This window comes from Deinococcus aquatilis DSM 23025, from assembly GCF_000378445.1.
GTDB classification, from domain to species: domain Bacteria; phylum Deinococcota; class Deinococci; order Deinococcales; family Deinococcaceae; genus Deinococcus; species Deinococcus aquatilis.
The window spans coordinates 57672-115342 of the sequence record NZ_KB899705.1; the positions used below are offsets into that span (position 1 = coordinate 57672).

Consider the following 57671-nt stretch of genomic DNA (forward strand, 5'->3'; position numbering starts at 1 on the left):
CGCAGGGCGTCAGGCGGGTTGGCGGAGAAAGTGCCCGCCAACCGGGGGATGAGAAGCCCGGCAAACCCTGCCGGGGATGGAACGAGTCTATCACATTATGCTATCAGCGTAATGGCAGATGCTCCCTCAACTGCCCCTATTGTACCGCACGGGGGCGGGAAAAACAGGGTATCGGCAGCCCTCAGTTCCCGATCTTCACCTTGAAGCTGATGGTGGCCGTTCCGCCTGCCTTCACGTCCACGCGCCGCTCTATGTTGTTCTGACGGTTGGCGGGCAACACCTGTCCATCTACGACCATGAATCGGCCATACAGTGCCTCGCGCAGTTGCACCCGCGTGGCGAGGATTTTGGTGCTGGTCAGGGTGTAGGTGACCTGGGACGTGGTAGACAGAATCCGGCCATCAGGCGCTTTTTCCAGGCCCAGTTGTTTTACATTTCGGGCGAACCGGAGTTCGGGATCAGCGCCGAGGTCTGTATCTACGGGTTTGCCGCCCTGCGTGGCTGCCAGTTGCACTGTGCCCACCAGCGCCCCGCCATCGCACACCGAGAGCGTGCCAGCGGGCAAACCCGAACCATTCGGCGTCCATTTGTAGTGCCGACTGGTCTGCCCCGAACTGTTCTGCGGGCTGAAATAGGTGCTGATGCTGTTGTAACGCGTAAAGGCCGTGATCTTGGGTTGCAGAAACGGTAGGGTCAGGGTTTCGCCGCGCCCCAAGGTCACGCTGCCCGCCAGTGCATAGCGTTGCAGCCCCCGCAATTCGCCAAGGCTGGAAATGGGAGAGGCATTACCTGCGGTATCTGAGCTGGGGATGGTGGGAAGGGACAAGGCTCCCAGCCCACTGACCACAGTCATGGCGGGCTGCCCAACTTCCGCCACCGTCTGGACTGTTCCTGCAAACAGGTCCACTCGCTCGCCCCTGAAGGGTTGGTCGCTGATGTTGCGGAGTTCGGCCAGTGCTGCCAAGTTTGCCTGTGCGCCGCTGGCGGTCAGTTCGTAGCGCGGTTCCCAGGACAGGGCGGCGGTGCGGTAGCTGATCTCTGCCGTTTGGGTTCCGGTGGCTGCCGACTCAAAGCGGGCCGCAACGCCGCCGCCCATCCAGCCGCGTGGAGGCAGGCCAGCAAAGCCCAGTTCGTTGGCCTGCACGTTCAGGTAAGCCCCGGATTCCAGCTGCACCAGCAGGTCTTCGGCCCGGATCAGGGTGCCCGCCAGCGGCGCTTGGCCCGCCCGCAAGACGGTCACAGGTTGGCCTTCCTGCGTGGTCAGCCAGTCTCGGTCTGTGGGCCGGGTTTGCAGGCGCAGCAGCGGTGTTCCTGTAAGCGTCAGGCTGTCCGGTTGCACCAAATTCCAGGCGGCGCGGCCAAAAGCCAGCTCAACGGCGGGCGGCGTGCCCTGTGGCCCGGTCAACACGGCGGATTGGCGCACCTCGCCAAAGCTGGGGTAGATGCGGAGGTCGGCGGCGGAGGCGCTGCACAAGAGCAGGGCGGCCAGCAGAAGAGGGCGGTGGAAGGGCACGGCACTATAGTTGCACAGCCTGTACAGTTATTGATTCTTGTGGAGATGGGCAACACCTTGAAAGCTGGGCCAGACAACCCCCCCATTGCTGACGCAACGCCCCCCTTAAAGGGGAGGACAAGGGCTTTTGGTGCTCCCCTTTAAGGGGGGCTGGCGGCGAAGCCGACTGGGGGGTTGGGCGTGGCTCAGTCACACAGGGATCAATAACTGACTGACTGAGCAGGACCGACTTACCCCTCCTGCCCCGCTGCCCCCACTCCCTGCCCGCCGCCCGACAACCGCACGCGCAGCAGCAAGCTCAGGATCAGGCCCAGCACCACCAGGCCCAGTGCCAGTTCATAGGCGCGGCGCAACCCCTCGGCCAGTTCAAAGCCGCCCGCTGCGATGGCCGCTGGTCCGATCAGGAGGGCCATGACCGCCACGCCCAGCGCCCCGCCCATCTGACGGGCAAACAGCACGCCGCTGGTCACTGCGCCCAGTTCTCCCTTCTGTGCGTCCTCCTGCGCGGCCAGCAGCAGGCTCAGCATGGCAAAACCCATGCCCATGCCCACCGCGAATCCCAGCGCCGACGTGACCCACAGCGGCGCGTGAACAGCAAAGATCAGGGCGGCAAACATGGCGACCAGCACGGCAAATCCGGTCTGGGTCAGGCGGGCCAGCGGAATGCGGTGCAGCAGGCGGGCCGCCAGAATAGAGGTCAGGGTCCAGCCCACCAGCATGGGCGTGAGGATGGCCCCGGCAGCGGTGGCCCCGCCCCCCGTGACCCCCTGCGCGTACAGCGGCAGATAGGCGATGACGCCGAAGTAAGCTGCCCCGCCCAGAAAATTGCCCGCAAACGCGATACGCGGCAGCCTTTCTTGCAGCGCCCGCATCGGCAGCAGCGGGGCGGGGTGGCGGCGTTCCAGCCACACGGCGGCCAGCAGGGTCAGCAGGCCTGCGCCCACCATGATCCACAACCGACTTTCCAGCCCCCACACGGTCAGGCCGCTGCCCAATGTAAAGAGTACGGCCCCCAGCCAGTCCAGTTGCGCGGGGCGGGGCGTACCCGTTTCCTTGAGGTGCCGCCACGCGATGTACAGGGCCAGCATTCCGAAGGGCAGGCTGACAAAGAATGTCCAGCGCCAGGAGAGGGTATCGGTGAGCCAGCCGCCCAGCAGCGGCCCTGCCAGTCCCGAGACGCCCCACACGCCGCTGATGAAGGCCTGCACGCGCCCGCGTTCGGCCAGCGCGTAGGTTTCGCCGATAATCGTGAGTGTGAGGGGCAACACCGCGCCCGCGCCGAGGCCCTGTAAGGCCCGCGCCGCGATCAGCCAGCCCATGCTGTTGGCGAGGCCACACAGGGCGCTGCCCACCAGAAACACGATCACGCCCGCCAGATACAGCCGCCGCCGCCCCAGCACATCCGAGGCGCGGCCCCACAGCGGGCTGGACACGGTACTGGTCAGCAAAAATACGGCAAAAGGCAGGGCGTACCAACGTTCGCCGCCCAGATCGGCAATGACACTGGGCATGGCCGAGGCCACCACGCTGGCTTCGAGGGCTGCCAGAAACACGCCCAGAATCAGGCCCGTGGTGGCAAGTCGGCGGGCATCGAATCCCGGCGGTGAGGTGGGGGAGGGGGGAACCGTCATGGGGGCCAGCCTACGCCCGCTGCAAGGAGCCAAAGGGTGGGGAAGCCTTCAGAGGTCGGTCATCAATGGGTGTAGACAACACCGTCTCCCAGGTTTTTGTCAGTTCTCCTGCTTAGGCGCTGGATGAACCCCGCCTATACTCCTGCTTATTCGTGTAAGGCAGCACAGGCGCACAGATGTAGGGCGGAGGCAATGTGACACAGCACAACCGAACAACGGGCACGCAATCTCAGCCGGGGCCGCTGCGCGTGGCAGGCGGGGCAGCAGTTCCTCTACAAACAGTCAGTGTCCAGATCGATGGCGTGGCTTTTGAGGGCCGGGTCGGGGAACCCCTGATCGATGTGATCAACCGCGCCCAGATCGAGCTGGCGCAGGTCTGCTATCACCCACAGTTGGGGCCGATTCAGACCTGCGACACCTGCGCGGTAGAAGTTAACGGCGTGGTGGGCCGCGCCTGCGGAACCCCGGTCACAGCGGGCCTGACAGTACGCACCCAGACGCAGGCCGCCCGCCTCGCCCAGCGCGACGCCTATGACCGGATCGTGTCCAACCACGACCTGTACTGTACCGTCTGCGACAACAGCAACGGCAATTGCACGGTTCACAACACGCTGGGGCTGCTGAGCATCGACCATCCCACGCGGCCTTTTCAGCCCAAGGGCTTGCCGCAGGATCATTCCAACGCCTTTTACCGCTACGACCCCGACCAGTGCATCCTGTGTGGCCGCTGCGTGGAAGCCTGCCAGAACGTGCAGGTCAATGAAACCCTGAGTATCAACTGGGAAGCCGAGCAACCCCGCGTGCAGTGGGACGGCGGCAAGCCGATTGGCGATTCCAGTTGCGTGAGCTGTGGGCACTGCGTGACCGTTTGCCCCTGCAACGCGCTGATGGAAAAGTCCATGCTGGGCGAGGCGGGCCTGCTGACGGCGCTGCCCAAGCCCGTCTTCGAGTCGGCCATCGATCTGGTCAAGGGCGTGGAGCATTCCAGCGGCCTGCAACTGATCATGAACGTGTCGGATGTGGAGGCGCAGGCTCGGGCGGCGTCCATCCAGAAGACCAAAACCGTGTGTACTTATTGCGGCGTGGGCTGCTCATTCGAGGTCTGGACGAAAGATCGCCACATCCTGAAAGTGGAGCCGGGGCCGGGGCCAGCCAACGGGATTTCCACGTGTGTGAAGGGCAAATTTGGCTGGGAATACGTGAACAGCGAAGACCGCCTGACCACGCCCCTGATCCGCGAAAACGGACGATTCCGCGAGGCGACGTGGAACGAAGCCCTCGACCTGATCGCCCGCCGCCTGACCGAGATTAAGGGGCAGCACGGGCCGGATGCGCTGGCGTTTATCGCGTCCAGCAAGGCCACCAACGAGGAAGCTTATTTGGTGCAGAAGTTTGCGCGGCAGGTGATCGGCACCAACAACGTAGACAATTGCTCGCGCTACTGCCAGTCTCCGGCCACGCAGGGGCTGGCCCGGACGGTGGGCTACGGCGGTGACAGCGGCACCATCCACGACATAGAAAACGCCAAGCTGGTGATCACGGTGGGCAGCAACACCGCTGAAAGTCATCCGGTGCTGGCAACCCGTGTGAAGCGGGCGCACAAGCTGGGGCGCACGGAACTGGTGGTTGTGGACATCCGTGAACACGAACTGGCCCGCCGCGCCGACAGGTTCCTGCGCCCGCGCCCCGGCACCGATTTCGTGTGGCTGTGCGCTGTTTCGCGCCTGATTCTGGAACGAGGCTGGGCCGACGACGCTTTCTTGCAGGCCCGCGTGAACGGTCTGGAAGAATTCCGCGCCAGTGTGGACGCTTTTACGCTGGCCTACGCCGAGGCGGAAACTGGAATTCCGGCGGCAGATCTGGAAGCTCTGGCGCGGCAAATCGTGGCGGCCAGCCGGGATAAATCCGGGGGCGGCGTGTGCATTCTGTGGGCGATGGGCGTGACCCAGCAGTGCGGCGGCAGCGAGACGAGTACCGCCATCAGCAACCTGCTGCTGATCACGGGCAATTACGGACGCACAGGCACAGGCGCGTATCCCCTGCGCGGCCATAACAACGTGCAGGGCGCATCCGACATGGGGGCCATGCCCGATCAGGTCAGCGGCTACCAGAAAGTGGGCGACCCCCTGACCGTGCAGCGCCATCAGCGCGAATGGGGCGTACAACTGCGGCCCGAGCGTGGGCTGGACAACACCCAGATGATCGACGCGGCCATAGACGGCAAGCTCCGGGCACTCTGGCTCACGGGCGAAGAAATGAGCCTCACCGACGCCAACGCCAACCATCTGGAAAAGGGGTACGAGGCGCTGGAATTTATGGTCGTGCAGGACCTCTACTTTACGAATACCGCCCGTTACGCCGATGTGGTGCTGCCCGCTGCCTCCGCGCTGGAAAAAGAAGGCACCTTTACGAGTACCGAACGCCGGGTGCAGCGTCTCTATGAAGCCATGCCGCCGCTGCGGGGCACGCGCCCCGACTGGCAGATTTACACGGCAGTTGCAGAGCGCATGGGCTGGCGCTGGGGCTACACGCATCCCTCCGAGATCATGGCCGAAATTGCCCGCGTCACACCCATCATGGCAGGGGTCAGTTATGAGCGCTTGCAGGGCTTCGATTCTCTGTGCTGGCCTGTGGCCGAAGACGGCACCGACACGCCGCTGCTGTATATAGACCGCTTCCATTTCCCCGATGGCAAGGCCCGCCTCTACCCAGCCGAGTACCAGCCGCGCCAGCACACCCCGGGCGCTGAATTCGACCTGCACCTGAATTCGGGGCGCATGCTGGAGCATTTTCACGAGGGCAACATGACCTTCCGGGTGCCCGGACTGGCCGCGAGTGTGCCCGATACCTTCGTGGAAATCAGCCCCGAATTGGCCGCCGAACGCCAGATCACCAACGGACAATGGGTGCGCCTGATCAGCCCCAACGGCGCGGTGAAATTGCAGGCCCACATCACCGGGCGGGTGAGCGGTCATGAGGTGTATGTGCCCATGAACGCCCGCCATGCCGAAGACGCCGTGAACCGACTGACCGGCAACAACCGCGACACCGTGACCAACACGCCTGCTTACAAAGACACCTCCGTGAGAATGGAAGTGCTGAGCGAGGGCGGCCCGAACCCGCTGCCGAAGGGCAATTCCCGCTACGGCCACCCCACGCCGCAAACCGGGGTAGAGGTGGAGCGCAAGTGGGCGCGGCCTGACTATGTATTTCCGGGTGGACTCCTCCCCATGCTCGGAGACAGCCTGAATGCGAGGTCTGACCGTCTGGGCGGGGATGATTAGGGGAAGGGCAATCGCTGCGCTCACTCACCCCCGCCCCAGCCCTCCCCCCTCAAGGGAGAGGGAGTGAAAGCCCGTCATCCTCCCCTTTAAGGGGGGCGTTGCAGAGCAACGGGGGGGTTTACACACCAACGCTTCCTACTCCCCACCCCCCACCCCCCACATCCCGGAGTTCCCCAATGGCAAAAGCAATCGAATTTACCCCCCAGCCCCCCAGCCTCCAACAGAAGCTTGACGCCTCGGTGGGAGATTCTGCCGAAGCCTTGGCCGAAAGCCTGCGCCTGCTGCGCGAGCTGCACGAACACGGCGTTTTAGAGGTCTTGGTGCGGCTGGTACGCGGTGGCGAGGGCCTCAGCGCTTCCGCCCTGCACCTGTTGGCGGGTGAGAGCAGCACCACCCTGATCAAAAACGTGGTGGAACTGGGCAAAACTGCCTCGGCCCTGAACCCCGATGAGGTGCGCGTGCTGGGGCAGGCCGTCAGCGCGGGCGTCACCGAGGGGGCCAAGTACGTGGCTGAATTCTCCTCCCGCAACCGGGGCATCGGCCTGCCTGAACTATTGAGTATGCTGCGTGACCGCGATGTTCAACTGGCGCTGGGTGCAGTGTTCGGCGTGCTGAAGGGCGCGGGCCGTGCCTTGCGGGAAGCCGGAGAGGACTAGGGCAGATGTCCGGCCCCACCCTGTCCAGCGCTGCCCTGACGCAGTGGCCCGCAGAGGTCTATTCCGGCAGCGGAATGGGGGAGAGGCCAGAGGTGCTGGCTGTAGAAGAGCCGCTGGAGGTGCGCCTGCACACGCCATCCGGCCCGGTCACGCTGGGCGTCCTGATGAGAACGCCCGGAGCCGACGCCGAACTGGTGCTCGGCTGGCTGCTGGCAGAAGGGCTGTTGCCGGAAGGATGGTTATTGGGAAATCTGCGGCTGGAACCTGACCCGGAGAATCCGAATGTGGTGCATCTGCACACGCCCGAGCATGAGCGGTTGGCGGCGGGGGCGCGAATGGGGGTGTCGTCCAGTGCGTGCGGCGTGTGTGGCACGGGCAGCATCGAGCGCTTGGCGGTGCGGGCGGCCCTGCCGGGTTGGACGGGTGGCCCCCTCAGCGCCGCGTTTCTGGCCGGGTTGCCGGGGCGGTTGCAGGCGCATCAGCCGGGGTTTACGGCGTCGGGTGGGCTGCACGCGGCGGGCCTGTTTGGGCCGGATGGAACCTGTCTGTGCGCCTACGAGGATGTGGGCCGCCACAACGCCACCGATAAAGTGCTGGGCTGGGCGCTGGAATGCGGATTATTGCCGCTTTCAAATGCGGTGTTGGTGGTCAGCAGCCGCGCCGGATTTGAGATCGTGCAGAAGGCGGTGATGGGAGGCGTGGCGGTGGTGGTCACGGTGGGCGCGGCTACCAGCCTTGCCGCCGAGACTGCCGCCACCTTCGGCGTCACTCTGTGCGGCTGGGCGCGGGCAGATCGCCTCACGGTGTATTCGGGAGCAGAGCGGGTGGGGCCATGAAACGGGCAGATCTGGCCGACGCCTTTGAGTGGGACGGCTCGCTCCTCAACCTCTGGAGTTTCGGTACCGACGCCCCCGCGTGGCTCCGCGCCATGCACGCGCTCGACCGGGCCTTTCCCTGCGCTTTCCTGATTGGCGGCGAACCCGCCCCACTGCCCGATCTATCAGAGATAAAAACTTTGGCAGAAGGCGAGGAACAGATTGCCGAGTTTCACGTGGATACAGCCTGTCCGGGCGGGGCGGGGCTGAACAGGGCCGGGGCGCTGCAAGTCGTGTTCTTTTTAAACTTTGGCCCTGAGCTGATGCAAGCCACCCTGCACCCGCTGGATGTGCCCGACGAGGCTGCTTTTGTCCCCCTGACACACCTGGTCGGCGTGCTGGCAGAGGCCACAGGTCAGCATGTGTTCCTGTGCGCCGAAAGTGGTTCGTTTGAACCGCATCTGGTGTATGCGGTGTACCGCCTCGCCTCTGGCTGGTCACCGAGCTGACCTTGAGCCAGCCTTCACGCTACACTTGACCCTGATGCCTGCCCATGCCGACGCCCCGCCCCTTGCCCTGATTGGTGTGCCTGCCGGAGCCGCCCGCGCCTTTCGTGAACTGGGAATCGTGGCGGTCAGCGTGCCCGATACCGACCTGAAAGCTGTGCTGGATGCCTGCCATACCCTCAGATTCTGTGGGGCGCTTGTCGGTTCCTCTCATGAAGATGCGGTGCTGGGTGCTGTAACCCCCGATGCCGATGCCCGGCGGGTAGGGCGCGTGGACGCGGTGTCGTTTACGGGCGGCTTCGGCACAGGCGGCAGCCACGGCACCTATGCCATGACGGGAGCGTTGATGGACGCTCTGGAGGCCACCGGATACGCGGCACGCGGCGCAAGCGCCGTATTGCTGGGCAACAACGCCGACGATCTGGCCCGCGCCCTGCCTCTCTCACGCCTGGGCTTTACCGATGTGGGCGTGGTGGCTGACAGTGCCCCAGACGCCGAACGCGCCGCCCGCGACCTGCCCGCCGGGGTGCGGAATTTTGCCCTAAGCCGCCGTGACCCCTCTCTGAGTGCTCTGGCCGAACGCGCTGACCTGATCGTGCTGACGGGGGGCGGCCTGCCCGCTGGACTGGTGCAGCCGTACCACACCGTCATCGACCTGACCGGACGCGCCCAGATCACCTCGACCGGGGCCAACAGTCTGGACCTGTCGTCGTTGCCTGCCCGCCGTCTGGTGCGGCAACTGGCCCACGCCACAGGCCAGCGCTTTCATCTGGAAGAGCTGGGAGCGCTGGTTCGGGTACTGGGGTAGTTCCGGTACTGGGGAGTTGCCCACCCAACCCCACCTTTCTGCCTGCCCCGCCCTGTTACGCTGGTTTCATGACGGCAGTTGAGGCGGCAGGCAACATCACAACGACATCGGTGTACGAGATGGGCGTGCGGGCGCGGGCGGCAGGACGGGTTCTGCGCTCTCTGCCCACCGCGCAGAAAGTGGCTGTACTGCACGCCATCGCCGCCGAATTGCGGGCGCGGCAGGCTGGCATTCTGGCCGCCAACGCGCAGGACATCGCCGCTGCACAGGCCGCCGAATTGCCCGCGCACATGGTAGACCGCCTCAGGCTGTCGGCATCCTCGCTGGAAGGCATCGCTGCCGACGTGGAAGCGGTGGCCGCCCTGCCCGACCCGGTGGGTGAAACCACGCCCGAAGAAGTGCAGCCCAGCGGCATCCGCGTCTCTCGGCGGCGCGTGCCCCTCGGTGTTCTGGGTGTGATCTACGAGAGCCGCCCCAACGTGACCGTCGATGTGGCCGCCCTCGCCCTGATGAGCGGCAACGCCGTGATTCTGCGCGGTGGCAAGGAAACCGTATCCAGCAATGCGGCGCTTGAAGAGGCCATCCGCGCTGCTCTGCACGCCCAGCACCTTCCCGCCGATGCCGTGCAGGTCATCCATGACCCCGCCCGCGAGCGGATGCGCGAACTCTTGCGGCTCGATACCCTCGTCGACGCCATTATTCCGCGTGGTGGCGCGGGCCTGCACCGCTACTGCGTCGAGAATGCCACCGTGCCCGTGATCGTGGGCGGCATCGGCGTGGTGCATGTGTATCTGGACGCCTCCTTTACGGCAGACCCGGCAGATGTGGAACAGGCTGTGCAGATCATCCGCAATGCCAAGGTGCAAAAGCCCAGCGCCTGCAACGCCCTCGATACCCTGTTGGTGGCCCGCGCCGCCCTGCCCGCCCTGCCCGCCATCGCCCAGGACCTCGTGTCGCACGGCGTGGACCTGCGGGCCGATGCCGAGGCGTGGGCCGTGCTCAGCGGTGCGGGCGTGCAGACCCAGCCCGCCACCGACGCCGACTACGGCACCGAATTTCTGGCCCTGACCGCCAGTATCCGGGTCGTGGACGGCCTGGAAGAAGCGCTGGATTTTATCGCCCAGCACGGCAACCATACCGACGTGATCCTCACCCACGACCCAGCGCAGGCCGAACGCTTTGTACAGGACGTAGACAGCGCCGCCGTGATCGTGAACGCCAGCCCCCGCTTCAATGATGGCGGGCAACTGGGCTTGGGCGCAGAAGTGGCGATCAGCACGCAAAAACTGCATGCGCGTGGGCCGATGGGCCTGCGCGAACTGACCACCACCAAATGGGTCGTGCGCGGCGAGGGCCAGAGCCGCACCTAAGCAGGCCGAAGTTCATCTTCGAATGAAATGAGTCAGGCGACTCGCAGACTGCAAGGCAGAGGTCTGAGAAGTACGTCCTGGCTCCAAAACTCAGAGTTTCTAAACTTCTGGCAAACACTCTGAGTGTCGCTGAATACTTTCTGCACCCCGGATACCCTTCAACGTTGAAAGGTAATTGCATTTCTCTCTGGATGACGCGTCGCTCACCCTGCCGTCTATCCGGCTTCGACCCATGTCCCGTTGTTCTCTTTGGCCCCTGCGCCGGAGGTTTTTTCATGTCTGACAACCAATTTGACCTGCCCACCGCTCCGCTTGATCGCCGCCGCGCCCTGCAACTTCTGGGCCTGACTGGGGCCGTGGCTGCCGCCTCACCGCTGGCGCTGGCCCAGACGACGCCCGCTGCTGCGCCTGCCGCCCCCACTGCGCCCCAGAACGGCAACGGCTTTTACCGCCAGAAAATCGGGGGAATGACCGTGACTGTCCTCAGCGACGGCACGGCTCCGCTGGCCGCACTGCTGCCCACCTGGGGCGCGAATCCTGACCGTCAGGCCGAGTTTGCCGCGACGCTGGCCGAGTACCATGTCGCCGCCACCAATACGGTTAACCACTTCAACCCCACGATTATCGAAACGGGCAGCAACCGCATCCTGATCGATACCGGGCGCGGCGGCACGGCGGGTCAGATGCTCGCCAACATTCGGCGGGCAGGCATCGACCCCGCCACCATCGACACGGTGTTCATCACGCACGGCCACGGCGACCATATCGGCGGTCTGACCACGGCGGGGCAGCCCACCTTTCCGCAGGCGCGGCACGTGATGGGCGCGGCAGAATTCCAGTTCTGGACGACTCAGGCCAACCCCAACGCAGCGGTGCAGGCCAACCTGATCGGCCTGCGTGACCGCTTTACCCTGATCCAGCCGGGAGCCGAAATCGTGCCCGGTCTGACGGCCATCCTGACCCCCGGCCACACCCTCAACCACCTCAGCGTGCGTGCCCAGAGCGGCGATGCAGGACTGATGGTCTTCGGAGACGCTGCCGGACATTTCCTGCTGAGCCTGAAACACCGGGGCGCTTACGTGGGCTTCGATACCGACGGCGCACTGGCGGCCCGCACGCGCCAACGCCTGTTCGATCAGGTCACCACCGAGGGACTGTGGGTCACGGGCTATCACTTCCCGTTTCACGCGCTGGGCCACATTCGCCGCATGATCGGCGGGGCCTACGAGTACGAACCGACGGTCTGGAACTGGAGCTGAGGCTCTGGGGACGGGCTGTGGGAAGCAGGAAAAACCCGCACCGCTCGGCTCCACCCTGAATTTCTTCCCTTCAGAGGCTCTGGCAATTGCTGCTGGAGCCTCTTTGCTTTTACCCCTGTTCAGATGTACCTTCAGGTATGTCCTTCCCACCCTGGTGATCTGGGCCTCTGGGCTGCCCGAATAAGGCCGCCTGTACCGGACTTTCCCCGCCGCAACGGGGCGCAACCGCTTTTTCTGCGTGTTCGCCTCTTGCCCAAAAGGAACAGTCCCATGAATTTACGTACCCTTAAAAGCCGTCGTGCTCGTCTGCGCCGTTTACCGACGCCCGCCCTGTTTTTACTGGCTGCCCTGGCGGCTGAACTGGTCGATGAACTGGTGGACGGCACAACAGGCGCGGCGTGGCCTTCTCTTCGCTCCGATCTGTCTCTGAATTACGTACAGGTGGGTTTGCTGCTCGGCATTCCGGCTGTATTCGCCAATCTCTTGGAGCCTGCGCTGGGCTTCCTGGCCGATGCGGGCCGCAGGCGCTGGCTGATCGTGGGGGGCGGCCTGTGCTTTGCGGCGGCACTGCTGTTGGTTGCCGCAGCCACCGGGTTCTGGCCGCTGCTCTTGGCGCTGCTGCTGTTCTATCCGGCCTCGGGCGCGTTCGTGAGCCTGACCCAGGCCGCCCTGATGGACGCCGACCCTGCCCGACACGAACAGAATATGGCCCGCTGGGCACTGGCCGGATCGGTGGGCAACCTCGGCGGCCCGCTGCTGGTGAGTTTGGCGGCGGCGCTGGGTGGAGGCTGGCGTCCGGTATTCGTCGGGTTGGCAGGGCTGGCGCTGGTGGCCCTGGCGCTGCTGTGGTCTGTGCGGGCGCAGCTCGATCCATCGGTGCAGTCCTCTCCAGATTCCTCGGTGTCAGGCCCATTCTCAAATCCACTGCCGGACACCTTCTGGGCAGGCTGGCAGGGCCTACGCGCCGCCCTGAGCCGGAGCCAGATTCGCCGTTCCCTGCTGCTGCTCGAATGTGCCGACCTCATGCTGGACATATTCCGGGGCTTTGTGGCCCTGTATTTCGTAGACGCGGTGGGGGCCAGTGCAGCCCAGGCGGGCCTGGCGGTTATCGTCCTGACCGGCGTGGGCCTGATCGGAGACGTGCTGATCGTGCCTGTGCTGGAGCGGGTGTCGGGTGTGGCCTACGTGCGCCTGAGTGCGGCGGGGGTGGCGGTGACGTTCGCCGCCTTTCTGATGGTGCCGCAAATGGGCGTCAAGCTGGCCCTTCTGGGTGTGCTGGGGCTGCTGACCTCCGGCTGGTACGCGGTGTTGCAGGCCCGCCTGTATACCCTGCTGCCCGCCCAGAGTGGCACGGTGATGGCCTTGGGGTCCATATCGGCGGTGCTGGCGGGTCTGGTACCCATTGCGCTGGGCGGGCTGGCACAGCAGTTTGGCGTGCAGGTGGCGCTCTGGGCGCTCCTGTTGGGGCCGCTGGCGCTGTTGCTGGGCCTGCCGCGTGCGTCACTTAAACGCGAGTAATGGTGATGCTGGTTCACCGCTTACCCACCTCTTCCGCGCTAGCCTGCCCGCATGAGCGTCATTCCTCCCAGTTTGCAACTCACGGCGGGCGGCACGCTGTATGACCGGATCGGGCCAGCAGCATTGGCCGACCTCGTGACCCGTTTTTATGGTCTGGTGGCCGAAAATCCTGATCTGGCTCCCATTTTTCCCGCTGACCTGACCGAAACCGCCGAAAAACAACTGGCCTTCCTGACCGGGTTTCTGGGTGGCCCGCCGCTCTATCACGAACGCTACGGTCATCCACGGTTGCGGGCGCGGCATCTGCCACACGCCATTACCCCTACACGGGGGGGGGCGTGGCTGGCGTGTATGCAGGCTGCTTTGCAGGCGACTCCCAGTATCTCGCAGGCCGACGCGCAGGAGTTATACGCCGCACTTGCACGGGTGGCGGCTCATATGGTCAATACTCCAGAACCCGGCCAGATTGAACCCACAGCGTGAGAAACCCCTCTTTGGCGTGCCTGTTTTGGACAACTCTTTTCAATTGACTAGCAAGGCCCACGCCCTAGCAGGCGAGAGTTTCCTACACTGACGCAATGACACAACCGCACCGCAGTATTGACGACCTCCGCGCCGAGGTGGATCAGATCAACCGGGACCTTCTGGTCTTGCTTTCCAGGCGCGGCGAAGTGGTGGCCCAGATCGGCCACGCCAAGACGCAAGAAGGCCGCCCGCACCACTACGATCCCGCCCGCGAAGACAAGCAGCTCAAGGAAATGGAGTCTCTGAACCCCGGCCCCTTTACGGGCGCTGCCGTAAAGGCCATTTTCAAGGAAATCTTCAAGGCCAGCCTTGATCTCGAAGAAAGCAACGACAAAAAGCAGTTGCTCGTATCGCGCAAGGTCAAGCGTGACGACACCGTGCTGGACATCGACGGCGTGCAGATCGGCGGAAATGCCGCCCCCACCATCATCGCTGGCCCCTGCTCCATCGAATCCGAGGAGCAGATGGACCAGACTGCCGCTTTCCTAGCAGGCAAAGGCGTGAAGATCCTGCGCGGCGGCGCGTACAAGCCCCGCACCAGTCCCTACGGATTCCAGGGCATGGGCGTGGACGGCCTGATCATCGGGGGCCGCGCCGCCCGCGACAACGGCATGCTGTTTATTACCGAGGTCATGGATACCCGCGACGTGGAAGTCGTGGCCGAACACGCCGATATCTTGCAGGTAGGCGCACGCAACATGCATAACTTTGCCCTGCTGCGCGAGGTGGGCCGTTCTCGCCGCCCCGTGCTGCTCAAGCGCGGCCTGAGCGCCACCATCGAAGAGTGGCTCTACGCCGCCGAGTACATCCTGTCGGAAGGCAACAACGAAGTCATTCTGTGCGAGCGCGGCATCCGTACCTTTGAGAAGTGGACCCGCAACACCCTCGATCTGTCGGCAGTGGCCCTTGCCAAGCAGGAAACCCACCTCCCCGTGATCGTGGACGTGACCCACGCTGCGGGCCGCCGCGACCTGCTGATTCCGCTGGCTAAAGCAGCCCTGGCTGTCGGCGCAGACGGCATCCACATCGAAGTCCACCCCAGCCCCGCTACCGCGCTCAGCGACAACGAGCAGCAGCTCGATTTCGCCGGATTCGATGGATTTATGGACGCTTTGGCCGGAATGCTGAAGCTGCCTGTGGGTGTCTGAGGTTGTAGGACGCGGGTTGTAGGGTGGAGGAAAAGACCAGAGCAGGACTCTAGAACGTGGATCGGAGAACGTGGTTTGGGTAGTTGCCACGATCTCCGATCCATATTTTTTGTTGTCTACTTCTGGTGCCGAGTCACGCCCCGCCCCCGGCCTGTTCTTCTTTGCCCACTGCCCACTCACCACTCATTACAGCTGGTTTTTCCAGCGGAAAGGTATGCAATTCCTGCACCTCGCCCCGCATTTCCCGCGTCAGACTCAGGGCCGTGACCGTAAAGTGCGAGATGGGCGGCGTCAGGTGGCGCACTTCTTCCCAGAGGTACGCTTCGGCCCAGGGCAAGATGCCCAAAGCCAGGGTCAGGTGCGGCATGTATGAGTCGCCGTCGTACGGAGCCTGACTGCCGGGCAGCACCTCCAGAGCGCGGCGGTGCAGGGCCAGCAACTCGGGCGCACGCTCGCATTCCAGCATCAGGGCGTGGGGAAGCTGTTTCCAGCCCAGAATCCGTACCTCAAAGGGCGGGGTTTCGGCCAGCAGGTGACGGAAAGCGCTGACCAGCTCACGGCTGCCAAGTGCGGTACGGAACGGGGCACGCAGATTCAGATGAGGCAGACCGAATGCCCGCACGTTCAGGCGCTCCTGGGTACGTCGCAGCCAGCCGTCGAGTTCGGCCGGGGGCCACGCCACCAGACTGTGCAGCGGCGCCAACGCCTGAGCCGTGCCCGCAGGCGTCTCATGGGCTGGAATCTGGGCCACACCCGGCACACTGATGGGCGGCGACGGCGGCATGCTCAGGGGCCGATCCGGTAGAGGCAGGCGCTCTGGCCGCAGGCGATCCGCGTTTCGCGGGTCATCGGCACGTTCAGCAACTCCTGGTACAGAGTCAGTTCACTGATACACAGTTCCTGAAATTGCCGCGCCACCGTCAGATTGGGGCAGTTGCGCTTGCTGACCAGCCAGACGTCGCCCTCCTGTTCGGCCACGGCGTCAAAGCCCATGTCGCACAGCACACGCACAAAGGCCTGCACACGTTCTGGCAGGGGAGAAGACCGGGGAACTTCTGCCTGAAGACGGCGTGCGATTTCGGCGCTGCGGGCATCGAAGACCTGCAACACTGCCCCCTGACCGAACAGTTGCTGCACGTGCCGCAGCACATCGACGCACAGACCCGAATACGTTTTGGGAAAGGACGCCTCGCCCTGATCCGTGAGGGCAAACACGTGTTGGGGCCGTCCACGCCCTCCGGGGCGCTCGGTGCGCGATTCGATCAGGCCGCCGTCTTGCAGGTCGCAGAGGTGGCGGCGAGCGGCGGGCACGCTGACTTCCAGCTTGTAGGCCAGATCCTGCGCGGTCTGGGGGCCATGCCGCTTGATCAGCTCCAGCAGTCGCGTTTTGGTGCGCTCGGGGGCGGGCAGGCTGGAACTGGTGGGGCTGCTGGCAGGCTGAGAGTTGTAGGAAGCCAGGCTCATACGACGGTGAGTTGGTCGGGCAGGTCGGCCAGAGATTGGGCCAACGAACGCACGCTGACCTGTCCGGCGAGGTTGCGGGCAATCTGGATCAGGGCCGCTGCCGCTGCCGAATCCGGGTGCGCCAACACCGCAGGCACGCCTGCATCGGCATCCTGACGCACTTCGATGTCTATGGGCACTTCGCCCAGCAGCAGGTGCTCGGCTCCCAGTTTGCGCGAGCCGCCGCGCCCGAACAGGTCATAGGTCAGGCCCGTGTCGGGGGCCACGAAGTAACTCATGTTCTCTACGATGCCCAGCACCGGCACGCTGGCTTTGCGGAACATATCGATGGCCCGTGCCGCATCGATCAGGGCCACGTCTTGCGGAGTGGTCACGATGACGGCCCCCGTGACCTGCACGGTCTGGGTCAGGCTAAGCTGCACGTCGCCGGTGCCGGGTGGCAGGTCTACGATCAGATAATCGAGGTCGCCCCACGCGGCATCTTTCAGAAACTGCTGCACCGCGCTGTGCAGCATCGGCCCGCGCCACACCAGCGCCTGCCCCGCAGGAGACAGGTTCGCCATAGAAATAAAGCGCACGCCGTGGGCCTCTATCGGCTGCATTTTGCGCTCGGCGTTGGCGGTCACTTTGGCCGCACCCTGCCCCATCATGTGCGCCACGGAGGGGCCGTAGACATCGGCGTCCAGCAGGCCCACCTTGGCTCCGTCGCGGGCGAGGGCGGCGGCGATATTCACGGCCACGCTGCTTTTGCCCACGCCGCCTTTGCCGCTGCCCACCAGCAACACATGTTTGACACCGGGCAGGGCAGGCTGAGCAGGCGCACGCACCATTGCGCCGAAGGTGACGACGACATCGGTAATTCCGGGCACGGCCATCACGGCTTCCCGCACATCGCCCTCAATCTTGCCTTTCAGCGGGCAGGCAGGCGTGGTCAGGTTCACCTTCACGGCGGCCACACCGCCCGATACTTCGGCCCGTTCGATCATGCCCAGCGATACCAGATCGCGGTGCAATTCCGGGTCGTTCACGGTCTTGAGGGCATCCATCACAGCGTCCAACGCGGGGTCACGCATATCCCGCCATCATGACGGGTAGGCGGCGAGGCGGCAACTCATGGCCTTACAGTGCGGGGGCTGGGGGAGGTTGTGGGCAGTGGGCAGTGGGAAAGACACCGCACTCAATAGCTCCCAAATCTTTTGACCTTCCCACTGACCACTCCCCACTCACCACTTCCGGCGCGTAGCGCCCCTACACTCTGTCCCATGCCCCATCCCCCCCTGATTGCCGATCTGCGCTCCGATACCGTCACCACTCCTACACCCCAGATGCGGGCGGCGATGGCAGCGGCAGCGGTGGGCGACGATGTGTACGGCGAAGACCCCACCGTGAACGCCCTGCAAGCGGAAGTCGCCCGCCTGACCGGGCACGAGGCGGGCCTGTTCATGCCGTCCGGCACCATGACCAATCAGGTCGCCATTGCACTCCACACCCAGCGTGGGCATGAAGTGATCTGCGCCGAGGGCAGCCATATCTATGAATGGGAACTGGGCATGATGGCGGCCTTCAGCGGTGTGGTGCCCCGGTTCGTGCCCGCGCCTCTGGGTGTGCCCGACCCGGAAGGCGTGCGGGCCGCCGTGCGCCGCAGCATTCACCAGTCGCCCAGTGGCATGATCAGCCTGGAAAATACCCACAACAAGGCGGGCGGCACGGTCATTCCGCTGGAGGTGCTGGCCGGAATCCGCGCCGTGGCCGATCAGGAAGGCCTGCCGCTGCATCTGGACGGCGCACGGGTCTTCAATGCCGCCGCCGCGCTGGACGTGCCCCTTTCCGAGATCACCGGGCAGTTTGATACGGTCAGCGTGTGCCTCAGCAAGGGGCTGGGTGCGCCCGTGGGTAGCGTGCTGGTGGGCAGCGCCGCGCACATGGCTCAGGCGCACCGCTACCGCAAGATGATGGGCGGCGGGATGCGTCAGGCCGGAGTGCTGGCCGCCGCCGCGTTGGTGGCCCTCCAAGATGGCCCCGCTCTGCTCAAAGAGGATCACCGCCGCGCCCGCACGCTGGCCGAGGCGTTGGTCGAAGCCGGATTCTCTGTGAATCTGGCCGCCGTGCAGACCAACATCATCTACGCGACCCTGCCCGACGCCGCCGCCCACGCCGCACGCTGGGCCGAAGCGGGCGTCCATGCCAATGCCCTCGGCCCCGACTCGGTGCGCTTCGTGCTGCACCATCAGATCACGGATGAGGCGCTGGAGCGGGCCATCGGGGTGCTGACGGGGATGTAGGAGATGAGTGGTCAGCAGGAAGTGGAAAAAGATGAAAGGCAACACCTTGATGCTGTCTCTTTTGGCCTTTTCCACTCACTACTGACCACTTACCACTGCCTGTCCTTCGCGCTAGGCTGGCCCCATGACGGCCCCCGACGCCCCTTCATCCCCCACACCAGCACCGCCGGAAGCACACGCCCCGGTGTGGCCCACCGACCAGATTCCGGTGAGGCCTCCTGCAGATTCCGGCATTCGGGCTGTGGACGGCAACCGCGCCGCACTGACCCTGTTGCTGACTCAGAATGTGGTTTCGGGGGTGCTGATGGCCCGGGGTGTGCCGCTGGGTACGGCCTTGCTGCTGTCGTTCGTGGCAAATGCCATTCTGGCCCTGACCGTGTTCCGGCCTGCCATGCGGGCGCTGGTGCAGGATTCGCGCTGGCGTACGCCGCCCTCCTGGGGGCTGGCGATCGCGGCTTTTGTCTTGGCATTTCTGGCGTCGCGGGCCTTCGCCCTGTTTTTTGTGGTGCTGTTTCCCTCTGGTGCCGATGCCATCCCGCAGTTTTTGAGCAAGGGGCCGGATCTGTGGGCCTTGTTGCTGGCGGCGGGCCTCCTGATTCCCTTTGCCGAAGAAGTGGCGTTCCGGGGGCTGATGATGCGCGGGCACGAGCGGGCGGCGGGGTTTACGGTGGCGGCCCTGACCGTCAGCGCCGCCTTTGCCGTCGCGCACGGCGTCCCGGCCAGCGTCGCGGGGATTTTGCCGCTGGCCTACGCGCTGGCCCGCCTGACCCAGCACACCGGAAGTTTATGGAACGCCGTGATCGTCCACGCCCTGAACAATTCCATTGCTGTCGGTCTGGGCGCATTCCTGGCAGGCCGTAACCTGCCGGACCCCACCGAGACGGGCGACCTGCTCCGCAACCCCGCGCTCACGGTTCCGCTGGCGTTGGGGGCGCTGCTGTTTGGTGGCGTGGTGCTGCTGGTGCTGCATCTGTGGCTGGTGCCCAGACCCGATCCTGCGGTCAGAAGTGTGCCGGGACCCTGGCTCAGTGCGGCCTATGTGGGGGTGGTGCTGTTTGGCGTGGTGGCCGCCCTCCTGACCCTGCCCGCCATGGCGCAGGTCTTTGCCAATCTGCAAGGAGCGCTGCGCTAGGCACCACCGCTTTTGCCGTGGGGTGAAAAATACCCCATTCACCTTGGCCCTGCTGGCCCGCTACAGTAAGCCCGATGTCCCGCCGCCCCCGCAAACTGAAACCCGCGCCACTGATTCCGCCGCCTGCCAGCGCACCCGCACCGCTGCCCATCGACCTGCTGACCGGGCCGCGTGGATTTGGTGCCCAGCTGGCCCAATCCGAGCCGTTGTGGTGGCGCTACTGGGCCGCAGTGGTGGTCACGGCGCTGCTGTCGGGCGTGGCTTACGCGCTGCTCGTGCGTCCCGCCGCGAATCTGGCCGCCGAGCTGACCAAAACTGCCGCCCCGCCCCTGATCGTGCATCTCACCAATGCCTTCGGCAGCGTGTTTCTGACTGTGCTGACCTTTGGCGTGATGTGGGGTCTGGGGCGACTGGGCGCGGGCCGGGGCCAGAGCCTGCGCGGAAGCCGCGTCGCAGAGATCTTCAGCGCCTCGTTTGCCCTGCTGGTGCCGCTCTATCTGCTGGTCATCGTCTTGGCCCTCAGCACTCCGGCCAGTGCGTGGCTTCCTTCCGGGGCGGCACTGGCAGCGGCAGGCCAGAACCCGCGCCTGATCCAGCTGGCAGCGTTGGCTTCTGCCGCGCAGACCTCCGGCGCATTGGCTCTGGGAATCGTAACTGTTCTGGGAACGGTGGCCCAGTGCGCGTTGGCCTTCTTCGCCCTGCGCGAAACCGTGGGCAATACGGGCCGGGCTGCCCTGGGAGCACTTCTGCCTCTCCTCCCCGCCCTGCTGGTGGGATTTATTGCCATCGCACCGCTGCTGCTGGCCCGCTGAGCGCTGCCCATAACATCAGAGGCTCCGGTGCATTGGCTGGAGCCTCTGTTTTCGTTTCCCGCTTTTATCCAAATAGGCTTACCCAAACACACTTTTGGCCGGGTCCCACAGCCGCCACAGTTCGTAAATCCCGATCAGGAGGTGCAGTACCAGCTTGGCGACCAGTCCGGTCAGCAGGCCCACCAATGTGCCCCACGCCGCCCGGATGGCTTCCGCCACAGGTTTACGGACCACGAACAATTCAGCGATCAATGCCCCTGCCAATGGCCCCAGAATCAGTCCGAAAGGAATAAAGATCCCCACCAGACCGCCGATGAGTGCGCCCCACACGGCCTGCTTGCTGCCGCCGTATTTGCGTGCGCCCCAGGCACTCGCTACGTTATCCACCATGGAAATCAGGAAGGTGATGACCGCGAAGGTCAGCAAGAAGGGAAGATCGGGCCACACCTGAAAGCCGTCAATCAGGGTGGCCGCCACCGTTCCGGCGAAGATGATGACGGTGGCGGGTACGGCAGGAACAAACGTGCCGATCATGCCCAGAATCCACGCGACGAGAAAAATCAGAAAAGCAAGACTCATACGCTGTATGGGTACGCGGAAAGTGGGTCGAGGGTTCCGGTCGTTCCGAAGGTGGCGCGGCCAGAAGGGTATTCATGGCTCAGGCCGCAGAGCCGGACAACGCCCTGGTCAGGTTCAGGTTTCTGGCCTGAAAGCCTCTGTTGCCACTGCTTTACAGCGCTGCCACCCGCGCATTTTTGGCCCGTTTGTACAGCTGGGCGGGCCGTCCGACGCCGCTGCGCCGTTCTCCACTGGGGGTCAGAATGCCGAGGGTCAGCAGGCGTTTGCGGAAATTGCGCTTGTCCAGCTTGCGGTTCAGGATTGCCTCGTACACGCCCTGCAATTCGGGCAACGTAAAGGTATCGGGCAAAAATTCGAGGGCAAGGTTGGCATATTCCAGCCGCAGTTGCAGCCGCTTGATGGCCCTGTCCAGAATCAGGTGATGATCGAAGGCCAGAGGCGGCGGCTGATGGGCACTCAGCCAGGCCGCGCCCAATGTATGCCCGCCCGCCGTGACGCGCACCGTGCCGTGGGGCAACACCGCCAGGTGCGCCACACTCACGATCCGGCCACGTGGGTCACGGTCTACCTCACCGAAGGTATAGAACTGTTCCAGGTGGCGGGGTTCGAGCTGCACGGTGGTTTCGGTGCGGAGTTCGCGCAGGGCGGCCTCGTGCAGTTCTTCGCCGCCCTGCACGAAGCCGCCCGGCAAAGCCCAGTCGCGGGCGTGTGGCAACGCGCCGCGCTGCACGAGCAGCACCCGCAGTTCTCCGGCGTGCATGGCAAACGCGGCCACATCCACGGCCAAGCCGACTTGCATGGCCTGCGGCGGAAGTTCGAGCGTGCCTGTCATCCACGGATGGTAGGGTTTGTGTCCGGGGTACGTCAAGGGCAAATCTGACGATAAGTGTGATGGGCGCTGGGGGTACTCAGCCCACCAGACGCGATTTAGGACAGATTTTGTGTTGCTGCCTGTTCGGCCCGTGCCACCAGGACATGTGCCCGCAAGACCTCGGCCACGCTCCAGGCCTGAAAGGGGCAGCCGCCGGGCGTCAGGCTGTCTCCGGCAAAGACTTCCGAGACGTGACCCAGCCCCGCTTCCCAGATGTGCCCGGTCAGCCCTGCCAGCGCAGCACGGGCGCGGCGCATTTCTCCCCGCGACAGCAGCACTTCTACAAATGCGCCCAGCGGCCAGGGCCACACCGTCCCCTGATGGTAGGCCGCGTCGCGCACCAGTTGCGGCCCGCCGTAGTTGCCCAGGTAGCGCGGGTCAAGGGGTGAGAGGGTGTGGAGGCCCACCGGAGTCAGCAGATGCGCTTCTATGTCCCGAATGACGGCGTCGGTCTGGGCGGCAGTGGCGGGGGTATCGGGGAGTGCCAGCGCAATGGCGGCATTGGGGCGCACGCTCCAGTCGGGCTGCCAGTGGCCGTCTGCATCCGGGGCCAGCAGATCGGCCAGAGTGGCGCGGGGCGGCTCAGGTGCACTCGGAATGGCAGACGGCCTGGGCACCTGTGCCCCTCCATGAGCAGATAAAAAATTGCTGTCGCCCATGCCGATGCTGCCTATGCCGAACACTCCTGTCAGGCCCCCCATGCCCACGGGTCTGATCCCCAGCGACCCTATCCCCAGCGGCCCTCTGTCCAGTGACCCCATGTCCATGCCTCCGGGTGCAGACGGGCTGGTGGGCGTCTGCACCTCGGCCACCGGACGTTGCTCCTGATTGCCTTCCTGAGTACCTCCCAGGTCTGCTCCCCACAGTGCGCCGAATCCCTGGTGTGCGCGGCCCAGCACTCCGACATACATCGGGGCCTCCCCCAACGCCTCCGACAGGCGGGCTTCGGCCCCCAGTGCGGCCAGCCACAGCGCCTGAATTTCTACCGGTTTGCCGTGCCGGGGCGTCACCACCCAGTCCTTGATCTTCACATCCATCCACGTCAGTTGTACGCCGGGTTCTCCGGCCCGCAGCAGGCCGTCGGTGGGGTCGGCGGCAATGCCGTGATCGGTGCCTTCCAGATGCCAGCGCAACAGCTCGCGCAGTTGGGGCAGGGCTGCCCGCGCAAACGGGCCGTCGCCCGTGGTACGGGCATACCGCTCCAGCGCCACCGCCAGCCAGAGTGCGCCGTCTACGGTATTGAACCCCGCGCCTGTGCCGTCGTCATGAAAATTGTTGGGCGTCAGCCCTCGCCGCAGCGATCCCAGAAACGTGCCCAGGATTTCGCGGGCTTCTTCGTATCTGCCCGTAACCAGCGTCAGGCCAGAGAGGGCGATCATGGCGTCGCGTCCCCAGTCGGCAAACCAGGGATAACCCGCGATCACGCTGAGGCTGCTGCTGGCCGCGCCCACATTCACCCGCTGGACCAGATAGGCGTCGGCAGCCACGGCCAGCGTCGCCACCACTTCATCCCGCACGCCCGACGCCCGCCAGGCCTGCTCGGCCAGTTGGCGGCGGCGCAGGGCTTCCTGCCCGTAGGCGGCCCAGGGGTCGGCCACAGCGGGCTGGTCTGTGCCGGGCATCACGCCCTGGACCACCAGGCTCACCTGCCCGCCTCCAGCCGGAACATGCACCTGCCAGAGCGCTGCGCCCCGCGTGTATTCCACCTCCGGTTCTCCGCGGGCGGCGTCGTGGCGGTAGTACACCCGCTGCGAAAAGGGAGCCGGGGTCAGAGGATCAGCCGTCACTCCCGCCCCCTGCGGCAGATGCAGCGTGACCCGCGTTTCCCGCTCGCCCTGCACGCGTACCTGTCGGCCTCCCGGTTGAACGGCAAAGCCCAGGTCGGGGGCGGCGCGGTGAACATGGTGCATATCCCGGTCGACAAAAAATCCGCCCAGCGTCAGCGTGACGGGCACGCGGCTCTGAACCTCGTACAGATACACCACCGCGCCGGAGTGCCGGGGCGCACACATCCGCCGCCGCACCTGCACGCCGCGCACCAACTGTTCACGCTCGGGCAACAGATCCCAGATGGTCGCGCCCGTCAGAGTTTCCAGCCCGCGCCCCTCGAACACACCAGGCGCGATTTCCAGTGCGTGCAGGGGTATTTCTTCATTTCCCACGCGCAGCACCTCCAGCGGCGACACCAGATGCGAATAACGTCGCACAGGCGGCTGCTGACTGACTGCCAGACCTGAGTAGCAGCGGGTCGGCACGCCCGCCAGACTGCTCAGGGCAAATCCGCCGAGGCCATCGGTCAGCAAGACCTCCAAATCCGCGTTGCGGGCGGCCAGTGGGCCAAAGGTGTAGGCCGAAGCTGGGTGAGGAGAAACAGGAGAGGGCAAAGCGGTCATGTCTGACAGCATGGCAGAGCGCAGATGAGGCGGCAGCAACAGAGCATGGCGCGACGCTCAATTTCAGATGAGTGGTCGCCATGCCAGAGAAGGGCGGGCCGCGTGGTAAACTCAGGAGTCTGCCCACCCGGAAGTCTGGTCTATACCAGCCCTGCGCTGAAACCAGAGAAGACAGGTGGGCCACAGCCGTCCAGAGCGCCAGCGTGCGCCGGGCGTGCGGAGGTGATGAACATAGCGAAAGAACACAAGGTCAACGAGCAAATCCGCGTCCGTCAGATCAGGTTGATTGGAGACGGCGGCGAGCAGATCGGCATTATCGACACGCGTGATGCCATGGCGATGGCGCGTGAGAAGGCTCTGGATCTCGTCATGGTGAGTCCTCAGGCCGTGCCGCCCGTCTGCCGCCTGCTCGACTATGGCCGGTTCCGCTACGAGCAGCAGCAGAACGAAAAAGAAAACCGCAAGCGCGTGCGGTCTCAGGAAGTCAAGGCCATCAAATTCCGCGTGAAGATTGATGACCACGATTTCGATACCAAGGCCGGACATGTGCGCCGCTTCCTCAATGAGGGCCACAAGGTCAAAGTGACCATCATGTTCCGTGGCCGCGAGCGTACGCACCCCGAACTCGGAGAGCGTATCTTGCACCGCGTAGCCGATACGCTGGCTGATGTGGGCGCACCCGAAGGAATGCCGAGCATGATGGGCATGGACATGAACATGATCATGACCCCCAAGGCTCCCCGCAAGGTGGACCCGCGCACCGCCGATATCGATCTGGAAGCTGACCTGCCTACCGATGTCGATGTTGCCGAAGCTCCGGCTTCTGCGGCTGCACCAGAAGCCCCGGCTCAAGCCTAAACTCCAGCCCTGCTCAAACGGCCTGCCCTCTGTGGTGGGCCGTTTTAGTCATGGTTTACCCACGGTTCAGGCGTTTTGACTTCTGATGCTTTATTTTGTAAAGTATAGGGAGACAGATCAGGAGTCGGAGCGGTTCTGACCCCACCCCAACCACTCAGGAGGTTTTCCCATGATCAAAATGTATACGACCAGTTGGTGCCCCGATTGCCACGCCACCAAAGCCGCCCTCAAGAAGAAGGGACTGGACTTTGAAGAAATCAACATCGAGCAAGACGACAGCGCTGCTGAATACGTGATGAGCGTGAACGGTGGCAGGCGCAGTGTGCCCACGCTGGTCAGCGGCGACGTGGCCGCCAGCCTCAGCGGATTTCGCCCGCAGAAGCTGGACGCGTTTCTGGCACAGGCCGGACTCTAAGAACTTAAAGTTCAGCAAAGTATTTGCGGCGGCACGGTTCCTGTTGGGAGCCGTGTTTTTCCATCTGTCTAGACGGCTTTACCGTGCGAGTCTAATTTATCCCATGCCTGCCTCATTTGCGTCACACGAGCTTAAAATAAATGTCATGTTGATGTGGATATGAATGAATTTCTGAGCGTTTTTCGCAACAATTATGCCAACTTCACCGGACGTGCACGACGCCGGGAATACTGGATGTTTTCCCTGATCAACGCCCTTGTCATTTTTGCGCTGGAAATTCCTTTCCTTTTACTCGCGCTTCCATCAATGTCTCAGGACAGTGAAACTTCTCCAAGTGCCCTGAGTTTGGTCAGCTTACTTCCTCTGGTCATTTACTACTTTGCTGCGCTCATTCCTGCGTTGGCGCTGTGCATTCGGCGTCTGCACGATACGGGCCGCTCTGGGTGGCTCTACCTTCTTATTCTGGTGCCTTTGGTGGGTAGCATTATTATCATCGTCTTCTTTGCCACCGACAGCCAGCCCGGAAGCAACAAGTGGGGGCCAAATCCCAAAGGCACGGCTGCGGTACAGGGCGGCGCTTGGGGCTGACCTGTTCAGAGCGAACCCGGCTGGCTTGCCCCCGCCCCCTTTGCCCGCTATCCTGACGGTATGAACTTCGCCGCCGATTCATTCAGACCCAGACGGCCCGGTCTGAGGGGGCGCGGCGGGATGCGGCAGCGAATGCTTTTGCAGCCCAGCCTGATCACACGAACTTCACGCGCCTGAGAACCCACGCGGCTCTCAGGCGTTGTGCTGGCAAGTGTTGGGCCGGGTTTTTTCGTGCCCCGTGTGGGCGGCTGTGCAGAGCAGGTCAGCAGGTACAGCACATAGAGCAGGACAAAGGAGTGTAAATGCACGTAGTTCTTCCCGATGGAAAACAACTGGACCTGGAGGCGGGCGCAACCGCGCTGGACGCCGCCAAAGCAATCGGCCCACGCCTTGCTCAGGACGCGCTGGCGGCCACGGCCAACGGCGACCTGATCGACCTGATGACGCCGCTGCCCGAGGGCGCACGCATCACGCTGATCACCAAAAAGAACCCCGCTGACGCTGCGCCCCTGTTCCGGCACTCGCTGGGCCACGTCATGAGTCAGGCAGTGGGCGAATTCTATGAGCGCAAAGGCTTCGGCCCCGAAGCCATCAAGCGCGGCGTCGGCCCCAGCATCGAAAACGGCTTTTATCAGGATTTCGACCTGCCCGAGCCGCTGAAAGAAGAGGAATTGCCCCAGATCGAGGCCATCATGCGCGAGATTCTGGGCCGCAATCTGGAATTCTCGCGGGCAGAGGTGAGTAAGGCCGAGGCGCTGGCCCGCTTTGCCTACGATCCCTACAAGGCCGAGCTGATCGCCGCCCTTCCCGAAGACGAGCCGATCACGTTTTACACGCAGGGCAACTACACCGACCTTTGCCGGGGGCCTCACTTTCCCAGCACGGGCAAGTTGCCTGCCGCCTTCAAGCTGATGAGCACCTCGGGCGCGTACTGGCGCGGCAACGAGAAAAACCCGATCTTGCAGCGGGTGTACGGCGTGGCGTTCGCTTCCCAGAAGGAACTGGACGAGTACCTGACGCGCCTGGAAGAAGCCAAGCGCCGCGATCACCGCAAGCTGGGCCGCGAGATGGAGCTGTTTACCATCGATCCGCTGGTGGGGCGCGGCCTGCCGCTGTGGCTCCCCAACGGAACCATCCTGCGCGAAGAGCTGATGCGTTTTCTGCGTGAACAGCAATTCCAGCGCGACTATCAGGGTGTGATCACGCCCAATATCGGCAATCTGGAACTGTACAAAACCAGCGGGCATTATCAGAACTACGGCGATTCCAACTTCAGCCCGATCACCGTGGACGACGAGCAGTACATGCTCAAGCCCATGAACTGCCCCCACCATGTGCGGATCTATGCCAGCAAGCCGCGCAGTTACCGTGATCTGCCCGTGCGCCTGGCCGAATTCGGCACGGTGTACCGCTACGAGCAGTCGGGCGAACTGAACGGCCTGACGCGGGTACGCGGCTTTACGCAGGACGACGCCCACATTTTTTGCCGCCCGGATCAACTCAAAAAAGAGTTTCTGGATGTGCTTGACCTGACGGTGCTGGTCTTGAAGACCTTCGGCATGAACGACGTGCGCTTCCGGGTGGGCACGCGTGACCCCGAAGGCAGCAAATACGTGGGCAGCGATGAAAACTGGGCCGCTGCCGAGCGCGGCATTATGGAAGCGGTGGAAGAAGTGGGCTTGCCCTACACGGTCGAACCTGGCGACGCGGCTTTTTATGGCCCCAAATTGGATTTTGTGGTGCGCGACGTGATCGGGCGCGAGTGGCAGCTCGGCACCATTCAGGTGGATTACAACCTGCCCGAACGCTTCGACATCAGCTATGTGGGCGAAGACGGTCAGGATCACCGCCCGGTCATGATTCACCGTGCGCCGTTTGGCAGCCTGGAGCGCTTCGTGGGCATTCTGATCGAGCATTACGGCGGAGATTTCCCGCTGTGGCTGGCCCCGCGCCAGATTGCCCTGATTCCGATTGCAGATCGCCACAACGAGTACGCCGAGAGCCTGGCCGCCGAGTTCAAGCGTGTGGGCCTGCGTGCCGAGGTGGACGATTCCACCAACCGCATGAACGCCAAGGTCCGTAACGCCGAGTTGTCCAAGATTCCGGTGATGCTGGTCGTGGGCGATCAGGAGCAGGAGCGCCGTGAAGTCAGCGTGCGCGAACGCACCCCCGAAGGCCACAAGGAGCGCAAAGGCGTCAGCTTTGATGCCCTGCTGGCCGAATTGCAGGAGCGATACAACTCGCGGGCATAAGCAGGAATAAGCAGGAAGGTGGATCGTGGAAAGAGCTTCTGACCACGATCCACGGTCCACTTTTTATGCTCTACCGGAAGCTTTGAAGCCGCTGCCCGATCACCGTTGACGCGCTGGGTTTGGCCTGCGTGATGGCCTGCACCGCCGCGATTTCGGCGGCGTCGGTGTAGTCCGACAGCTTGACACCGTTGAGGAACACGGTAGGCGTGCCCTGAATATTCACGACCTCTCCGGCGGCAAGTTGCACGTTCACGCTGTTCTGAGAGGCGTGATTGGTCAGGCAGGTTTTGAAAGCGGTGGGATTCAGCCCAGCAGTCTTGGCATAAGCAATGAAGCTGGTGCTGACGGCGGCGGCAGTCTGCGGCGTCCAGTCGCTGTAGCGGGCAAACAGCACGTCGGCATAGGCCCCGAATTTGCCCTGTGCCCCGGCGCACTCGCTGGCTTCGGCGGCAGCAAAAGCATTTTTATGGAAAGACAGGGGAAACTGGTAGTGCAGCACGCGGTATTCGGCGGGTTTGGCCTTCCAGTCGGTCATGGCCGTATCCCAGAGTTGCTTGCAGTAAGGGCACTGAAAGTCGCTGAAAACGCGGAGCACGTTGGGCGCACCTGCCTTGCCCAACACATTTTTGGTGGCCGGGAAATTGCTGTCGGGCTGGATGTTCAGGGCCACGTACACGCTCCAGCGGGATGCGGTGTCCTTGCCCACCAGTTTCACTGCGATCAGTTCGGTTCCGGCGTCGTCGGTCAGCTCTACAAACCCGGCGCGGGCGGTGGCCTGAAACTTGGGATCATTGAAGGTCTTGACGAGTCCGGCCAGATTGCTTTCGGGGCTGCCCCACGCGGCCAAGATGGCGCGGGCCACATCCTCGGAGTTGTCCAGCGCGGCTTCGGCCAGGATGCCCACCGTGCGCCCGCCTGCCGTATCCAGGGTGATGTTGGAATCGCCGTGGGTCAGCACATTGCCCACCGCCGCGAAAGGCTTCAGGATGTCCTGTGTTTGCGTTGCCGCCAATGGTTGCAACAATTGTGCCTGTGCCGGGGCCAGCGCACATAAAAGGGCCAATCCCATTACAATTCTCAGCGTTTTCTTATCTCGTTTCACCTGCCGAGTTTAGCGGAGAATGAGAAAGTTTAAGGAAGGAAATGCAGTTCAAACCTGTTCTGAATCGGGGGTTGTCTACGCGGTGCCGCCACTTCCCCGGCAGCCTTCAGGTCTGGTGCGGCGCTTTCCTCTGCAACTGGGGCGTCCTTCCTGATCTCCTTACGCTGCGTTCCGGGCGCGGGAAATCAGGTTCAGCAGGGCGGCTGCCAGTGCCGCAGGATCATGGCGGGCCTGTCCATTCTGGAGCAGGGCAGCGCTGCGAACCCGGCCCCGCAGGTCACGGCTGGCCCCAGTCAGATCCAGCACCGATGCCCCCTCGGCGGCGTAACGCTCGCGCACGGCTTGCGGTACGGGTTCGCTGTTCATTAGCACGCAGTCGGGCATCCGGCCCAGATGTGCGGTGATGGCCGTCACATGGTCTTCCAGCGTCAGGCCAGTGGTTTCTCCGGGTTCGCTCATCAGGCTCGCCACGTACACCAGGGGCGCACCGGAGTCGCACACGGCCCGCGCAATATCAGGAATCAGGAGGGCCGGAATGATGCTGGTAAACAGGCTGCCCGGCCCCAGGACGATCATTTCGGCCTCTTTGATGGCCTGCAACACGGCGGGCAGCGCGGGCAGATCGGGCGGGTCAAGGCGCACTTCGCGGATTCGGGCCTGACCCACGCTGCTTGCCAGTTGGCTCTCGCCGCGAATCTCGCGCCCGTCGCTCAGGGCGGCCACCAGGGTGGTGGGCTGCGTGGTGGCCGGAAACACCTGACCCCGCACCCGCAACACGTCATGAATATCCTGCATGGCCGCGCCCAGGCCGCCCTGTTCTTCGCTGAGGGTCGCCAGCATCAGGTTTCCGAAAGTATGACCCTCGATGCCGTCGCCGCGCCCGAATCGGTGCAGCAGCAGGCGGGCCAAAACGGGGCTGTCGCTGAGGGCTGCGTAACAGTCGTTCAGGTCACCGGGAGCGATCATGTCCAGCGATTCGCGCAGGCGTCCGCTGGAGCCGCCGTCGTCGGCCACCGTGACTACCGCCGTGATGTTGCCCGTGTGGACTTTCAGACCCATCAGCAGGTTAGACAGGCCGGTCCCGCCGCCCACGGTCACCACCCTCGCGCCGCGTGCCAGATGACGGCGTTCGTAGATCAAGTCCACCACTGCCGTACCCGGAGCCGTGCCCGTGCCGCGCAGCATCGAGCGGTTCAGCATGGCGATGCTCCAGAGTGCGCCCCCCAACGCCAGGACCATCAGACCCACACCGACCACGTACAGCGGCAGCACTTCTGGCTCGGTAAACTTGTTCAGCCACAAAATCCAGCGCGTGGCCGTGAAATGCAACGGCCCAGTCCAGGTAAAGTGCAGAAATCCCAGTGCCCCCGTAAAGGTGCAGATGGCAAACAGCGTCAGCCAACGCTTGACCCCCATTCCCGGAGAGAGCCACATTCGCGCCTGACGCCGAACGTGGCGGCCTGTCTTGCGTGCCTCGTCACGGCGTCTGGGGATGGTGGGTTGTTGCTCTGCTTCTTCTGGTACGTCTGCCTCTAGCGGCCTGCTGTTCGGAGGCGGCACGGTGGTCATAAATCCTCGTGCAATTTCATGTCGCGGTGGTCGGTCACGTGGGCATGCAGCTCAGAGAGATCGGTCGCCAGCCGGGCCGTGACTGCCACGCTGCGGTGTTGCCCACCCGTGCAGCCCACCGCCACCGTATAGCCGCGCCGCCCGGAGGCCTTGGCCCGCGAAGCCGCCAACCGCACGAAGTCGCGTACCTCGCCGTAAAAGTCGTTCGAGGCCTGATCCTGAAATACGTATCCCGCCACGTCCGCCTCCAGCCCCGTTCTGGGGCGCAATTCCGGATCGTAATAGGGGTTGGGGAGGGTGCGCACATCCACGACCAGATCAGCGTCGCGGGGGGGCGCATGCTTGAAGCCGAAGCTCATCAGCCGCAGGTCGAATTCCTGCTCCAGCCGGAACAGCCGCATGACCCGCTCGCCGAGTTGCGCGGCGCTCAGGGGCGTCGTATCGATCACGGTATCGGCAATGGCCCGCAGCGGGGCCAGCAGATCGCGCTCGCGGGCAAAATCCAGCATCAGTGACTCGCCCAGCGGATGCTCGCGGCGGGTCAGGTTGTAGCGCTTGAGCAGCACTTCGGCATTGGCCTCCAGAAACAGCACATGCAGGTCCTCACGGCGGCGAGACAGGCGCACATAACTGTCTTCCAGAGCGCCCAGAAAGTCGCGGGTACGGGCATCGGTGCTCACAGCCACCTTATCCAGCTTCCGCGCCACCGAGAGGTCGTGCATGGCCCCCCACAACTCTGGAGGCAAGTTGTCGGTGATGAAGAACCCCGCGTCTTCCAGCGTTCTGAGCGCGGTGCTCTTTCCACTTCCCGACAATCCTGAGACGACCACAAACGGCATGGGGTCAGTTTACGCGGATTGAGGCGGGGTGGGGGCTTTGTTGTCAGGGAGCTGCATTCGGTGTTGGAAGGTGACCCCCCAGTCGGCTTCGCCGCCAGCCCCCTTGAAGGGGAGCGCAAAAGCTTTAGTCCTCACCTCTAAGGGGGCGTTGCGCCAGCAACGGGGGGGTTCACCCTCTAGCTCAGTCACCTTGCCCCCACAAAACAACACGGCCCACACGCTCTCCACGCGGGGCCGTATCCATCCTGGCAGGCTTCAGCGAACTTTGGTGCCGCTGGGCAGATCCAGTTTCAGGCCCACCAGATCGAGGTTGCCCTGATCGTCTTCGGCGGCCAGAATCATGCCCTGAGACTCGATACCGCGCAGCTTGGCAGGCTTCAGGTTCGCCACCAGAATGACCTTGCGGCCCACCAGATCTTCGGGGGCGTACCACTTACGAATGCCGCTGACCACCGTGCGGACCTCATCGCCCATCTTCACGGTCAGCTTGAGCAGCTTGTCGGCTTTGGCAACCGCTTCGGCAGCCAGCACCTCGGCCACGCGCAGGTCGATGCGGGCAAAGTCGTCGATGGAAATCAGGGCTTCGCTGGCAGCGGGTGTATTGCTCGGAACGGCGTGGGCGGGCGCAGTCAGCAGGGCGGCTGGCTGTTCAGCGGGTTTGGCTGGAGGCTGAGTTTCTTGGGTCTGAGTCTCTTTGAGTTGGGTCATGGTCTGTTTCTCTTTTTTGGGGGTGGGGACTGGGGCTTCGTTCGGGTCGGTTTTGGCGTTCTCGGGTTTGGGAAACAGAATCGGGCCGCCCAGCACGCGGGTTCCGGCAGGGGTCAGGCCCCAGGCTCCGGTCAGGGTATAGGTCTGCCCGCCCAAGCCCAACTGTGCGCGGAGTTCTTTGGCTTTGGCCGGAATCACGGCTTCCAGGCACACACTTGCCACGCGCAGGCCCTCTACGGCGGTGTACAACACCGTATCCAGGCGAGACTGGGTGTCCTCGGATTTTGCCAGCGTCCACGGCGCACTTTCGGCGATGTAGCGGTTCAGATCGCGCACGAAGTTCATGGCCGCTTCAATCGCCATGTTGATCTTGAGGTCGTTGACCAGCCGCAAAATCTCGGCGGGCAGGGCCAGCGCCGCTGCCTCTATGCCGTGTTCGCGCTCGCTGGGGGTGTGGGCCTGCGGAACCACGCCGCCCCGGTACTTCTGCACCATGCTGACCGTGCGCGAGAGCAGATTACCGAGGTCGTTGGCAAGGTCGCTGCTCAGGCGGGAGACCAGAATGCCCTCGCCATAAGCGCTGTCTGCACCCAGGGTGGCCTCACGCAGCAGGGTATAGCGGATGGCGTCTACGGAGTGGTCGCGCACCAGTTGCTCGGGGTCTATCGCATTGCCCAGGGATTTGCCCATCTTGCGCCCGTCTTCGGCCAGAATGTGGCTGTGGACGACCAGTTTGCGGTACAGCGGCAGCCCCGCCGCCCGCAGCATGGTCGGCCAGAACACGGCGTGCGGCTTCAAAATATCCTTGCCGATCACGTGCCAGGCGGTGCCGATCACGTCAGGAGATTGGCCCCGGCTGACAGGTGCAGAAACGTAGTTCAGCAGGGCGTCGAACCACACGTAGGTGACGTGGTCGGCGTCCCAGGGCAGTTCTATGCCCCACGGTACGCGGGATTTGGGGCGGCTGATGGAGAGGTCGCCAATCGGCTCGCGCAGCATTTCCAGAACTTCGTTGCGGTATCCGGCAGGCTGAATAAAGTCCGGGTTGGCCTCGATATGCTCCAGCAGCCACGCCTGATACTTCTCCATCTTGAAAAAGTAATTGGCCTCGCGCCGCAGCTCTGGCGGGTCTTTGTCGCCGGGATAGCGCCGCACACCGTCCGGGCCTTCGACCAGTTCCTTGTCGGTCACGTAGCGCTCAGCCCCCACCGAATATAGTCCCTCATACTCGGCAAAATAGATGTCTCCGGCGTCGTGGACGCGCGTCAGCACTTCCTGTACAAACCGTTTGTGGCGACCTTCAGTGGTACGAATAAAATCGTCGTAGCTGATCTCCAGGCGGTCCCACAGCCCCTTGAAGGCCCGTAGGCTCAGGTCGTCTACAAAGGCTTGCGGTGTCTGTCCGGCTTTGGCGGCAGCTTTGGCAATCTTTTCGCCGTGTTCGTCGGTGCCGGTCACAAACTGTACTTCTCGCCCCGACAGGCGCATAAAGCGGGCAATGGCATCGGCCAAGATTTTTTCGTAGACATGCCCGATGTGCGGCGCACCGTTGGCATAATCAATGGCGGTGGTAATAAAAAAATCTTTCTTCTCAGGCTGATTCGTCATGTTGGCCTTCTCCTCGCCCGGCCCTTTCCCTGATGAGAGGAACGCCGGGGCAACCTAGTTAAGATACAGAACCCAGCCGCGCTTGGAGGCAGCTTGGGTGTACGTCGTCGCCGATACAAAAAAAGAACGCTTCTTCCCGCGCCCTGTGCCTCTGCCTGACAGTTGCCCGATTATTGGTACTGGAAGAGAAATCCGGTGTCAGACCAGCCGGGGCATTCGCGCCAGCATTCGTCCGCCTGAGGGCAGGGGAGAGGGGCTGGGGTACATAGGCTGAGTTTACCCGAAACGCGGCGCGGCGCAGTACGCCAACTGGCCGGGAGAATTGGACGGCCTGATCTTCAGGCAGCTTTACCTGACATACTGCTTGACTTTTTCAAGTTAAAGTACCGGACATGACCCGCACCGCACCCACTCCAGCTGATACCCGGCCCACGGTTTCCGGCCCGCCCTCTGCCCTTCCAGATCGCCTGACCAGTCTGACGTTGCTGTTGCTGGCCGCGCTGACCATCATGTCGGGGGCCACCATCGCGCCCGCGCTGCCCGCCATGCAGGCCCACTTTGCCGATCAGCCCAACGCGAACCTCCTGGTCAAATTGGCGCTGACCATCGTGGGATTGGTCATTGCCGTCAGTGCGCCCCTGAGTGGCGTCCTGGCCGATAGATTTGGGCGGCGGCCCGTGCTGCTGTGGTCGTTGGTGCTGTACGCGGTGGGCGGGGCCAGCGGGCTGTTTGTGCAGTCTCTGGGTGAGGTGCTGGCTGGCCGGGTGATCCTGGGCTTTGCAGTGGCCGGAACCATGACCGCAGGCGGCGCACTGGTCAACGACCTGTTTTCTGGGCCTGCACGCGGCAAATTCCTGAGCCAGCAGGCGGCATTTACCAGCTTCGGTGGGGCGGTGCTGTTGCCGCTCGGGGGCTTGCTGGCGGGCGTGGGCTGGCGTGCGCCGTTCGGCATCTACCTGATTTCGCTGCTGCTGATTCCGCTGGTGTTGCGCCTGCCTAAGGGCGTACCGGGCGGCGTGACCCCAGCCGAAGCTGCCGAAAAACCGCGCTGGTTGGCAGTGGCGCTGGTGTACTTTCTGGCGCTGGCCTACATGGCCGTGTTCTACCTGATGCCCGCGCAGGGGCCGTTTCTGCTTCAAGCGTTGGGGGCCAAACCCGCCGCGACGGGCCTGCTGCTCGGGGCCTTTACCCTGATCGCTGCTCTGACCTCGCTCGGTTATTCGCGCTTTGCCGGACGCTTCGACCCCCGGCGGGTGGCTGCGCTGGGCATGTTGCTGCTGGCCGGGGGCTGGGGCCTGGTCTCTGCGGCCCACAGCATTCCCGCCGTGCTGGTGGGCCTTGTGGTGGCTGGATTGGGCGGCGGTCTGGTGTTTCCCAACCTCTACGCCTGGCTGGCCGATCTGACGCCTGCCGCGTGGCGTGGGCGCATCACTGCCGGAATGAGCAGCGCCGTGTTTTTGGGCCAGTTCCTCAGCCCGCTGGTGCTGGCCGCGCCCACCGCCCATCCCGCACAGGGATTCGTGTGGGGATCGGTGGGCATTGGTCTGATCGGTGCAGGACTGCTGACACTGAGCCTGGTGAGGCCCAAGTCGGCCTAGACGGCACAAATCAGCCCAGTGAGGTTCAGGGCTGCCGCGCCGCACAACTCTCAACACAACCGAAACCCTGCACTCCAGCTTTGGCCCTGTTTGAATCACTGCGCCGCACTAGAATCTCACGTGTGATTGCTTACCTGAGTGGCGTAGTGCGCGAAATTCGTGATGGAAGCGCCGTGGTGGTGGCGGGCGGGGTGGGCTACGAGGTGCAGTGCCCGGTGAGTACGCTGGGCCGCCTGAAAGTCGGTGAGGTGGCCGAATTCAATACCCGCTTTGTGGTGCGCGAGGATGCCCAGTTGCTGTTCGGATTTTCGGACGCCGACAGCCTGCGCCTGTTCGACCTGCTGATCGGGGTCAGCGGTGTAGGGCCAAAGTTGGGACTGGCGATGCTGTCAGGAATGCCGGTCTCGGCACTGGCTCAGGGTCTGATCGGCGGCGACGTGAAGCTGCTGAGCAGTGTCTCGGGCGTGGGCAAAAAGACCGCTGAACGGCTGGTGCTGGAGCTTCAGAACAAAATCCCTGAGCATCTGGCCGCGCCTGTGGTGGGCGGCGTGAAGGTGATGCCCGTGCAGAGCAGCGCGGGCCGGGACGCCATAGACGCGCTGCTGGCACTGGGATTCCGTGAGGCCCAGGTGCGCGGGGTGGTGGCCGAATTACTGGGCGCTGATCCGGAACAGACGGCAGACGCCCTGATCCGCAAGAGCCTGGGACGCCTGAGATGACCCAGGTTATGAGATGGCCCAGGGTCTGAGATGACACAGGGCCATCCCGAAGGCATAGACATCGAGAACGACCTGAATGTCTCCGAGGCGGATTCGTCGGCAGCGGGACAAGGCGATGGAGATACGCCCGATGAACAGAAGGTGTCCTGGCTGGAGCTGTTTTTCGACCTGATTTTCGTGGTGGGCTTCGATCAGCTCGCCAAGCGGCTGGGGACCTCGCCCAGTGCCGAGAACATGGGAATTTTTTTGCTGATGTTTACGGCGGTCTGGTGGGCCTGGGCAGGCAATACCACCTTCGCCGGGCGCTACGGTAACGATGGCCGCGCCTACCGCTGGGGCACGGTTGTCCAGCTGGTGTCCATGTCCATGATCGCGCTGTCTCTGCGTGGCGACGTGCAGGACACAGGAGCGCTATTCGCGGTGGCCTTCGCCTTCAACCGGGCCGTGCTGGTGGTCATGTACCTCGCCGTTCTGCGACAGGCTCCCGACGCGGTGCATTTTGTGCGCCCCACGGCCATAGGCTTTGGCGCGGCAGCCCTGCTCTGGTTGGCTTCAGCCCTGTTTGTCCACACGCCGGGTATCCTGCTGGGCTTCTGGGTGGCGGCATTGGCCGTTGATATCCTCACGCCTATCCTGATCCGTTCACGCAGTCTGGAGGCGCTGCCGCATCAGGGCCATCTGCCCGAACGGGTGGGCCTCCTCCAGATCATTGCGCTCGGAGCCATCGTGACCGAGGTGGTCAACGGTGGGCGGCAGCAGGACCTGAGCCTGACCTTCCTGGCCCCCGCGCTGTTCGCCATCCTGACCTCGGTGGCGCTCTGGCGGCTGTACTTCGATCAGCCCCGCCTCCTGCCCATCCTGTCGGCACACCATGACTCCAGGGTGGGGGCGCTGCTGGTCTGGCTCTACGGGCATCTGCCCTTCACGCTGGGGATCATCATGCTGGGCGTGGGGCTGGGGCACGGCATCAGTCAGGTCGGAGAAAAAGACGCTGCCAATCTGCAACTTGTGGCGTGGCCGCTGGCAGCCGTGTTCCTCACGCTGGCAGCCCAACGCTGGAATGCGGCCCGCCTCACCCCGCACCCGCCCCTGGACCGCAGCATGATCACCCTGTTGGTCGGCGCGGTCGTCAGCGCCGCGCTCGCCTTCAGCGCTCTGGAAACTCAGGCCCTCCACGCCGCCGTATTCGGTATCACAGGCGTTGCTGCCCTGATCGTCGCCACCGATCCGGGAACGCGCCGTCTGGGAGTGATCGAAGAAAAGCGCGGCGGAGAAGAAGCGCCGCTGTAGGGCAGTTGCCAAAAATAAATATAAATACTGTCCGTTTTTCACTGAACGGTGTGAATCGATTGGGGAGACCGGAGAGCCGCCGCTCGGGCGTCCCTGCCATCCTGGGCTGCTCTCAGTTCTTGGTATCGAAAGGCGCGTGCATGGTGTGGCTGAGGTTATAACCGGGCGACTTATTTTCCAGCGTGCCGGGCAGCGTATGTTCGTTGGGATCGCTGGGCGGCGGCGCGTCGTGTAGAGCGGCAGCGGCCAGCCACGTGCCCTGGCGCACCAGCAGCAGGCTCAGGCCCGGTACGCGCACCACTAACAGGTCGTGCAGGGTGGCCGCCGGGTGTCCGGGCAATACGGCGGCCAATTCGCCCTTATAGTCCAGCCGGAGGGTCAGGGCACGCTCGCCGCTGCGGAGGGTCACGGGGTCCTGGCCCAGCAGCACACTGACAAACTGTCTGGCGTGGGGCAACTGCACCGAGGTCATGGCCGCCGGAGAGGGCAAAGATTCTGGCGTGAAGGTGGCAATGTGCAGGGCCTGATGCAGTCCGATGGCCCGGTCGTCTGTCAGTCCCAACTGCTCTGCGGCCATGCGAATGCCCGTCGCCACGTTGGAGGGTGCCGAGCGTTGAATACGCGACATCAGGGCCTCGACCCCTTTACGTGCAAAAGCGACCAGCGTTTCGGAAGGAGCAGAGGCGTACTTTTCGGCGCTGCTGGAGCCGAGCGCCGCCGTATCCACACTGCCGCCGCGCATCAACTGGGCAGCGGCGCGGGCCAGGCGCAGGTTCGCGTAATGCTCATTGTCGTCCAGCAGAAGGGCGATGGCCCTCGCCTTGGATGCCAGCCGCCCTATATCTTCTTCGGGGCGGCCATCCACGCTGAGCAGGACGTAAGCGCCGCTGATAAATACCCGAATCTGGGCGCGGGCTGGCCCGATCAACGTGCTGCGCTCGGAGGCAGGCAGATCGGTTCTGAGCAGCGCCACATGGGGGCCAAATTGCAATTGCCAGTTGTTGCCGATCGGTTGCCAGCGCAGGTCCATGCCGCGCCACTGAGCGGCCTGCCCTCCATTCAGATGAATCACCAGTTGGTCTTTACCGTCGTCGGGGGTAGGTAACGCCGACTGAGGGGCCTGCGCGTACAGGATGCTGTGGCTGGGCGTGCCTGCCATCGTGGCGCTTGGGGCCGCCGCCAGCAGGTCGTCCAGCGTGCGCTGCAACTGGCGGGCCGCTTCCCGAATGGCGGGGCGTTCGCGGGGGTCGCGGGCCTGTGGGTACTGGGCACGCAGGGCGGCCACCAGGGAGGCGCGGGCTTCGGGGGCCAGCCGTTCGCGCTCGGCGGCGGCGATGCGGGCTTCCATCACGTCTTCATCCGGATGGCGGGCAAAGGGTTCCTCATGGGCGGCAGACAGGGCTGTCCTGACGCGCAGACGGCCTTCTTCGGTCAGCAGCAGATCGGCAAAGCCGACGGTAATGTCGGTCACCACTTCCGGGTCGTGCAGCGAGACGAGGGGGTCGCCCACTGCCGGGACGGCCAGCCGTGTTCCGATGCTGCGGCACTCGCGTTCGGCGTTTTCCTGCACGGTATACAGAACTCGCAGGGTGGTTCGGTCAGGTTCACGGCCCCATAACTGCGCCAGTTCCAGCAGCGAAGCCTTGAGCCGGGTGTGCCAGGCCATGCGCTGCAATTCTTCCCAGGACTGGGATTCGGGGCTGTCGGCGCGGGCGGGCGCACTCCACTCGGGCACAGCAGCAGACGCGGGGCGGGACAACACCGGGGCCACGCTGCCCGATTTGAGCAGGTTGCGGTACTGGCGGTCACATTCCATCATTCGGCGCAGCAGCATCGGTTCCAGCGGCGCACTCAGCAGCGCGTCACGCAGTTCGGTCAGCGAGCGACGCCCACCACGCGGCACACGGCCATCCACTGCGTCGGCGACCTTGTATTCATACAATTCCACCAGTTCGGCCCAGTACGTCACGCAGAAAGTATAGAGAAGCGCCGTCACGTAAATCTGTCGAAATACGCGTCTTTATTAATCGCGGCGTGAGCTGGTCTCCATGAGCTGACGAGGCAATCTCAATGTACCGGACCCGCTGTCAAGTACCCACGAGCTTCTCCTTACAATAAGGTGATTGAAATGTCTCAACCCTGACAGCAGCCGGATACCCCTCTGTGGGGAACGAGAGCACGAGTTGCAGCACTGGCTTTCATGTGACTTCTTCTGGTGATGGCGACACGAATGATACGGTGAGTATTGCCTATCCATGACCGCTTACTCACGTCGGAACCTCTTTCTTGTGCTGATTCCTCTTGCCGCCCTTGTCGGCATCGGACTCCGGTTAGCGCAGTCACCAGAGACCCCTCCGCCGCCACTCGTCATTCCAGCGGATGATCCTCTGATTGAACCAAAGGAGATCACAAATGCCTGTGCATCGCACGCCAAATTCACTCTGGCCAAGATGTACGGCGTTGATGGACGGCAAAACCGCTTCAAGGAAGTGATGAAAGTGACCGACCAGACATGGCGCGTCACTGGTGAAATCAGGGCCTATATGGGCAAGACGGTTCAGGTCTACCCGTATGAATGCTTGAATGGCGCAGGTACGATCGGTGTGAACATCCATCCACAGGTTGGAGAGAACCATCCATAAAGTGATTGGGAGGCAGGAAACAGGATGGTTCCCTTGAGTTCCTCGACGTTCCCAACAAGTGGCCTCCATCTCCTCCAGCCTGAGCTGCAGAGCTGGGGCCACAATGACGCTCGACTGATCATGAATGCCAAGTGGCCTGCGGTCAATAGATCCAGGGCCGTCAGATCTGAAACAGTCGCCTGCCTCTCTGCTCAGCCTCCTGCCTGAAAACCAGGGTCGGTCTCGCTTGGGAATGTCCATTTATTAACATGAAGGCGGAAGCTGTAGATGGGAGCAAAACTGCCGCAATTCGTTTCGACTCTCTTGCTCAGAGGGCTGTTCAGGACTTTGCCGCTCTTTCCAATGGACAGGTGCAGCTTCCTGTAAGTTCAGCGCAAGGGCTGTCCAGTATAACTAGGAGGACATGACGCCCTTTTTGCCCCTACCACTCGCCCGTTGTCCTGCCTGGGGTGGCCTTTGAATCTGCTGCTGCTGACCGCCCTGTTCGTGGTCGGCCTGCTGCTGACCGTGCGGGCCAGCGAGCGGATTCTGGCTGTGCTGGTGGCCGTTTTGAGTGTGGGTATCGCCATTCTGATCGTGGCGTTGGCAGTCGGCTCCGGCAATGGAGCTGTGGGCCTCGACCGTGCCCAGGGTGTGCTGATCGTCGTGGCAGTGCTGGTGGGAGGCGCGGCCTTTACGCTGGGTGGACGGGGATTTTCTCTGTCGATGCGGCCTGCGCCCAAGCCCACCCAGCCGGTGCGGGTTGTGCGCACAGCCCCGCCTGCACCCCCACCATCCCGCCGCGCCACACTGGCCCAGACGGCCACCGATCTTCGTTTTCAGGATTACGAGGTGATGGACCGGATCGGCATCGGCGGCATGGGCAGCGTCTACCGCGCCCGCAGGCGGCAGGACGGGCGTATCGTGGCCCTGAAGGTGCCGCAGGAGAAATACCTCGCAGACGCTAAATTCGTCAAGCGTTTCTACCGGGAAGCCGAAGTGCTCAAGCGCTTCAATCACCCCAACGTGGTACGCGTCTACGACTACCGGATGCAGACGCCTGAGCATTACATCGCCATGGAGTTTCTGGACGGAGAGAGCTTGGAAGCCGTACTGGAGAGCCGGACCATGAGCTTTTCGGAGGGCGCTCAGGTGATCCGCGCTCTGGCCGATGCCCTGCGCCATATCCACATGCAGAATGTGGTTCACCGTGACATCAAGCCCGCCAACGTGATGGTCGTCAAAAACGCTTTCGTGGAGGGCCAACTGCGTGAAGGCGGCGTCAAACTCATGGATTTCGGAATTGCGGTGGGCAAGGTACTGACCCGCCTCACCATGACCGGTGCGCGGGTGGGCACGCCAATCTACATGGCCCCCGAGCAGGCCAAGGGCAACCGCGTGGACGCCCGCAGCGACGTCTATTCGCTGGGTCTGCTGGCCTACGAGATGGTCACCGGGCAGACCGCCTTCAAGGGCAGCTATGAAGCAGTGGTGCATCAGCAGGTCTTCGAGTCGCCCAAACCGCCCAAGCAGGTGCGCCTGGAGGTGCCGGGCAAGCTGAACGACCTGATTCTCAACATGATCGAAAAAGACCCGGCCATGCGCCCCACGCTGGATGAAGTGATGGCCCGGATAGATGCTGGCGTGCTGACCGACGAGGTGTTTTCCGATCCGGTGACGCTGGCGATGAGTGTGCAGGAAAAACGCGGCACATTGCGTCTGCTGGATTTAAAGGGCAAATTGCGCGTCAGCATGCGCGATCAGGGGAATGCGGAAGGCAACCTGCCCAGCGCCCCCAACGCGATGGCGGGCGACGCCGAGGGCAACCTGTACGTGACCCTGCTGGAATACCGTCAGGGCAAAACAGGGGCGCTGGTGCGCAAGCTTTCTCCCGATGGACGCGAGCTTCTGGCGTTCGGCAGCTACGGCCTGGGCGAGGGCGAACTGCTGCAACCCGTGGGGATTGCCGTTGCCCAGGGTCACGTGTATGTGCTGGACGGCGAGGCCCACCACGTCAACGTGTATACCCCGGATGGGCGATTCGTGCGGCGCTTCGGCGGGCGCGGGCAGGGCCTGGGACGTTTCGAGCGTCCGCGTACCATCGTCGCCGCTCCCGATGGGCACGTGTACATCCTCGACAGCGGCAACAACGAAGTGCAGAGATTCACGCCGCAGGGCGAGTACATCAGCCGCTATGCCTTCCGCCTCGACCGCAACAGCGAGAATCTGCGCCCGCTGGACGGCCTGGGCATTGACGGTTACGGCGCGGTGTATATCGTGGACGGAGTGGCCCGCAAAATTCGTAAGATCGAGGTGGACGGCACGCCCGGCGTGACCTTCACGCTCGAAACCCTGGTGGGCGAACCCACCGACGCGCCCTGGCTGCTTCAGATCACCTCCGACGGGCAGATTTTTGCCGTGCGGCAGGGCGGGCAGGTGCTGCGTACCTTTTCGGGCGTGGGCGACCTGATCACGTCCAACGATATGTACGCTCCGGTGCAGTCGATGGCGCTTCTGACCCGGCCTGTGCCGACGCCCGTTCGGAGCTGAGCCGTGCCGCCAGAATTGGTCCTGCCGGAACTGACCCTCTATTCCCGGCCCGGTTGTCACCTCTGCGAGCAGGCGCACGCGCATCTGCTGGCGCTGGAGTACCGCTTTACGGAAGTGGATATCACGGGCAACCCTGAACTGGAGCACCTGTACGGGCAGGATATCCCCGTGCTGGCTGCCGGGAAGCGCGTGCTGATCAAGGGCGTCTTCAGCAAAGGCCGCCTGAGTACGCTGAAGCTGCTGCTGGTGCGCGAAGCGAGGGGCCAGCATTCCGGTTGACTGGAGCAGGCCGCGCTATCGTAGAGCCATGCTGTCTTTTCTTCTTCCCAATCACACCTTCTTCGTGGTGCAGGCATGAGTTGGCTGGAGCGTCTGCGCGACGGCCTCAGCAAAACGCGCAAGCAGATCAATGACACCGCCGGATTTCTCGGCAACGATGTGCGTGACGTGTTTACCAACCGTCTGGACTCCATCGAGGACCTCGAATATGCCCTGATTGCCGCCGACGTGGGCCGCGCCGCCACCGAGGAAATTCTGGAAGATATCAAGCGCAGCGAGAAAACCAACCTGCAAGAAGCGCTGATGGAAGCCCTGACGCTGCAACTTGAACCCGATGCCCGCCGCGCCGAGTTCCGCAAGCTGGGTTTTGCGCCTGACGCCAGCCGGGGCCGTGTAGATCCCAAGGGGCACGTCATCATGGTCATCGGGGTCAACGGGGTGGGCAAAACCACCACGATTGCCAAGCTGGGCCAGTACTACATGACCCGGGGCAAAAGCGTGATGTTTGCTGCCGGAGACACCTTCCGGGCGGCAGCAGGCGCACAGTTGGGCGTGTGGGGCGAGCGCCTCGGCATTCCGGTGGTGCAGGGCGCAGAGGGCAGCGATCCGGCGGCGGTGGCCTTCGACGGCGCAGCAGCCCGCACGGCACGCGGCACCGATCTACTGTTTGTGGATACGGCGGGGCGGCTCCACAACAAGCACAACCTGATGGAAGAACTGAAGAAGGTGCGCCGGGTGATCGAAAAGGCCGACCCCGGCGAACCCAGCGAAGTCTGGCTGGTGCTGGACGCCGTGACCGGGCAAAACGGCTTGCAGCAGGCCAAAAAGTTTCATGAATCCACGCCGCTCACAGGCGTTATCGTGACCAAACTGGACGGCACCTCCAAGGGCGGCATTCTGATTCCAATCGTGCGTGAACTGGGCGTGCCCATCAAATTCATTGGTGTGGGCGAGCAGGCAGGCGACTTACAACCTTTCGACAGTCAGGAATTCGTGCGTGCCCTGTTCGACATAGACATTCCCAAAAGCTGAGACGAAAAGAAAATGGTCTGCGTGAGGTGGACGCGCCGCTGATGAGGTTCTTTGGGGTGCGGTCACCTCACGGGATCTGGATGAGAGTGTCCCAGACCTGAAAGAAGTTTCTTGAAGCCTGCCCTGTCTTTTTCAGACCGGGGAGGCTTTTTATCAGATCTATCAGTCGATCAGGATCTTAATTTAAGCGTCAGATTGGACTGTAAACTCGAAGTTGTCCGTATATAACAGGTCGGCTGGACAGTTGGAGGTGAATTGAGGCTAAAGACGGCCTGCCCACTAGGACTTACTTTCTGTCAGCGGGGGGACCTTGAGGCGATCTGAGGGAAATTATGGGTGTGGGCATACCCCCGTCTGGGGATTTGGTGAGGGTTTTTTCACATCAAGGCCGGAATTGCCGGCTCTGTGACATTAATGATTGATCCTGTGAGCGGTCTGACAGCATGCAATTTCTAGAGTAGGGGCACTTCAACCGCACAGCATCCTCTCAGTGCGACAAAGGAACACCCTGATGCTCCAGATCAAAGTTGCACGTCTGACTGCCCTCACACTGACCATCATTGGAGCCGCTGCCCTCACTTCCTGCGGTGGCAGCACAGCACCTATCCCGACGCCCCAGGCCACTGTGCCCGCCACAACCCCGAAAGCTCAGGATGCCGGAAGCCAGACCATGAGTGCTGAGGAGGCCCAGGTGCTGCGGGAAGTGAACGCCGCCCGCGCCGTGGCCCGCACCTGCGGAGACGTGGCTTACGCGGCCACGACGCCCTTGACCTGGAACGGCTTTCTGGCGGGAGCAGCCCGCGCCCACACGGCGGATATGGCCGCCCGTAACTACTTCGCCCACGTCTCGCCCGAGGGCAGCACGATTTCTATGCGTGCAGAGGCCGCAGGTTACACGGGCTGGCTCACGCTGGGCGAAAACATCGCTGCTGGGTACACCATTCAGAACGTCGTGCAGGGCTGGATCGATAGCCCCGGCCACTGCAAGAACCTGATGGACCCCAAGTTCAAGGAAATGGGCGCGGGCTACACCTACCGGACGGGCAGCACCTACGGCACCTACTGGGCGCAGGAATTCGGCACCCGCTGAACAACGGTGTGCAGTAGTGCAGTTCTGAGAGCAGTACGGAATCTGTGTTGAAGTCAGATTCAAATTGCGACAAATAATGGGCGCGGCAATCCTGTGAGGGGGATTGTCGCGCCCGTCTTTGCTGGCCCTCAGAGGAGTTGGTTCTAGCCTCCCAGATAGGCCTGCAAGACCCGCTCATCGCTGACCAGTTCGGCACTGTTGCCCTGCAAGGTCAGTTGGCCTGCATCCAGCACGTAGGTGCGGTGACTGCTCTGCATCGCCAGCCGCGCATTCTGTTCGACCAGCAAAATCGTCACGCCCTGCGCGTTCAGCTCGCGGATGATGTCGAAGATTTCGCGGACGATGATGGGCGCGAGGCCGAGGCTGGGTTCGTCCAGCAGCAGCAGTTTGGGACGGCTCATCAGGGCGCGGGCAATGGCGAGCATCTGCTGCTCTCCGCCCGACAGCGTTCCAGCCATCTGGTTTCGGCGTTCACCCAGGCGGGGAAAACGGCCATACATCCGTTCTATGTCGGTCTTCACCTCGGCGTTGCTGCGGGTGTAGCCGCCCAGCTCCAGGTTGTCCTGGATGCTCTGGCGGGCCAGCACCTGCCGCCCTTCCGGACTCTGCGCGATGCCCAGCTTGACGGCTTCGTCGGCGGGCAGCCGGGTAATGTCGCGGCCCATGAAGGTAATTCGGCCCGCTACCGGCTTCAGCAGGCGCGACACGGCCCGTAGCGTGGTCGTTTTGCCCGCACCGTTGGCCCCGATCAGGGTCACGACCTCGCCCTCGTTCACGGTCACGCTCAGGTCACGCACCGCCTGAATCGCGCCGTAATTCACGCTCATATTCTCAATGCTCAGCAGTGTCATTCGCCCCCCAGATACGCTTCGATGACTTTGGGATCACGCTGCACGCTTGCCGGGTCGCCCATGGCGATCAGTTGCCCAAAGTTCAGGACGGCTACCCGGTCACACAGGTTCATCACCAGCGGCACATGATGTTCGATGACCATCACCGTCAGGTCGAAGCGGTCGCGTACTTCCCGGATAAAGGTGGTCAGGCTCCCTTTCTCGGAGGTGTTCATCCCGGCGGCAGGTTCATCCAGCAGCAGCACGCGGGGTTCGGTCGCCAGCGCACGGGCGATCTCCAGACGCCGCTGATCGCCGTAGCTGAAGTTCCCGGCCTCCTCCCCGGCCCGGTCGGACAGGCCCACCAGGTCCAGCAACTCCCAGGCACGCCGCTCCACCTGCATTTCCTCGGCGCGGTTGGCCCCGAAGATCCCGCGCCACAGCCCGGCATGGGTGCGTGTATGCTGCGCGATCTTCACGTTTTCCAGCGCCGAAAGTGCCCTGAACAGCCGGATATTCTGAAAGGTGCGGCTCATGCCCAGTGCGGCGACCCGGTGCGGCGCGAGGCCCAGCACGGGGCGGCCTTCATAGGTCAGGGTGCCGCTGCTGGGCGGCGTCAGGCCAGTCATCAGATTGAACAGGGTGGTCTTGCCTGCCCCGTTCGGCCCGATCAGCCCAAAAATCTCGCCCTCGCGCACGTCGAAACTCACGTCGTTGACGGCCACGAGGCCGCCGAAGCGCCGGGTCATGTTGCGGGCTTCCAGTACCGTTCTGGAGGCGGTTTTGGGTGTGCTGTTGGGCAGAGAAGCGGTCATGGTGTGCCCCCTTTGGCGTCGGTGGTGGGGGCCACAGGTGGGCGGGATGGGGGCGGCGATCTGCGGAGTTTGCCCAGTGCACCCACGATGCCCTGCGGCAGATACAGGCTGGCCACCACCAACACGAGGCCGTTGATGACCAGACGCCAGTCCTGCAAGAAACGCAGAAGTTCCGGCACGGCGGTCAGGAGTGCCCCGCCCACCACCGGCCCCCACATGCTGCGCGAACCGCCGATCAGCACGAAGGCGAGGATAGCAATCGAGGCGTCGAAGGTGCCCTGCTTGGCATTCCAGGTGTTCAGAAACGGCGCACTCATGGACCCGACGATGCCTGCGATGACGGCCCCGATCACGAAGGCCAGCACCTTGTATTGGGTTGGCGGCACGCCCATTGCGTCCGCCGCCAGTTCATCTTCCCGAATGGCCCGGAAAGCACGGCCCACACGTGATTTTTGGAGCATATAGGTGAAAGCCAGCACCAGCAGCAGCATCGGCCCGAAAATCAGCAGGTATTGCCAGCGGTCCTGAAAGCCGAAGGTCTGCGGAATGCCGAAAATGCCGATGGCTCCACCGGTGATGCTCAGGTTCAGGGCCACCACACGCAGGATTTCAATGAAGGCGATGGTGGCGAGCGCCAGATAGATGCCGCGCAGCCGCAGTGCCGGAACGCCCACGATCACGCCTGCCAGAGCGCACAGCAGGCCCGCCGCCAGCCAGGTCAGTGGGAATATCCCGTTTCCCAGCGTGTCGCGCAGGCCAGCGAAGGCCGGATTGGTCAGCATGATGGCCGCCACATATCCGCCCAGCGCATAGAAGCCGGGGCTGGCAAGGCTCAGTTGCCCAGCCATCAGCGGAAAATACAGACTGAGGCCCAGCAGTCCGGCCTGAATCAGCGTGACCAGCAAAAAGCCGTAACTTTGTAGAAAGTCGCTCATGGATGACCTAGGTACCGCTGTGAAATCGTAATCGCCAATTCGGATGACATGCCTGTTTTCCCCCTCTGCTGTGCAGCCCTACAAATTTCAGCCTTCCCCACAAGGATGAAGGAGCCATGTCCTACACCTTCTGAATCAGGTTGCGGCCCAGAAGTCCCTGAGGACGCACCAGCAGAATGACGAACAGCAGGGCAAAAGCCACTGCGTCTTTGTAGGCGCTGTACTCGGCGGGCACAAAGGCTTCGGCCAGACCGATGACCAGGCCGCCCGCCACCGCACCCGGAATGCTGCCCAACCCGCCCAGCACGATCACGGCCAGTCCCTTGAGGCCGTAGACGACACCAAAATATGGCCCTGCCACGCCGAAAGCCGTACCCACCAATGTCCCTGCCAGCCCACCCAGAAAGCCCGACAGGAAAAAGGTGATCAGGATAAAGCGGTCGACGCTGATGCCCAGCAGACTCGCGGTGCTGGGGCTTTCGGCCACCGCCCGCAGCGCCTTGCCGACTTTGGTGCGCCCGATCACGTAGCCCAGCACGGCCAGCATCACCAGACTGACGGCAAAGATGATCAGCTGTACGGTGCGGATAATGACGACCTTGTCGCCTATTTTGAAGCTGAGGGCAGGCTGCACCTCACCGTAGGCATCGGAAGGAAAGTTGTAGATTTCTGCGCCCACCAGCAGTTGAATCAGGTTGACGACAACCAGCGCCACGCCCAGACTGCTGACCAATGCCAGCAGCGGATCAGCGCCGCGTGAACGCATGGGCCGGAACGCCAACCGCTCGATCAGTACCGCGACGGCTCCCGCCGCACAGGCGCCCAGAATGGTGGCGAGGCCGAACATCACCGGACTCCCCGAAAAAGGCGAGCCGTCTGGAAACAGATTGATGCCCTTCAGGAGGCCGTTGTTTTCAAATTGCCCGACCACCAGCGTATAGGTAAAGTACGCGCCCAGAGTAAAAACAGCCCCGTGTGCGAAGTTGATGATGCCCAGAATAGAGAAGACCAGTGTGTATCCAAGCGCAAAAATGGCGTAGACACTGCCGATTGCCAGCCCGTTCATCAGGTTTTGTACAAATGAACTCAGTTCCATAAGCTCTCCTTGCAGGCCCACCAAGCTCATCAAATCAAGACTTTTCCAGATTCACGTGATCAATGACCGCTGCACTCAATCAATACTATGCCGCCCACATTCAGCCCTGATTTTGCTGAATGTGGGCGGCGCTGACGATCTGAATTGATCCGGCCTTATTTCAAGAAGACGAACGAGCCAGTCTTGGCATCTTTCATCTTGATCTGAGCCACATAGAAGTCTTTCTGTACCACTTCACCGTCTTTGTCAAAGGAAATCAGGCCAAGCGGCGTGTTGTATTTGCCCAGCAGAATCTGCTTGTTCAGTTCGGTCCGCAGGTCGTCCAGATCCCAGGTGTTCAGCTTCTTTTTGCGGTCTACGGCACGCAGGGCTTCCACGAACACCTGCACGCCCGCGTAAGCCTGCGCGGCAAACTGCGGAGGATCTTTCTTGTACTGGGCGCGGTATTCCTTCACGAACACCTGATTGGCTGCGCTGGGCTGCGAGGGGCTGTAGGCCTGCGCGATGATGACCCCGTCGCAGAGTTTCTGACAGACCGGGAACATGTTGGAGGTGTTCAGGCCGTTGCCGCCGATGATCAGGCCCTTGTAGCCCAGTTGACGGAGCTGTTTGACGAGGTTGCCGCCGTCCGCTGCGAGGCCCGAGACGATGGCGAGGTCTACTCCAGCATTCAGCACCGCCGTGACCTGCGTGGTGAAATCGGTGTCGGTGGTCTGGAACTTCTGCACCGTGCTGAGGGTGAGGCCCTGAGCCTTGGCGGTTTCCTGAAAGGTTCCGGTTTCGCTGACCGAGAAGGCGTCGTTCTGCGCGTACAGTACAGCAACCTTCTTGATTTTGGGATCAAGGCGAAGCGCCGTGCGGATGGCGTTGGGGGCCACTACAGCCACCGGAGCCGACACGCGGGCAATGTAGTTCCCGATCTGCGGCACGCCCTTGGCGGTATTGCTTGGCCCCACGACCGGCACCTTGGCACGGTCGGCAATCGGGTCGGCGGCAAAGGCCTGCTGAGACAGGGTCGGCCCCACAATACCCACCACGTTTTCCTTGGTGATCAGGTTCTGGAAGGCATTGATGGCGCTGTTCTCGTCGCCTGCCGCGTCCTGAAACACCAGTTTGAAAGGTGTACCGTTGATGCCGCCGCGTGCATTCAGGAACTTCTCGGCAAATTTGGCCCCGATGACCTGTTCCTGTCCCAACAGCGCCGTGTTGCTGGTCTGAGCCACAGCCACGCCGATCGGTACCGGATTTTCCACCTTCTGGGCAAAGGCCAGACAGGCCGTCAGAGTGAGCATAGCAGCGGCAGAAACCTTGAGCTTGGTTCGGTTCATGAATGATCCCCCTGCACAATCTTCCTATTCGGGCAAGATTGAACGGCCACGCCCCTTAAACTTTTCTTAAGGATGCGCTGTTTTTAAGATGCGTTCACTATCGGGCGAGATGTGGCTCAAGTCAAGCCAGAACGCACAAAATGAGGCTCAAAAGGAAGCTTCGTTACAGGATGCCTTCGCCTAGGTGGACCGCGCTGCCCGCTGCCGTGCCACAAACGCCAGAAAGTCGGCGCGGTTCAGGGTATTGATCACTTTTTCTGGAGTCAGGCCAGCTTTGCGGGCCACCGCCACCCCGTAGCGCGTATCGGCCAGGCCGCCGGGAACGTGAGCGTCGGTGTTGATGGCAAAGGTCAGGCGCTCACGCCAGCGCAGCACGTCGCGCCAGTCCAGATCGAGGCGGTAGGCGTTGGCATTGATTTCAACAACCGTGCCGTTGGCCTCGCACGCGCCCAGCACGGCGTCCAGATCCAGCGCGTATCCCGGACGGCGCAGCAGCAGGCGGCCCGTGGGGTGGCCCAGCACCGTGATCAGGGGGTGAGAGGCGGCCCGCACCAGCCGTTCGGTCTGGCGCACGGGGTCCATCGTAAAGAGGCTGTGAACGCTGCCCACCACGTAATCCAGCGCCGCCAGTTCCTCGTCGGGGTAATCCAGCGAACCGTCGTCCAGAATGTCCACCTCTGCCCCGGCGATCACGGGGACGCCCGCCGCCTGCAACTCGCGCACTTCCTGAATGTGCGCCCGCAGCCGCTCCAGACTCATGCCGTTCGCGTAGTGCGCCGCCCGCGAGTGGTCGCCCGTGCCCAGAAATTCGTGCCCCAGCGCCACGGCTGCCGCCGCCATCTCGCGCACGCTGGCCGCCCCGTCCGACCAGGTGGAGTGGGTGTGGATCATGCCGCGCAGGTCGGCCACCGTGACCAGTTCGGCGGGGTCGGGAAGTGTTTGCCAGAGGCCGTCGTGTTCGGGTTCGCGGTACTCGGCGGGGCGCAGGTGCAGGCCCAGTTCGCGGGCCACATCTGCCTCGGTGGGGGTGGCGATCAGGCGGCCCTCTTTCAGCAGCCCGCGCCCGCTGAGGTCAAAGCCTTGTGCCGCCGCCTCTGCCCGCACTTCTTCGCGGTAGGCCGCGCTGCCGCCCATGACCATTTCCAGTGCGCCGCGTGCCTCGGCGGTGCTGTAGGCGATTTCCACGGGCACGCCGTCTATCCGCCCTGCCAGCAGCGGTTTATTTTTCACTGGCGAGAGGTCTTCGACCCAGCCTGCCAGACGCGCCGCGATGTCTTCGGGGGTGGCGGTCACAGTGACTCGGGCACTCCGAACCGTGTCCAGACCCCGCCGCACGTCGCCGGAGATGTGGGCCTCCAGCCCGCTGAGGCGTGCGGCCAATGCCTCGGCCACATCCCGCCCGGTGCTGAGGTGCTGCCTCTCCTGCGCGGCCAGGGCAAAATCCACCGCTGCCAGAATAGTGGCCGCACTTTTGGCCCCGAAGCCTTTCAGGGAAGCCAGTTGCCCGTTGTGAGCCGCCTCACGCAAGCTTTCCAGCGAGTCGGTTCCGGCGTCCCACAGGGCACGGATTTTCTTTGGCCCCAGCCCCCGCACCCGGAACAGCCCCAGTACCCCCGGCGGAATCTGGCTGGCGGCGTCCTCCAGCGGCGCGAAGGTGCCGCACTCGGCATAGGCCAGCAGTTCGGCGGCGATGCTTTTGCCCACTTTCGGCACGCCCGCGAAGCCGGAGGCCACCAAGTCGGCGGTTTCGGTGTCCAGCGCCTCCAGACTGCGGGCCGCGCCCCGGTAGGCATTGGCCCGGAACACCTCCTGCCCCAGCAAATCCAGCAGGTCGGCGGTGGTCTTCAGCACGTTGATCAGTGCCTTGCGCGAAACCTGCACGTCTTCCAGCCCCGGCAATTCCAGCTCAGCCATGACGCACCCGGCCTGCGTAGTTCACCACGCGGCCCCCCACATCGTGAATCTGCTTGAGGGCCTCGGTAAAGTGGTAGCCCACTTCCTGCGGGCTATGGGCGTCGCTGCCCAGCACAAAGCCGATGCCCCGTTCGGCGGCGGCGCGGGTCAGGTCGGGGGCGGGGTAGGCTTCGCGCACGGGTTTTCTCCAGCCTGCGGTATTGAAATCGAGGCTCAGGCCACGTTCGGCCACCACGTCCAGCGCGTGCAGGGCCGCGTAGCCGTCTGGGTCGCGGTGCCCGAATTTTTTGGGCAGATCGAAGTGGCCCAGCGCGTCAAAAAGTCCGGTGCGGGCCGCGCCTTCCATCAGCGCGTAATAGTGGCGGTAGAGGCTGCCCAGATCGCGGGCGTCGTATTCGGCCACAAACTCCGGGTTATCGAAGCCCCACGCGCCGATGTAATGCACGCTGCCGATCACGTAATCCCAGGAATGAGCTTCCAGCACGCCTTCGACAAAGCGTTCGGTGCCGGGATGATAGTCGGCCTCCAGCCCCAGCCGCACTTCCAGCCGCCCTGCAAAGGCTTCGCGGGCAGCCAGAACGCTGTCGATGTACTCCTGCAACTGGCCTTGCTGCATGCGCCACGGCGCGTCGTACCAGGCGGGCATGGGCATGTGATCGGTAAAACAGACCCCGCTGAGGCCCGCGTCCAGCGCCGCCTGCGCGTATTCGGTGGGCGTGCCTGCCGCGTGCCCACACAGCGGCGTATGCATATGCGAATCGAAGAGGGCGAGCGTCATGGAAACTAGGGTACTCGGTGGGCCGGGTGGGAAGAGGGCGGAAGCTGTAGGGCACTGGCTTTAGGCTGAGTTTGGATCAGGCTCATCCGGCCAGCCCGCCGGAAAACTGGTGGCCGGAAAGATGGCCCGCGCCGCCGCCAAAAATTCGGGCCAGCGCTCTGGGCGGTAGCGGCGCGAGAGGTGCAGCAACACCAACTGCTCCACGCCCGCTGCGGCTGCCAGTGCCGCGCCCTGCTCTACGGTGGTGTGATGGTGGCGCTCAGCCAGAGCCGCGTCTTCGGGCAGATACTGCGCTTCCAGATACAACGTCTGCACGCCTGCCAGCCTGGGGGCCAGCCGTTCCCGTTCGGCGGGCGTCAGCAGAAAGTCGGTGAGGTAGGCAAAACTCTGCCCCGGCGTGTGCTGAAGCAGGTGTGCTTTGAGGGCGGCGGCATCGTGCGGCACGCCGTTGACGTCCAGTATTCCCTCTGCCCCAGCTTTCAGTTGTGCCAGCCATGCGCCCGGTTTCAGGCCAAGTTGGGCCAGTGCGCCCGTGTTCACGGTCATTCGGCCCGCCTCGCGCACCACATAGCCCAAGCTCACGCCGTGGTGGTGCAGTGGCAGGGCTTCTACGCTGAATTGCGGCGTTTCCAGAATCAGCCCGCCGTGTGCTCGCTGCCCCTCGTCGTGCGCCACTTCAAAGGCTTCGTGGGCATCAAAGCGGTAGGAGTGAATGTGGTGCTCGTGTACGTCGTGGACGTGCCAGACGCCGCGCAACTCGGGGGCATGGTTCCACCAGTAACCCCGGAATCGGTGAGACAGAATCCGGGCTGTTCCCGGCGGTCCCCACACCTGATTTCCAGCCGTGGCCGCCGCTGGCCGATCAAAAAGAGCGCGAAACAGCCCATCGAACCCGCCGACATGATCCATGTGCAAGTGCGAAAACAGCACCGCGTCTACCGCCTGCAAATGGCCGAACGGTACGGCGTCCAGCGTGCCCGCGCCGCAGTCCAGCAGCAGCCGGGTCTGGCTCTGCCCACCGTCCAGCGTGGCCCACAGCGCATTGTCCTCGGCGGGGCGGCCCAGCACATCAACATTCAACATGGCGTTACCCTAACGGCCTTCACGCGGCAGAGGCTAGAGGCCGAATTGCCTAATACGGCCTTCGCTGCAATTAAATGCAACCAGAATGCATAATCTTCCTGTATACTCCCCGTCTATGCCGAAGGACAGCAAGGCCACCAACACAACGAAACAGTCGGGTAAAGCAGGCAAGAAGGCAGCCCCAGCAGCGGTTGCTCAGGCTGCGGCTCCCTTTCTGCACACGCCTGAAAGCTTGCCCGCCCCCGTGCTGGCAGGCCGCGACTTCCTGAGCAATCTGGATATGAGCGCGGCTGAATTGCGCGTGGTCATGGACACCGCCCATTCGATGCGCCGGGGCGAGTGGCGCGGCGTGAAACCGCTGTCGGGCCTCAGCATGGCGCTGGTGTTCGAGAAGGCCAGCTTGCGAACCCGCACCACCTTCGACGTGGGGATGTATCAGCTTGGTGGGCATGCCATCACGCTCAGCAACGCCGAAATCGGCCTCGGCACCCGCGAGCGCGTATCGGATGTGGCCCGCAATCTGGAACGCTGGGTCGATGGCGTGATGGGCCGCGTGTATCTCCAGCAGACCCTGCATGAACTTGCAGACCACGCCTCCATTCCAATCATCAACGGGCTGTCGGACATGCTGCACCCGGCGCAACTGCTGGCCGATTATCAGACCATCGAGCAGGAATTCGGCACCGATCTGAGGGGCAAGCGCGTGGTGTACATCGGAGACGGCAACAACCTCGCCAACAGCCACATTCACATGGGCATCCTGACCGGAACAGAAGTCACCATCGTCACCCCGGTGGGCTACGAACCCAACGGCGCAGTGCTGATGGACGCCGTGAAGCGCGGCGCGAACGTAACCCTGACCAACGATCTGGGGGCCATCGAGGGCGCAGACGTGCTGTATACCGACGTGTGGATCAGCATGGGACAGGAAGCCGAGGCCGATATTCGCCGCCGCGCTTTTCAGGGCTATCAGGTCACGCCGCAGATGCTGGATACGCTCGCACCACACGGCATTTTCCTGCACTGCCTGCCCGCCCACTACGGTGAAGAAACCGTGCCGGAAGCCACCGAGCACCCCAAGAGCCGCGTCTTCGATCAGGCCGAAAACCGCCTGCACGCCCAGAAAGCCCTGATGTATCACCTGCTGGGGGCGACCAAACCGCGTTGGTAGGGGATGGGTTGTAGGTTGTGGGGAGTAGGCACTGGGAAAAGAGTGGTGGACGCTGAGGTGTTGCCCTTCCCACTTGATACGCTTCCCCCATGCTCCGCCCCCTTCTTCGCCCTCTCCTTCCTGCCGATGCCCCGGCCCTGTGCGCCTACCGCAACCATCCCGTTGTAGCGCTCTATCAGGGCTGGGCGCTGCCGTACACGCTGGCCGACGCCGAAGCTCTGGTCACGGCCATGCAGGGCCGCACTCTGGGGCAGGACGGCTGGACGCAGGTGGCCCTTGCCGATGCCCAGACCGATGAACTGCTGGGAGATTTCGCCGTGCGCGGTCTGGGCCAGCAGGCCGAACTGGGCGTGACGTTGGCACCGCCAGCACAGGGACGCGGCCTCGCGTCGCAGGGGCTGAGGCTGGTGCTGGAGCATTTATTCGGTGTTCGGGGGCTGCACCGCGTCTATGCCAGCATCGACCCGCGCAACCACGCCGCCGCCCTGCTGCTCCGGGCCGGATTCCGGCATGAGGGCACCACCCGCCAGAGCTACTGGCACCGGGGAGAGTGGACGGACGACGCTGTTTATGGGCTGCTTCACAGTGAATGGCGAGCGCAAGCCATGCAGGAGAACTTATGACATCCACTTCAACACCCAAGATTTTCATAGATGGCGAGGCCGGAACCACGGGTCTGCAAATTCGGCAACGTTTGGCAGGCCGCACCGACCTTGAGGTGCTGAGCATCGACCCGGCCCGCCGCAAAGACCCGCAGGCCCGCGCCGAACTGCTGAACGCCGCCGACCTGAGCATTCTGTGCCTGCACGATGACGCCGCCCGCGAAGCTGTAACGCTGACCACCAATCCGCAGGCCCGCCTGCTGGACGCCAGCACCGCGCACCGGGTAGACGCGGGCTGGGCCTTCGGTTTTCCCGAACTGAATGTGGGCCAGGCCGAGCGCATCCGTACGGCCCGGTTCGTCTCCAATCCCGGCTGCTACAGCACGGGCGCGATTGCGCTGCTTGCGCCCCTCACGGCGGCGGGCCTGCTTCCTTCCGACCATCCGGTGCATATTCAGGGCTACAGCGGCTACAGCGGTGGAGGCCGCGCCCTCGTCGATGCCCACGAGCAGGATCAGCCTCACCCCATGCGCGGCGAGTTCCTGAGCTACGGCCTCACGCTCGATCACAAGCACCTTCCCGAGATGATGCGCTACGGCGGCCTGACCCGCACGCCTATTTTTGTGCCCAACGTGGGCGCGTGGGCGCAGGGCATGACCGTCACCGTGCCGCTGCATCTGGAAGAACTGGGCCTCAGTGCCGAGCAGATTCACGCCGCCCTGATGAACCACTATGCGGGCCAGAAGTTCGTGCGGGTGGTGCCGCCTGCCCAGAATCCAGCCATTCTGGATCCCCAGACGCTGAACGGCACCAATGATCTGGAATTGTTCGTGTATGCCAGCGGAGATGGGAACCGCGTGCTGCTGGCCGCCCGCCTCGACAATCTGGGCAAAGGAGCCAGTGGGGCCGCCGTGCAGAACCTGAACCTGATGCTGGGGCTGGCCGGATGACCGCGCAGCGCGGGCCGAGCCAGCCGCCGATCAGCAAAGACACGCAGTTGTGTATGAGCCTATCGGCTCGCCCCGGCAACTTCGGCACGCGCTTTCATAACCACCTGTACGGCGCGTTGGGCCTCGATTTCGTGTACAAGGCCTTCACCACCACCGACCTGCCCGCCGCCGTCGCCGGAATCCGGGCGCTGGGCATTCGCGGGTGCGCGGTGTCTATGCCCTTCAAAGAAGCCTGCATTCCTTACCTGGACCGGTTGGATGCTTCCGCCGCCGTGCTGCAATCGGTGAATACCATCGTGAATGAAGGTGGCGTGCTGCACGCCTACAACACCGATTATCTGGCGGTGCGGCAATTGTTGGCCCAGCACCAGCTTGACCCGGCCCTGCGGTTCGTGTTGCGTGGCAGCGGCGGCATGGCGCGGGCGGTGGCGTTTGCCCTGCGCGACGCCGGATTCAGTTCCGGCACCATTCTGGCCCGCAACGAG

The 57671-nt window shown here is 63.4% G+C and carries 50 protein-coding genes (1 of these 50 only partly in view); 29 read left to right on the forward strand and 21 right to left on the reverse strand.

Translation table 11 applies throughout. From position 1 onward, the window contains the following. Positions 1-181: 181 nt before the first annotated feature. Both F561_RS0108185 and F561_RS0108190 read right to left on the reverse strand, forming a co-directional pair. Positions 182-1513 (reverse strand): hypothetical protein, encoded by a 1332-nt coding sequence (locus tag F561_RS0108185; protein WP_019009471.1) that lies wholly within the window; start codon positions 1511-1513, stop codon positions 182-184. 230 nt (positions 1514-1743) lie between these two features. After that, on the reverse strand, positions 1744-3144 hold the full coding sequence (locus F561_RS0108190) for an MDR family MFS transporter (protein ID WP_019009472.1): 1401 nt from the start codon (positions 3142-3144) through the stop codon (positions 1744-1746). Positions 3145-3392: 248 nt separating this feature from the next. Here F561_RS0108190 and fdhF point away from each other — a divergent pair, with 248 nt between their 5' ends. The 10 genes from fdhF to F561_RS0108240 all read left to right on the forward strand — a co-directional run bounded on the left by fdhF (position 3393) and on the right by F561_RS0108240 (position 15033). Beyond that, positions 3393-6428, forward strand: coding sequence for a formate dehydrogenase subunit alpha (fdhF, locus tag F561_RS0108195; protein ID WP_019009473.1), 3036 nt, complete (start codon positions 3393-3395; stop codon positions 6426-6428). A gap of 176 nt (positions 6429-6604) precedes the next feature. Next, positions 6605-7084 carry a helical membrane plugin domain-containing protein gene (locus F561_RS0108200; RefSeq protein ID WP_026298713.1) on the forward strand — a complete coding sequence of 160 codons (480 nt, stop codon included), beginning with the start codon at positions 6605-6607 and terminating at the stop codon, positions 7082-7084. A gap of 5 nt (positions 7085-7089) precedes the next feature. Continuing rightward, positions 7090-7920 carry a formate dehydrogenase accessory sulfurtransferase FdhD gene (locus F561_RS0108205; RefSeq protein WP_019009475.1) on the forward strand — a complete coding sequence of 277 codons (831 nt, stop codon included), beginning with the start codon at positions 7090-7092 and terminating at the stop codon, positions 7918-7920. Next, on the forward strand, positions 7917-8408 hold the full coding sequence (locus tag F561_RS0108210; RefSeq protein WP_019009476.1) for a hypothetical protein: 492 nt from the start codon (positions 7917-7919) through the stop codon (positions 8406-8408). The genes F561_RS0108205 and F561_RS0108210 overlap by 4 nt, the downstream gene beginning before the upstream one ends. Before the next feature lie 34 nt (positions 8409-8442). Further along, positions 8443-9213, forward strand: coding sequence for a hypothetical protein (locus F561_RS0108215; RefSeq protein WP_040380201.1), 771 nt, complete (start codon positions 8443-8445; stop codon positions 9211-9213). A gap of 68 nt (positions 9214-9281) precedes the next feature. After that, positions 9282-10583: a glutamate-5-semialdehyde dehydrogenase gene (locus F561_RS0108220; protein ID WP_051096853.1), complete on the forward strand. Its 1302-nt coding sequence runs from the start codon at positions 9282-9284 to the stop codon at positions 10581-10583. A 275-nt stretch (positions 10584-10858) separates the two neighbouring features. Beyond that, complete coding sequence (locus tag F561_RS0108225; protein ID WP_019009479.1) at positions 10859-11842, forward strand: MBL fold metallo-hydrolase; 984 nt, start codon at positions 10859-10861, stop codon at positions 11840-11842. Between the two features lie 270 nt (positions 11843-12112). Continuing rightward, positions 12113-13360 carry an MFS transporter gene (locus F561_RS0108230; RefSeq protein ID WP_019009480.1) on the forward strand — a complete coding sequence of 416 codons (1248 nt, stop codon included), beginning with the start codon at positions 12113-12115 and terminating at the stop codon, positions 13358-13360. A gap of 51 nt (positions 13361-13411) precedes the next feature. Then, a complete protein-coding gene (locus F561_RS0108235; RefSeq protein WP_019009481.1) occupies positions 13412-13843 on the forward strand; it encodes a globin domain-containing protein in 432 nt (143 codons plus the stop codon). Between the two features lie 95 nt (positions 13844-13938). Next, positions 13939-15033 (forward strand): bifunctional 3-deoxy-7-phosphoheptulonate synthase/chorismate mutase, encoded by a 1095-nt coding sequence (locus F561_RS0108240; protein WP_019009482.1) that lies wholly within the window; start codon positions 13939-13941, stop codon positions 15031-15033. Positions 15034-15166: 133 nt separating this feature from the next. On the opposite strand, the gene F561_RS0108245 is transcribed toward F561_RS0108240, so the two are convergent. Genes F561_RS0108245 through F561_RS0108255 form a run of 3 tightly spaced genes read right to left on the reverse strand, consistent with a single transcriptional unit; the run spans position 15167 to position 17570 of the window. Next, entirely contained in the window at positions 15167-15817 is a 651-nt protein-coding gene (locus F561_RS0108245) for a 2'-5' RNA ligase family protein (RefSeq protein ID WP_019009483.1), read from the reverse strand. A gap of 2 nt (positions 15818-15819) precedes the next feature. Beyond that, positions 15820-16497, reverse strand: a complete 678-nt coding sequence (locus tag F561_RS0108250; protein ID WP_019009484.1) for a helix-turn-helix transcriptional regulator — start codon at positions 16495-16497, stop codon at positions 15820-15822. Continuing rightward, positions 16494-17570, reverse strand: a complete 1077-nt coding sequence (locus F561_RS0108255) for an Mrp/NBP35 family ATP-binding protein (protein WP_019009485.1) — start codon at positions 17568-17570, stop codon at positions 16494-16496. The genes F561_RS0108250 and F561_RS0108255 overlap by 4 nt, the downstream gene beginning before the upstream one ends. 189 nt (positions 17571-17759) lie before the next feature. Between F561_RS0108255 and F561_RS0108260 the strand changes: the two genes are divergently transcribed. The 3 genes from F561_RS0108260 (at position 17760) to F561_RS0108270 (ending at position 20723) form a co-directional block, all read left to right on the forward strand. Next, entirely contained in the window at positions 17760-18779 is a 1020-nt protein-coding gene (locus F561_RS0108260) for a threonine aldolase family protein (RefSeq protein ID WP_019009486.1), read from the forward strand. A 124-nt stretch (positions 18780-18903) separates the two neighbouring features. Then, on the forward strand, positions 18904-19911 hold the full coding sequence (locus F561_RS0108265; RefSeq protein WP_019009487.1) for a CPBP family intramembrane glutamic endopeptidase: 1008 nt from the start codon (positions 18904-18906) through the stop codon (positions 19909-19911). Between the two features lie 74 nt (positions 19912-19985). After that, on the forward strand, positions 19986-20723 hold the full coding sequence (locus F561_RS0108270) for a hypothetical protein (RefSeq protein ID WP_019009488.1): 738 nt from the start codon (positions 19986-19988) through the stop codon (positions 20721-20723). 78 nt (positions 20724-20801) lie between these two features. Here the strand turns inward: F561_RS0108270 and F561_RS0108275 are convergent, their stop codons facing one another. From F561_RS0108275 to F561_RS0108285, 3 genes are all read right to left on the reverse strand, one after another. Next, positions 20802-21302: a DUF456 domain-containing protein gene (locus tag F561_RS0108275; RefSeq protein WP_019009489.1), complete on the reverse strand. Its 501-nt coding sequence runs from the start codon at positions 21300-21302 to the stop codon at positions 20802-20804. Positions 21303-21453: 151 nt separating this feature from the next. Then, positions 21454-22134, reverse strand: coding sequence for an NUDIX hydrolase (locus F561_RS0108280; RefSeq protein ID WP_019009490.1), 681 nt, complete (start codon positions 22132-22134; stop codon positions 21454-21456). Between the two features lie 95 nt (positions 22135-22229). Continuing rightward, complete coding sequence (locus F561_RS0108285) at positions 22230-24566, reverse strand: amylo-alpha-1,6-glucosidase (RefSeq protein WP_157451665.1); 2337 nt, start codon at positions 24564-24566, stop codon at positions 22230-22232. Between the two features lie 222 nt (positions 24567-24788). Between F561_RS0108285 and infC the strand changes: the two genes are divergently transcribed. From infC to thrS, 4 genes are all read left to right on the forward strand, one after another. Continuing rightward, positions 24789-25424 carry a translation initiation factor IF-3 gene (gene infC, locus F561_RS0108290; protein WP_026298716.1) on the forward strand — a complete coding sequence of 212 codons (636 nt, stop codon included), beginning with the start codon at positions 24789-24791 and terminating at the stop codon, positions 25422-25424. A 169-nt stretch (positions 25425-25593) separates the two neighbouring features. Next, positions 25594-25839 (forward strand): glutaredoxin domain-containing protein, encoded by a 246-nt coding sequence (locus F561_RS0108295; protein WP_019009493.1) that lies wholly within the window; start codon positions 25594-25596, stop codon positions 25837-25839. 159 nt (positions 25840-25998) lie between these two features. Beyond that, positions 25999-26427: a DUF805 domain-containing protein gene (locus F561_RS25110; RefSeq protein ID WP_019009494.1), complete on the forward strand. Its 429-nt coding sequence runs from the start codon at positions 25999-26001 to the stop codon at positions 26425-26427. A 302-nt stretch (positions 26428-26729) separates the two neighbouring features. Further along, positions 26730-28679 carry a threonine--tRNA ligase gene (thrS, locus tag F561_RS0108305; protein ID WP_019009495.1) on the forward strand — a complete coding sequence of 650 codons (1950 nt, stop codon included), beginning with the start codon at positions 26730-26732 and terminating at the stop codon, positions 28677-28679. Positions 28680-28749: 70 nt separating this feature from the next. On the opposite strand, the gene F561_RS0108310 is transcribed toward thrS, so the two are convergent. From F561_RS0108310 to metG, 4 genes are all read right to left on the reverse strand, one after another. Then, complete coding sequence (locus F561_RS0108310; protein ID WP_245556472.1) at positions 28750-29781, reverse strand: DsbA family protein; 1032 nt, start codon at positions 29779-29781, stop codon at positions 28750-28752. A 159-nt stretch (positions 29782-29940) separates the two neighbouring features. After that, on the reverse strand, positions 29941-31215 hold the full coding sequence (locus F561_RS0108315) for a gluconeogenesis factor YvcK family protein (RefSeq protein ID WP_157451672.1): 1275 nt from the start codon (positions 31213-31215) through the stop codon (positions 29941-29943). Between the two features lie 131 nt (positions 31216-31346). Continuing rightward, positions 31347-32189, reverse strand: a complete 843-nt coding sequence (gene rapZ / locus F561_RS0108320) for an RNase adapter RapZ (RefSeq protein WP_019009498.1) — start codon at positions 32187-32189, stop codon at positions 31347-31349. Between the two features lie 255 nt (positions 32190-32444). After that, positions 32445-34505: a methionine--tRNA ligase gene (metG, locus tag F561_RS0108330; protein WP_019009500.1), complete on the reverse strand. Its 2061-nt coding sequence runs from the start codon at positions 34503-34505 to the stop codon at positions 32445-32447. A gap of 392 nt (positions 34506-34897) precedes the next feature. On the opposite strand from metG, the gene F561_RS0108335 reads away from it, so the two are divergent. The 3 genes from F561_RS0108335 (at position 34898) to F561_RS0108345 (ending at position 38112) form a co-directional block, all read left to right on the forward strand. Beyond that, positions 34898-36103 carry an MFS transporter gene (locus F561_RS0108335; protein WP_019009501.1) on the forward strand — a complete coding sequence of 402 codons (1206 nt, stop codon included), beginning with the start codon at positions 34898-34900 and terminating at the stop codon, positions 36101-36103. 122 nt (positions 36104-36225) lie between these two features. Next, positions 36226-36822 (forward strand): Holliday junction branch migration protein RuvA, encoded by a 597-nt coding sequence (ruvA, locus tag F561_RS0108340; RefSeq protein ID WP_019009502.1) that lies wholly within the window; start codon positions 36226-36228, stop codon positions 36820-36822. Between the two features lie 30 nt (positions 36823-36852). Continuing rightward, entirely contained in the window at positions 36853-38112 is a 1260-nt protein-coding gene (locus F561_RS0108345) for a low temperature requirement protein A (RefSeq protein WP_019009503.1), read from the forward strand. A 112-nt stretch (positions 38113-38224) separates the two neighbouring features. On the opposite strand, the gene F561_RS0108350 is transcribed toward F561_RS0108345, so the two are convergent. Then, complete coding sequence (locus F561_RS0108350) at positions 38225-40081, reverse strand: hypothetical protein (RefSeq protein ID WP_157451666.1); 1857 nt, start codon at positions 40079-40081, stop codon at positions 38225-38227. A gap of 319 nt (positions 40082-40400) precedes the next feature. Here F561_RS0108350 and F561_RS0108355 point away from each other — a divergent pair, with 319 nt between their 5' ends. From F561_RS0108355 to F561_RS0108375, 5 genes are all read left to right on the forward strand, one after another. Next, positions 40401-40754 (forward strand): hypothetical protein, encoded by a 354-nt coding sequence (locus tag F561_RS0108355; RefSeq protein ID WP_157451667.1) that lies wholly within the window; start codon positions 40401-40403, stop codon positions 40752-40754. A 456-nt stretch (positions 40755-41210) separates the two neighbouring features. Further along, positions 41211-43283: a protein kinase domain-containing protein gene (locus F561_RS0108360; RefSeq protein WP_019009506.1), complete on the forward strand. Its 2073-nt coding sequence runs from the start codon at positions 41211-41213 to the stop codon at positions 43281-43283. Positions 43284-43286: 3 nt separating this feature from the next. Continuing rightward, positions 43287-43562, forward strand: a complete 276-nt coding sequence (locus F561_RS0108365; protein WP_019009507.1) for a glutaredoxin family protein — start codon at positions 43287-43289, stop codon at positions 43560-43562. 75 nt (positions 43563-43637) lie between these two features. After that, the gene (gene ftsY / locus F561_RS0108370) at positions 43638-44594 is read left to right on the forward strand and encodes a signal recognition particle-docking protein FtsY (protein ID WP_019009508.1); all 957 of its coding nucleotides are present in this window, start codon (positions 43638-43640) and stop codon (positions 44592-44594) included. A 511-nt stretch (positions 44595-45105) separates the two neighbouring features. After that, a complete protein-coding gene (locus F561_RS0108375; RefSeq protein ID WP_019009509.1) occupies positions 45106-45684 on the forward strand; it encodes a CAP domain-containing protein in 579 nt (192 codons plus the stop codon). Between the two features lie 143 nt (positions 45685-45827). Here the strand turns inward: F561_RS0108375 and F561_RS0108380 are convergent, their stop codons facing one another. The 8 genes from F561_RS0108380 to F561_RS0108415 form a co-directional block, all read right to left on the reverse strand. Beyond that, positions 45828-46535 carry an ABC transporter ATP-binding protein gene (locus F561_RS0108380; protein WP_019009510.1) on the reverse strand — a complete coding sequence of 236 codons (708 nt, stop codon included), beginning with the start codon at positions 46533-46535 and terminating at the stop codon, positions 45828-45830. Then, positions 46532-47329, reverse strand: a complete 798-nt coding sequence (locus F561_RS0108385) for an ABC transporter ATP-binding protein (protein ID WP_019009511.1) — start codon at positions 47327-47329, stop codon at positions 46532-46534. Before F561_RS0108385 ends, F561_RS0108380 begins: the two co-directional genes overlap by 4 nt. Further along, positions 47326-48264, reverse strand: a complete 939-nt coding sequence (locus F561_RS0108390; protein ID WP_019009512.1) for a branched-chain amino acid ABC transporter permease — start codon at positions 48262-48264, stop codon at positions 47326-47328. Before F561_RS0108390 ends, F561_RS0108385 begins: the two co-directional genes overlap by 4 nt. Before the next feature lie 121 nt (positions 48265-48385). Continuing rightward, positions 48386-49360, reverse strand: coding sequence for a branched-chain amino acid ABC transporter permease (locus F561_RS0108395; protein ID WP_026298720.1), 975 nt, complete (start codon positions 49358-49360; stop codon positions 48386-48388). 155 nt (positions 49361-49515) lie between these two features. Then, complete coding sequence (locus F561_RS0108400) at positions 49516-50688, reverse strand: ABC transporter substrate-binding protein (RefSeq protein WP_019009514.1); 1173 nt, start codon at positions 50686-50688, stop codon at positions 49516-49518. 180 nt (positions 50689-50868) lie between these two features. Beyond that, on the reverse strand, positions 50869-52602 hold the full coding sequence (locus F561_RS0108405; protein ID WP_019009515.1) for a DNA polymerase/3'-5' exonuclease PolX: 1734 nt from the start codon (positions 52600-52602) through the stop codon (positions 50869-50871). Further along, positions 52595-53380, reverse strand: coding sequence for a histidinol-phosphatase HisJ family protein (locus F561_RS0108410; RefSeq protein WP_019009516.1), 786 nt, complete (start codon positions 53378-53380; stop codon positions 52595-52597). Before F561_RS0108410 ends, F561_RS0108405 begins: the two co-directional genes overlap by 8 nt. Before the next feature lie 60 nt (positions 53381-53440). Further along, positions 53441-54463: an MBL fold metallo-hydrolase gene (locus tag F561_RS0108415; RefSeq protein ID WP_019009517.1), complete on the reverse strand. Its 1023-nt coding sequence runs from the start codon at positions 54461-54463 to the stop codon at positions 53441-53443. A gap of 115 nt (positions 54464-54578) precedes the next feature. Between F561_RS0108415 and argF the strand changes: the two genes are divergently transcribed. The 4 genes from argF to F561_RS0108435 all read left to right on the forward strand — a co-directional run. Continuing rightward, complete coding sequence (argF, locus tag F561_RS0108420; RefSeq protein ID WP_019009518.1) at positions 54579-55634, forward strand: ornithine carbamoyltransferase; 1056 nt, start codon at positions 54579-54581, stop codon at positions 55632-55634. An 89-nt stretch (positions 55635-55723) separates the two neighbouring features. Then, the gene (locus F561_RS0108425; RefSeq protein WP_019009519.1) at positions 55724-56257 is read left to right on the forward strand and encodes a GNAT family N-acetyltransferase; all 534 of its coding nucleotides are present in this window, start codon (positions 55724-55726) and stop codon (positions 56255-56257) included. Beyond that, positions 56254-57186 (forward strand): N-acetyl-gamma-glutamyl-phosphate reductase, encoded by a 933-nt coding sequence (gene argC, locus F561_RS0108430; RefSeq protein WP_019009520.1) that lies wholly within the window; start codon positions 56254-56256, stop codon positions 57184-57186. Before F561_RS0108425 ends, argC begins: the two co-directional genes overlap by 4 nt. Next, positions 57183-57671 carry the 5' portion of a shikimate 5-dehydrogenase gene (locus F561_RS0108435; protein WP_019009521.1) on the forward strand. Its footprint extends 375 nt past the window's final position, so 489 of the gene's 864 nt are visible here — the first part of the coding sequence; its start codon is at positions 57183-57185; the stop codon falls past the right edge of the window. Before argC ends, F561_RS0108435 begins: the two co-directional genes overlap by 4 nt.

Coding starts and splice junctions, on each gene's coding strand:
- F561_RS0108345 (WP_019009503.1), top strand. CDS start 36,853: ATGACACAGGGCCATCCCGAAGGCATAGACATCGAGAACGACCTGAAT.
- F561_RS0108275 (WP_019009489.1), bottom strand. CDS start 21,302: ATGAGTCTTGCTTTTCTGATTTTTCTCGTCGCGTGGATTCTGGGCATG.
- F561_RS0108410 (WP_019009516.1), bottom strand. CDS start 53,380: ATGACGCTCGCCCTCTTCGATTCGCATATGCATACGCCGCTGTGTGGG.
- F561_RS25110 (WP_019009494.1), top strand. CDS start 25,999: ATGAATGAATTTCTGAGCGTTTTTCGCAACAATTATGCCAACTTCACC.
- F561_RS0108205 (WP_019009475.1), top strand. CDS start 7,090: ATGTCCGGCCCCACCCTGTCCAGCGCTGCCCTGACGCAGTGGCCCGCA.
- F561_RS0108335 (WP_019009501.1), top strand. CDS start 34,898: ATGACCCGCACCGCACCCACTCCAGCTGATACCCGGCCCACGGTTTCC.
- F561_RS0108390 (WP_019009512.1), bottom strand. CDS start 48,264: ATGAGCGACTTTCTACAAAGTTACGGCTTTTTGCTGGTCACGCTGATT.
- ftsY (WP_019009508.1), top strand. CDS start 43,638: ATGAGTTGGCTGGAGCGTCTGCGCGACGGCCTCAGCAAAACGCGCAAG.
- F561_RS0108225 (WP_019009479.1), top strand. CDS start 10,859: ATGTCTGACAACCAATTTGACCTGCCCACCGCTCCGCTTGATCGCCGC.
- F561_RS0108210 (WP_019009476.1), top strand. CDS start 7,917: ATGAAACGGGCAGATCTGGCCGACGCCTTTGAGTGGGACGGCTCGCTC.
- F561_RS0108260 (WP_019009486.1), top strand. CDS start 17,760: ATGCCCCATCCCCCCCTGATTGCCGATCTGCGCTCCGATACCGTCACC.
- F561_RS0108415 (WP_019009517.1), bottom strand. CDS start 54,463: ATGTTGAATGTTGATGTGCTGGGCCGCCCCGCCGAGGACAATGCGCTG.
- F561_RS0108245 (WP_019009483.1), bottom strand. CDS start 15,817: ATGCCGCCGTCGCCGCCCATCAGTGTGCCGGGTGTGGCCCAGATTCCA.
- F561_RS0108280 (WP_019009490.1), bottom strand. CDS start 22,134: ATGACAGGCACGCTCGAACTTCCGCCGCAGGCCATGCAAGTCGGCTTG.
- thrS (WP_019009495.1), top strand. CDS start 26,730: ATGCACGTAGTTCTTCCCGATGGAAAACAACTGGACCTGGAGGCGGGC.
- F561_RS0108425 (WP_019009519.1), top strand. CDS start 55,724: ATGCTCCGCCCCCTTCTTCGCCCTCTCCTTCCTGCCGATGCCCCGGCC.
- F561_RS0108235 (WP_019009481.1), top strand. CDS start 13,412: ATGAGCGTCATTCCTCCCAGTTTGCAACTCACGGCGGGCGGCACGCTG.
- F561_RS0108230 (WP_019009480.1), top strand. CDS start 12,113: ATGAATTTACGTACCCTTAAAAGCCGTCGTGCTCGTCTGCGCCGTTTA.
- F561_RS0108200 (WP_026298713.1), top strand. CDS start 6,605: ATGGCAAAAGCAATCGAATTTACCCCCCAGCCCCCCAGCCTCCAACAG.
- F561_RS0108190 (WP_019009472.1), bottom strand. CDS start 3,144: ATGACGGTTCCCCCCTCCCCCACCTCACCGCCGGGATTCGATGCCCGC.
- F561_RS0108400 (WP_019009514.1), bottom strand. CDS start 50,688: ATGAACCGAACCAAGCTCAAGGTTTCTGCCGCTGCTATGCTCACTCTG.
- F561_RS0108270 (WP_019009488.1), top strand. CDS start 19,986: ATGTCCCGCCGCCCCCGCAAACTGAAACCCGCGCCACTGATTCCGCCG.
- F561_RS0108395 (WP_026298720.1), bottom strand. CDS start 49,360: ATGGAACTGAGTTCATTTGTACAAAACCTGATGAACGGGCTGGCAATC.
- F561_RS0108315 (WP_157451672.1), bottom strand. CDS start 31,215: ATGTGGCTCTCTCCGGGAATGGGGGTCAAGCGTTGGCTGACGCTGTTT.
- F561_RS0108295 (WP_019009493.1), top strand. CDS start 25,594: ATGATCAAAATGTATACGACCAGTTGGTGCCCCGATTGCCACGCCACC.
- argF (WP_019009518.1), top strand. CDS start 54,579: ATGCCGAAGGACAGCAAGGCCACCAACACAACGAAACAGTCGGGTAAA.
- argC (WP_019009520.1), top strand. CDS start 56,254: ATGACATCCACTTCAACACCCAAGATTTTCATAGATGGCGAGGCCGGA.
- F561_RS0108250 (WP_019009484.1), bottom strand. CDS start 16,497: ATGAGCCTGGCTTCCTACAACTCTCAGCCTGCCAGCAGCCCCACCAGT.
- F561_RS0108265 (WP_019009487.1), top strand. CDS start 18,904: ATGACGGCCCCCGACGCCCCTTCATCCCCCACACCAGCACCGCCGGAA.
- F561_RS0108215 (WP_040380201.1), top strand. CDS start 8,443: ATGCCTGCCCATGCCGACGCCCCGCCCCTTGCCCTGATTGGTGTGCCT.
- F561_RS0108220 (WP_051096853.1), top strand. CDS start 9,282: ATGACGGCAGTTGAGGCGGCAGGCAACATCACAACGACATCGGTGTAC.
- metG (WP_019009500.1), bottom strand. CDS start 34,505: ATGACGAATCAGCCTGAGAAGAAAGATTTTTTTATTACCACCGCCATT.
- F561_RS0108285 (WP_157451665.1), bottom strand. CDS start 24,566: ATGACCGCTTTGCCCTCTCCTGTTTCTCCTCACCCAGCTTCGGCCTAC.
- F561_RS0108240 (WP_019009482.1), top strand. CDS start 13,939: ATGACACAACCGCACCGCAGTATTGACGACCTCCGCGCCGAGGTGGAT.
- F561_RS0108375 (WP_019009509.1), top strand. CDS start 45,106: ATGCTCCAGATCAAAGTTGCACGTCTGACTGCCCTCACACTGACCATC.
- F561_RS0108255 (WP_019009485.1), bottom strand. CDS start 17,570: ATGCGTGACCCCGCGTTGGACGCTGTGATGGATGCCCTCAAGACCGTG.
- rapZ (WP_019009498.1), bottom strand. CDS start 32,189: ATGCCGTTTGTGGTCGTCTCAGGATTGTCGGGAAGTGGAAAGAGCACC.
- F561_RS0108385 (WP_019009511.1), bottom strand. CDS start 47,329: ATGACCGCTTCTCTGCCCAACAGCACACCCAAAACCGCCTCCAGAACG.
- F561_RS0108405 (WP_019009515.1), bottom strand. CDS start 52,602: ATGGCTGAGCTGGAATTGCCGGGGCTGGAAGACGTGCAGGTTTCGCGC.
- F561_RS0108380 (WP_019009510.1), bottom strand. CDS start 46,535: ATGACACTGCTGAGCATTGAGAATATGAGCGTGAATTACGGCGCGATT.